The 54,854-nt window shown below is 69.8% G+C and carries 59 protein-coding genes, 1 tRNA gene and 1 pseudogene (2 of these 61 cut by a window edge); 12 read left to right on the top strand and 49 right to left on the bottom strand.

Features of this window, described 5'->3' with window-relative positions; translation table 11 throughout:
* Positions 1-140, top strand: the end of a protein-coding gene (locus AC5WRL_RS21380) for a hypothetical protein (protein WP_496090229.1). 376 nt of this gene lie to the left of the window's left edge; the window shows 140 of its 516 coding nt (coding positions 377-516); its start codon lies beyond the left edge, outside the window; it ends in the stop codon at positions 138-140.
* A gap of 27 nt (positions 141-167) precedes the next feature.
* Here the strand turns inward: AC5WRL_RS21380 and dgoD are convergent, their stop codons facing one another.
* Genes dgoD through AC5WRL_RS21365 form a run of 3 tightly spaced genes read right to left on the bottom strand, consistent with a single transcriptional unit; the run spans position 168 to position 3,323 of the window.
* Positions 168-1,313: a galactonate dehydratase gene (gene dgoD / locus AC5WRL_RS21375; protein ID WP_496090228.1), complete on the bottom strand. Its 1,146-nt coding sequence runs from the start codon at positions 1,311-1,313 to the stop codon at positions 168-170.
* 37 nt (positions 1,314-1,350) lie between these two features.
* On the bottom strand, positions 1,351-2,082 hold the full coding sequence (locus AC5WRL_RS21370) for an SDR family NAD(P)-dependent oxidoreductase (protein WP_496090227.1): 732 nt from the start codon (positions 2,080-2,082) through the stop codon (positions 1,351-1,353).
* Positions 2,079-3,323, bottom strand: coding sequence for an ROK family transcriptional regulator (locus tag AC5WRL_RS21365; RefSeq protein WP_496090226.1), 1,245 nt, complete (start codon positions 3,321-3,323; stop codon positions 2,079-2,081). The genes AC5WRL_RS21370 and AC5WRL_RS21365 overlap by 4 nt, the downstream gene beginning before the upstream one ends.
* A 128-nt stretch (positions 3,324-3,451) precedes the next feature.
* Between AC5WRL_RS21365 and AC5WRL_RS21360 the strand changes: the two genes are divergently transcribed.
* From AC5WRL_RS21360 to AC5WRL_RS21340, 5 genes are all read left to right on the top strand, one after another.
* A complete protein-coding gene (locus AC5WRL_RS21360) occupies positions 3,452-4,792 on the top strand; it encodes an extracellular solute-binding protein (protein WP_496090225.1) in 1,341 nt (446 codons plus the stop codon).
* A complete protein-coding gene (locus tag AC5WRL_RS21355) occupies positions 4,789-5,697 on the top strand; it encodes a carbohydrate ABC transporter permease (RefSeq protein ID WP_496090224.1) in 909 nt (302 codons plus the stop codon). The genes AC5WRL_RS21360 and AC5WRL_RS21355 overlap by 4 nt, the downstream gene beginning before the upstream one ends.
* Complete coding sequence (locus tag AC5WRL_RS21350) at positions 5,694-6,521, top strand: carbohydrate ABC transporter permease (RefSeq protein WP_496090223.1); 828 nt, start codon at positions 5,694-5,696, stop codon at positions 6,519-6,521. The genes AC5WRL_RS21355 and AC5WRL_RS21350 overlap by 4 nt, the downstream gene beginning before the upstream one ends.
* Before the next feature lie 13 nt (positions 6,522-6,534).
* Positions 6,535-8,070 carry a glycosyl hydrolase family 28 protein gene (locus tag AC5WRL_RS21345; RefSeq protein ID WP_496090222.1) on the top strand — a complete coding sequence of 512 codons (1,536 nt, stop codon included), beginning with the start codon at positions 6,535-6,537 and terminating at the stop codon, positions 8,068-8,070.
* 142 nt (positions 8,071-8,212) lie between these two features.
* A complete protein-coding gene (locus AC5WRL_RS21340; RefSeq protein ID WP_496090221.1) occupies positions 8,213-8,935 on the top strand; it encodes a FadR/GntR family transcriptional regulator in 723 nt (240 codons plus the stop codon).
* Here the strand turns inward: AC5WRL_RS21340 and AC5WRL_RS21335 are convergent.
* Positions 8,917-10,233, bottom strand: a complete 1,317-nt coding sequence (locus AC5WRL_RS21335) for an L-fuconate dehydratase (protein ID WP_496090296.1) — start codon at positions 10,231-10,233, stop codon at positions 8,917-8,919. The genes AC5WRL_RS21340 and AC5WRL_RS21335 overlap by 19 nt on opposite strands.
* Before the next feature lie 273 nt (positions 10,234-10,506).
* Here AC5WRL_RS21335 and AC5WRL_RS21330 point away from each other — a divergent pair.
* Positions 10,507-10,582, top strand: a tRNA-Arg gene (locus AC5WRL_RS21330).
* 100 nt (positions 10,583-10,682) lie between these two features.
* Here AC5WRL_RS21330 and AC5WRL_RS21325 read toward each other — a convergent pair.
* The 8 genes and pseudogenes from AC5WRL_RS21325 to tsaB all read right to left on the bottom strand — a co-directional run bounded on the left by AC5WRL_RS21325 (position 10,683) and on the right by tsaB (position 17,421).
* Complete coding sequence (locus tag AC5WRL_RS21325; RefSeq protein ID WP_496090220.1) at positions 10,683-12,293, bottom strand: MFS transporter; 1,611 nt, start codon at positions 12,291-12,293, stop codon at positions 10,683-10,685.
* A 144-nt stretch (positions 12,294-12,437) separates the two neighbouring features.
* The gene (locus AC5WRL_RS21320; RefSeq protein WP_496090295.1) at positions 12,438-13,079 is read right to left on the bottom strand and encodes a TetR family transcriptional regulator; all 642 of its coding nucleotides are present in this window, start codon (positions 13,077-13,079) and stop codon (positions 12,438-12,440) included.
* Positions 13,080-13,265: 186 nt separating this feature from the next.
* Positions 13,266-13,598: pseudogene (locus AC5WRL_RS21315) on the bottom strand (methylated-DNA--[protein]-cysteine S-methyltransferase); the annotation flags it as partial.
* A 105-nt stretch (positions 13,599-13,703) separates the two neighbouring features.
* On the bottom strand, positions 13,704-14,894 hold the full coding sequence (locus AC5WRL_RS21310; RefSeq protein ID WP_496090219.1) for a mandelate racemase/muconate lactonizing enzyme family protein: 1,191 nt from the start codon (positions 14,892-14,894) through the stop codon (positions 13,704-13,706).
* Complete coding sequence (locus AC5WRL_RS21305) at positions 14,891-15,136, bottom strand: hypothetical protein (RefSeq protein WP_496090218.1); 246 nt, start codon at positions 15,134-15,136, stop codon at positions 14,891-14,893. Before AC5WRL_RS21305 ends, AC5WRL_RS21310 begins: the two co-directional genes overlap by 4 nt.
* Entirely contained in the window at positions 15,133-16,257 is a 1,125-nt protein-coding gene (gene tsaD, locus AC5WRL_RS21300) for a tRNA (adenosine(37)-N6)-threonylcarbamoyltransferase complex transferase subunit TsaD (protein WP_496090217.1), read from the bottom strand. The genes AC5WRL_RS21305 and tsaD overlap by 4 nt, the downstream gene beginning before the upstream one ends.
* A 13-nt stretch (positions 16,258-16,270) precedes the next feature.
* Complete coding sequence (gene rimI / locus AC5WRL_RS21295; RefSeq protein ID WP_496090216.1) at positions 16,271-16,774, bottom strand: ribosomal protein S18-alanine N-acetyltransferase; 504 nt, start codon at positions 16,772-16,774, stop codon at positions 16,271-16,273.
* A complete protein-coding gene (tsaB, locus tag AC5WRL_RS21290) occupies positions 16,771-17,421 on the bottom strand; it encodes a tRNA (adenosine(37)-N6)-threonylcarbamoyltransferase complex dimerization subunit type 1 TsaB (RefSeq protein WP_496090294.1) in 651 nt (216 codons plus the stop codon). The genes rimI and tsaB overlap by 4 nt, the downstream gene beginning before the upstream one ends.
* A 109-nt stretch (positions 17,422-17,530) precedes the next feature.
* On the opposite strand from tsaB, the gene AC5WRL_RS21285 reads away from it, so the two are divergent.
* On the top strand, positions 17,531-18,130 hold the full coding sequence (locus AC5WRL_RS21285) for a L,D-transpeptidase (protein ID WP_496090215.1): 600 nt from the start codon (positions 17,531-17,533) through the stop codon (positions 18,128-18,130).
* On the opposite strand, the gene tsaE is transcribed toward AC5WRL_RS21285, so the two are convergent.
* Complete coding sequence (gene tsaE / locus AC5WRL_RS21280; protein WP_496090214.1) at positions 18,127-18,627, bottom strand: tRNA (adenosine(37)-N6)-threonylcarbamoyltransferase complex ATPase subunit type 1 TsaE; 501 nt, start codon at positions 18,625-18,627, stop codon at positions 18,127-18,129. The genes AC5WRL_RS21285 and tsaE overlap by 4 nt on opposite strands.
* A gap of 10 nt (positions 18,628-18,637) precedes the next feature.
* A complete protein-coding gene (alr, locus tag AC5WRL_RS21275; protein ID WP_496090213.1) occupies positions 18,638-19,795 on the bottom strand; it encodes an alanine racemase in 1,158 nt (385 codons plus the stop codon).
* Positions 19,796-19,845: 50 nt separating this feature from the next.
* On the opposite strand from alr, the gene AC5WRL_RS21270 reads away from it, so the two are divergent.
* Positions 19,846-21,384: an NAD(P)H-hydrate dehydratase gene (locus AC5WRL_RS21270; protein ID WP_496090212.1), complete on the top strand. Its 1,539-nt coding sequence runs from the start codon at positions 19,846-19,848 to the stop codon at positions 21,382-21,384.
* 163 nt (positions 21,385-21,547) lie between these two features.
* Here the strand turns inward: AC5WRL_RS21270 and AC5WRL_RS21265 are convergent, their stop codons facing one another.
* On the bottom strand, positions 21,548-21,916 hold the full coding sequence (locus AC5WRL_RS21265; RefSeq protein ID WP_496090211.1) for a holo-ACP synthase: 369 nt from the start codon (positions 21,914-21,916) through the stop codon (positions 21,548-21,550).
* Positions 21,913-22,650 (bottom strand): glucosamine--fructose-6-phosphate aminotransferase, encoded by a 738-nt coding sequence (locus AC5WRL_RS21260; RefSeq protein WP_496090210.1) that lies wholly within the window; start codon positions 22,648-22,650, stop codon positions 21,913-21,915. Before AC5WRL_RS21260 ends, AC5WRL_RS21265 begins: the two co-directional genes overlap by 4 nt.
* A 69-nt stretch (positions 22,651-22,719) precedes the next feature.
* Between AC5WRL_RS21260 and coaA the strand changes: the two genes are divergently transcribed.
* Positions 22,720-23,664: a type I pantothenate kinase gene (gene coaA / locus AC5WRL_RS21255; protein ID WP_496090209.1), complete on the top strand. Its 945-nt coding sequence runs from the start codon at positions 22,720-22,722 to the stop codon at positions 23,662-23,664.
* Positions 23,665-23,683: 19 nt separating this feature from the next.
* On the opposite strand, the gene glmM is transcribed toward coaA, so the two are convergent.
* The 5 genes from glmM to AC5WRL_RS21230 all read right to left on the bottom strand — a co-directional run bounded on the left by glmM (position 23,684) and on the right by AC5WRL_RS21230 (position 35,062).
* The gene (gene glmM / locus AC5WRL_RS21250) at positions 23,684-25,048 is read right to left on the bottom strand and encodes a phosphoglucosamine mutase (RefSeq protein ID WP_496090293.1); all 1,365 of its coding nucleotides are present in this window, start codon (positions 25,046-25,048) and stop codon (positions 23,684-23,686) included.
* 102 nt (positions 25,049-25,150) lie between these two features.
* Entirely contained in the window at positions 25,151-25,666 is a 516-nt protein-coding gene (gene rpsI / locus AC5WRL_RS21245; RefSeq protein WP_496090208.1) for a 30S ribosomal protein S9, read from the bottom strand.
* 41 nt (positions 25,667-25,707) lie between these two features.
* Entirely contained in the window at positions 25,708-26,151 is a 444-nt protein-coding gene (gene rplM, locus AC5WRL_RS21240) for a 50S ribosomal protein L13 (RefSeq protein WP_030736222.1), read from the bottom strand.
* 218 nt (positions 26,152-26,369) lie between these two features.
* On the bottom strand, positions 26,370-27,989 hold the full coding sequence (locus AC5WRL_RS21235; protein WP_496090207.1) for an ABC-F family ATP-binding cassette domain-containing protein: 1,620 nt from the start codon (positions 27,987-27,989) through the stop codon (positions 26,370-26,372).
* A gap of 794 nt (positions 27,990-28,783) precedes the next feature.
* Positions 28,784-35,062: an RHS repeat-associated core domain-containing protein gene (locus AC5WRL_RS21230; RefSeq protein WP_496090206.1), complete on the bottom strand. Its 6,279-nt coding sequence runs from the start codon at positions 35,060-35,062 to the stop codon at positions 28,784-28,786.
* A 423-nt stretch (positions 35,063-35,485) separates the two neighbouring features.
* Here AC5WRL_RS21230 and AC5WRL_RS21225 point away from each other — a divergent pair, with 423 nt between their 5' ends.
* Both AC5WRL_RS21225 and AC5WRL_RS21220 read left to right on the top strand, forming a co-directional pair.
* Positions 35,486-38,605, top strand: a complete 3,120-nt coding sequence (locus AC5WRL_RS21225; protein WP_496090205.1) for a VCBS repeat-containing protein — start codon at positions 35,486-35,488, stop codon at positions 38,603-38,605.
* Positions 38,606-38,681: 76 nt separating this feature from the next.
* Positions 38,682-39,554, top strand: coding sequence for a hypothetical protein (locus AC5WRL_RS21220; RefSeq protein WP_496090204.1), 873 nt, complete (start codon positions 38,682-38,684; stop codon positions 39,552-39,554).
* Here the strand turns inward: AC5WRL_RS21220 and truA are convergent.
* From truA to rplB, 28 genes are all read right to left on the bottom strand, one after another.
* Positions 39,551-40,423, bottom strand: a complete 873-nt coding sequence (gene truA, locus AC5WRL_RS21215; protein ID WP_496090203.1) for a tRNA pseudouridine(38-40) synthase TruA — start codon at positions 40,421-40,423, stop codon at positions 39,551-39,553. The genes AC5WRL_RS21220 and truA overlap by 4 nt on opposite strands.
* A gap of 64 nt (positions 40,424-40,487) precedes the next feature.
* On the bottom strand, positions 40,488-41,006 hold the full coding sequence (gene rplQ, locus AC5WRL_RS21210; protein WP_496090202.1) for a 50S ribosomal protein L17: 519 nt from the start codon (positions 41,004-41,006) through the stop codon (positions 40,488-40,490).
* 95 nt (positions 41,007-41,101) lie between these two features.
* Positions 41,102-42,124, bottom strand: coding sequence for a DNA-directed RNA polymerase subunit alpha (locus tag AC5WRL_RS21205; protein WP_496090201.1), 1,023 nt, complete (start codon positions 42,122-42,124; stop codon positions 41,102-41,104).
* 118 nt (positions 42,125-42,242) lie between these two features.
* On the bottom strand, positions 42,243-42,869 hold the full coding sequence (gene rpsD, locus AC5WRL_RS21200) for a 30S ribosomal protein S4 (protein ID WP_496090200.1): 627 nt from the start codon (positions 42,867-42,869) through the stop codon (positions 42,243-42,245).
* 28 nt (positions 42,870-42,897) lie between these two features.
* A complete protein-coding gene (rpsK, locus tag AC5WRL_RS21195; RefSeq protein WP_019433438.1) occupies positions 42,898-43,302 on the bottom strand; it encodes a 30S ribosomal protein S11 in 405 nt (134 codons plus the stop codon).
* A 67-nt stretch (positions 43,303-43,369) separates the two neighbouring features.
* On the bottom strand, positions 43,370-43,750 hold the full coding sequence (rpsM, locus tag AC5WRL_RS21190) for a 30S ribosomal protein S13 (RefSeq protein ID WP_496090199.1): 381 nt from the start codon (positions 43,748-43,750) through the stop codon (positions 43,370-43,372).
* A gap of 224 nt (positions 43,751-43,974) precedes the next feature.
* Positions 43,975-44,088, bottom strand: a complete 114-nt coding sequence (gene rpmJ, locus AC5WRL_RS21185) for a 50S ribosomal protein L36 (RefSeq protein WP_009740505.1) — start codon at positions 44,086-44,088, stop codon at positions 43,975-43,977.
* Between the two features lie 61 nt (positions 44,089-44,149).
* The gene (gene infA / locus AC5WRL_RS21180) at positions 44,150-44,371 is read right to left on the bottom strand and encodes a translation initiation factor IF-1 (protein WP_003948620.1); all 222 of its coding nucleotides are present in this window, start codon (positions 44,369-44,371) and stop codon (positions 44,150-44,152) included.
* Positions 44,372-44,506: 135 nt separating this feature from the next.
* Entirely contained in the window at positions 44,507-45,343 is an 837-nt protein-coding gene (gene map / locus AC5WRL_RS21175) for a type I methionyl aminopeptidase (protein ID WP_496090198.1), read from the bottom strand.
* Between the two features lie 141 nt (positions 45,344-45,484).
* Positions 45,485-46,144: an adenylate kinase gene (locus AC5WRL_RS21170; RefSeq protein WP_496090197.1), complete on the bottom strand. Its 660-nt coding sequence runs from the start codon at positions 46,142-46,144 to the stop codon at positions 45,485-45,487.
* On the bottom strand, positions 46,144-47,469 hold the full coding sequence (gene secY, locus AC5WRL_RS21165) for a preprotein translocase subunit SecY (RefSeq protein WP_496090196.1): 1,326 nt from the start codon (positions 47,467-47,469) through the stop codon (positions 46,144-46,146). The genes AC5WRL_RS21170 and secY overlap by 1 nt, the downstream gene beginning before the upstream one ends.
* Positions 47,470-47,682: 213 nt before the next feature.
* Positions 47,683-48,150 (bottom strand): 50S ribosomal protein L15, encoded by a 468-nt coding sequence (gene rplO / locus AC5WRL_RS21160; RefSeq protein WP_496090195.1) that lies wholly within the window; start codon positions 48,148-48,150, stop codon positions 47,683-47,685.
* Position 48,151: 1 nt separating this feature from the next.
* Positions 48,152-48,334: a 50S ribosomal protein L30 gene (gene rpmD / locus AC5WRL_RS21155; RefSeq protein WP_496090194.1), complete on the bottom strand. Its 183-nt coding sequence runs from the start codon at positions 48,332-48,334 to the stop codon at positions 48,152-48,154.
* Positions 48,334-48,936 carry a 30S ribosomal protein S5 gene (gene rpsE, locus AC5WRL_RS21150; RefSeq protein WP_496090193.1) on the bottom strand — a complete coding sequence of 201 codons (603 nt, stop codon included), beginning with the start codon at positions 48,934-48,936 and terminating at the stop codon, positions 48,334-48,336. The genes rpmD and rpsE overlap by 1 nt, the downstream gene beginning before the upstream one ends.
* A gap of 37 nt (positions 48,937-48,973) precedes the next feature.
* The gene (rplR, locus tag AC5WRL_RS21145; RefSeq protein ID WP_496090192.1) at positions 48,974-49,357 is read right to left on the bottom strand and encodes a 50S ribosomal protein L18; all 384 of its coding nucleotides are present in this window, start codon (positions 49,355-49,357) and stop codon (positions 48,974-48,976) included.
* Positions 49,358-49,360: 3 nt separating this feature from the next.
* Positions 49,361-49,900 carry a 50S ribosomal protein L6 gene (rplF, locus tag AC5WRL_RS21140; RefSeq protein ID WP_496090191.1) on the bottom strand — a complete coding sequence of 180 codons (540 nt, stop codon included), beginning with the start codon at positions 49,898-49,900 and terminating at the stop codon, positions 49,361-49,363.
* Between the two features lie 19 nt (positions 49,901-49,919).
* Positions 49,920-50,318 (bottom strand): 30S ribosomal protein S8, encoded by a 399-nt coding sequence (rpsH, locus tag AC5WRL_RS21135; protein ID WP_026047368.1) that lies wholly within the window; start codon positions 50,316-50,318, stop codon positions 49,920-49,922.
* A gap of 96 nt (positions 50,319-50,414) precedes the next feature.
* The gene (locus AC5WRL_RS21130; RefSeq protein ID WP_496090190.1) at positions 50,415-50,600 is read right to left on the bottom strand and encodes a type Z 30S ribosomal protein S14; all 186 of its coding nucleotides are present in this window, start codon (positions 50,598-50,600) and stop codon (positions 50,415-50,417) included.
* A gap of 3 nt (positions 50,601-50,603) precedes the next feature.
* The gene (rplE, locus tag AC5WRL_RS21125; RefSeq protein WP_496090189.1) at positions 50,604-51,170 is read right to left on the bottom strand and encodes a 50S ribosomal protein L5; all 567 of its coding nucleotides are present in this window, start codon (positions 51,168-51,170) and stop codon (positions 50,604-50,606) included.
* Positions 51,170-51,493 (bottom strand): 50S ribosomal protein L24, encoded by a 324-nt coding sequence (gene rplX / locus AC5WRL_RS21120; RefSeq protein ID WP_496090188.1) that lies wholly within the window; start codon positions 51,491-51,493, stop codon positions 51,170-51,172. Before rplX ends, rplE begins: the two co-directional genes overlap by 1 nt.
* Before the next feature lie 3 nt (positions 51,494-51,496).
* On the bottom strand, positions 51,497-51,865 hold the full coding sequence (rplN, locus tag AC5WRL_RS21115) for a 50S ribosomal protein L14 (RefSeq protein ID WP_019433424.1): 369 nt from the start codon (positions 51,863-51,865) through the stop codon (positions 51,497-51,499).
* A 2-nt stretch (positions 51,866-51,867) separates the two neighbouring features.
* Positions 51,868-52,164 carry a 30S ribosomal protein S17 gene (gene rpsQ / locus AC5WRL_RS21110; RefSeq protein WP_019433423.1) on the bottom strand — a complete coding sequence of 99 codons (297 nt, stop codon included), beginning with the start codon at positions 52,162-52,164 and terminating at the stop codon, positions 51,868-51,870.
* Positions 52,164-52,400 (bottom strand): 50S ribosomal protein L29, encoded by a 237-nt coding sequence (gene rpmC, locus AC5WRL_RS21105; protein WP_496090187.1) that lies wholly within the window; start codon positions 52,398-52,400, stop codon positions 52,164-52,166. Before rpmC ends, rpsQ begins: the two co-directional genes overlap by 1 nt.
* Positions 52,400-52,819, bottom strand: a complete 420-nt coding sequence (rplP, locus tag AC5WRL_RS21100; RefSeq protein WP_496090186.1) for a 50S ribosomal protein L16 — start codon at positions 52,817-52,819, stop codon at positions 52,400-52,402. The genes rpmC and rplP overlap by 1 nt, the downstream gene beginning before the upstream one ends.
* Positions 52,820-52,824: 5 nt before the next feature.
* The gene (rpsC, locus tag AC5WRL_RS21095) at positions 52,825-53,664 is read right to left on the bottom strand and encodes a 30S ribosomal protein S3 (protein ID WP_496090185.1); all 840 of its coding nucleotides are present in this window, start codon (positions 53,662-53,664) and stop codon (positions 52,825-52,827) included.
* Complete coding sequence (rplV, locus tag AC5WRL_RS21090) at positions 53,664-54,011, bottom strand: 50S ribosomal protein L22 (RefSeq protein WP_030736292.1); 348 nt, start codon at positions 54,009-54,011, stop codon at positions 53,664-53,666. Before rplV ends, rpsC begins: the two co-directional genes overlap by 1 nt.
* 41 nt (positions 54,012-54,052) lie before the next feature.
* A complete protein-coding gene (gene rpsS, locus AC5WRL_RS21085; RefSeq protein ID WP_030736295.1) occupies positions 54,053-54,334 on the bottom strand; it encodes a 30S ribosomal protein S19 in 282 nt (93 codons plus the stop codon).
* A 14-nt stretch (positions 54,335-54,348) separates the two neighbouring features.
* A protein-coding gene (gene rplB, locus AC5WRL_RS21080; RefSeq protein WP_019433417.1) for a 50S ribosomal protein L2 crosses the window boundary here: on the bottom strand, positions 54,349-54,854 show its 3' portion. 331 nt of this gene lie beyond the right edge of the window; only the last 506 of its 837 coding nucleotides appear in the window; its start codon lies off the right edge, out of view — the gene reads right to left on this strand; it ends in the stop codon at positions 54,349-54,351.

The following is a 54,854-nucleotide window of genomic DNA, read 5'->3' as shown; positions in this document are numbered from 1 at the left end:
TGTGGGCCGTCTCGGGGCTGGCCGAAGAGGCAGCACATCCGCTGCCGCCCGGCGGAGTTCCCGGGTTCCTGGCCCCGGACGCTTCCTATGGACGGGGGGCGTCCGGAGTGCCCCGCGCCGCCCCGCCGGGCACCGGCTGAGCCCGGGGCAGTGCCTCCTGCGCGGGCTCACCATTCGGCGAACGCGCCGTCGTCGTGGCGCCAGATCTGGTTGCGCCAGCTGTGGCCGCTGCGGGCGGCCTCGCGTACCGCCTTCTCGTCGATGTCGATGCCCAGGCCGGGCGCGGTGGGCACCGCGAGGTGCCCGTCGCGCAGGGTGAAGGGGGCGGTGTCCACCAGGTAGGACAGCAGCGGGTTGTCCCGGTCCTGGTGGATGTTCAGGCTCTGCTCCTGGATGAGGAAGTTGGGGGTCGCCGCGTCGATCTGGAGGCTGGCGGCCAGGGCGATCGGCCCGAGCGGGCAGTGCGGGGCGAGCGCCACCCCGTACGCCTCGGCCGCCGCCGCGATCCGCCGCACCTCGGAGATGCCGCCGGCGTGCGAGAGGTCGGGCTGGGCGACGGCGATGCCGGTGGGCAGGACGTCGCGGAAGTCCCAGCGGGAGTAGAGGCGTTCGCCGGTGGCGATGGGTACGGAGGTGGCGGCGGTGACGGCGGCCAGGTCGCGGGAGAGTTCGGGGACCAACGGCTCCTCGGCGAACAGCGGCTGGAGCGGTTCGAGCAGCGGCAGCACCCGGCGGGCCATGGCGGCGGAGAACCGGCCGTGCAGGTCCACCGCGATGTCCACGCCGGTACCGACCGCCTCGCGCAGTTCCGTCAGCCGGTCCACCACGGCGGCTGCGGCGGCTGGGGTGTCGATGGCGCGCAGTTGGTCGCCCGCCGTGCATTTCACGGCGGTGTAGCCCTCGGCCGCGGTGGCGCGGCCGGCTTCCGCCAGTGTCATGCCGGGTTCACCGTGGATCCAGCTGTAGACGCGGATCCGGTCGCGGACCGGGCCGCCCAGCAGTTGGTGCACGGGGACGCCCAGCGCCTTGCCCTTGATGTCCCACAGCGCCTGGTCGATGCCGGCCAGGGCGCTGGAGAGCACCGGGCCGCCCCGGTAGAAGCCGCCCTTGGCGAGGACCTGCCAGTGGTCCTCGATCCGGTACGGGTCGGCGCCGATGAGCCGCTCGGACATTTCGGCGACGGCGGTGGCGACCGTTCCTGCCCGGCCTTCCACGATGGGCTCGCCCCAGCCGGCGATGCCGCTGTCGGTCTCGATCCGGACGAACAGCCAGCGCGGGGGCAGGAGGAAGGTCTCCACCCGGGCGATTCTCATGGTGGCGGGGCCTTTCTGAGTCGTGGTCAGGGGGTGGTCAGCGGTGCCGGATGCTCCAGCCGCCGTCCACCGGGAGCACGGCCCCGGTGATGAACGCGGCCTCGGCGGAGGCGAGGAAGGCCACGGCGGCGGCCACCTCGTCCGCGGTGCCGAAGCGGCCGAGTGCGGTGCGTTCGGCCTCCTCCCGCATCGCGTCCTGCGGGGTGTGGTCCCACTGCGGGGTGGTGACGGGGCCGGGGGCGACGGCGTTGACCCGCAGCGCCGGGCCGTATTCGACGGCGAGCTGCCGTACCAGGGCCTCAAGTCCGCCCTTGGCGGCGGCGTAGGCGGGGAAGCCCGGCACCCCGGCCCGGGCGTGCACGGAGGAGACCGCGACGACCGTGCCGCGCGCCGCCAGCAGGGGCTCGGCGAAGGCGCGCACTCCCAGATAGGTGGCTTTGAGGCAGACGTCGGTGATCCGGTCGAAGTCCGCTTCGGGCAGTTCGTGGGCGGGGGCGACGCGCAGCGCGTAGGCGTTGGAGACCAGGATGTCCAGCCGCCGGTGGGTGGCCAGCAGGGAGTCGGCCAGGCGCTGCCAGTCGGTGGCGGAGGCGACGTCGCAGTCGTGGTGCTCGCCGCCGATCGCTGCGGCGGTGGCGCGGCCGGCCGCCTGGTCGGTGTCGGCGACGACGACCTGGGCGCCCTCGGCGGCGAGGCGGGCGGCGCAGGCGGCGCCGATGCCTTTGGCACCGCCGGTGACCAGGGCGACCTTGCCGGTGAAGCGGCTCATGGGGTGGTCTCCTCGGGCTGCGGGCGGGGGCGTTCGCCGATCCGGTTGAGGGCGGCGGCCAGTTCGGGGGTCTCGCCGAGCATCAGGGCGGCGCCGCCCAGCGCGCCGGAGCGGGCGCCGGGTTCCAGTTCGGCGGGCCGGATCGTCACCTCTCGTACCAGTGACAGCGCGTACCGGCGGATCGCGGTACGCATCGGGTCCAGCAACACGTCGCCGGCGAGGGAGAGTTCGCCGCCGACCACGATCCGTTCCGGGTTGAGGAGGTTGCACAGGTTGGCCAGTACCCGCCCGGTGGTGGCCCCGGCGTCGGCGAACACCCCCTGTACGGCGCGGTCCCCGGCGGCGCAGCGGCGCAGCACTTCGGGCAGCGTCGCCTTCTCGCCCAGCACCGGACGCAGCGCGCCGAGTACGGCGGGCAGTCCGGCGTACAGCGCGAGGCAGCCCCGGTTGCCGCAGCGGCAGGGCGGGCCTTCGATGCTGACGGAGACGTGGCCGAGTTCGCCGGCGGCGCCGACGGAGCCCCGGTAGAGCCGGCCGTCCAGGATGAGCCCGGAGCCGATGCCGCTGGAGAGCCCGAAGTACAGCAGGTCGGGTACGCCGCGCCCGGCGCCCCAGCGGGCCTCGGCGACCGCTTCCAGCCGGGTGTTGTTCTCGATGGCGACGTGCAGGCCGAGCCGGCGGGCGAATTCCTCGGCGGCGTGGACGTGGGCCCAGGGCTGGCCCGGCAGGGAGACGCCGACGACCCCGGTGGCGCTGTGGATCGGCCCGGGCACGCCGATGCCGGCGCCCAGCACGCTCTCCCGGCCGCGCCCGGCGTCCGCGAGCAGCCGGTCGAGCAGCGCGGCGCCGACCGCGATGCGTTCGCGCGGGGTCAGGCCCGGGTCGAGCGGGGCGCCGGCGCCGCCGATCTCGCGGGCGGAGAGGTCGGCGAGGTGGACCCACACGCTGTCGTGGGTGTAGTTGAGCCCGGCGACGGCGGCGGCGCCGGGGTTGACGGCGAGCAGGTCGCCGGCCCGGCCGTCGCCGCTGTGCTCCGTTCCGGCGGGCGGGGGTTCGGCGATGGTGAGCAGTCCACGGGCGAGCAGCCGGCCGACCAGGGTGGACACGGTGGTGCGGGACAGTTCGGCCCGGCGGGCGAGTGCGGCCCGGTGCAGCGGGCCCTCGCGCAGCAGCAGGGAGAGCAGCCGTTCTTCGTTCGCCCGGCGCAACGTCTTCAGTGATCCGCCGGTCTTCGTACTCATGTCGGTGACGATACCCGCCCGTTTCGAAAGTATGTCAAGACTCTTGACACACATCCCCTGTCGGGCAGATGCTCCCCCTCAATTCCGCGCGGTCTTGCGCTGAAATGTTGAAAGGTGGTGCGGTCATCATGCGTTCCGGCAAGGGCGCCGCCATGAACCGACGCCGATTCCTGTCCCTCGCCGCCGCCACCACGGCCGCCGCCACGGCCTCCGGATGCGCGCTGCGGGTGGCCACTTCGGGGCGCGGCCGGTACGAGGTCACCGTGATGAGCACGGTCGCCGACTTCCCGGCCCACCTCGTCGAAGCGGCGGCGGACGAACTCGACATCAAGGTCACCCTGGTCCCCTACGACGTGACCCGGCTGACCGCGATGATGGCCGGCGGCAAACCCCCCGACCTGGTACGCGGCCTGGGCGCCCTGGACACCCCCTACCTCGTCTCCCGCCAGGTGGCCGAGAACCTGGACCCGTACTTCGCCGGCAGCTCCGTCCTGCGCGTGGACGATCTCGACCCGGTCAACGACCTGTGGCGCTACGACGGCCGGCTGCAAGGCGCCGGCCCCCGGTACGGCATGGTCAAGGACTACTCCCAGGACGGGATGTTCTGGTACAACACCGAACTCTTCGACGCGGCCGGCGTCCCGTACCCCTCCGACACCGAACCTCTCAGCCACGCCGACTGGCTGGAACTCGGCCGCCGGCTGACCGACCGCCAGGGCGCCCGTACCCAGGTGTACGGGATGAGCGCCAACGGCCTCGGCCACCTCAGCAACCTCATGAGCATCACCGCCACCGCCGGCGGCCGGATCTTCACCGACGACTTCGGCGCCGTCGACTTCTCCGGCCCCGAGGCCCGCGCCGCCCTCACCTGGTACATCGACTACGCCCGCGCCCAGGTCGGCCCCACCCTCATCAACCCCATCCAGGACAACTGGGACTGGCCCACCTACCAGGCCGGCCGGATGGCCATGGCGAACGACGGCTACTGGTTCGGCGGCGCCATGGCCGGCACCCCCACCGGCGCCGCCTCCCGGCTCGCCCCCGCCCCGCAGTTCGGCGGCGGCCCCCGGATCAGCGCCTGCCAGGGCGGCACCGGGCTGTGGATGCCGAAGGCCGGCCGCAACAAGGAACAGGCGTGGCGGCTCTTCGAGTGGTACCTCGGCGGGCCCCCGGCCGCCGAGCGGGCCGGCGCCGGCTGGGGCATCCCGCCGCTCGCCTCGCTGCGCGCGCTGATGCCCGACGCCGAGCCGCACCAGCGCCAGGCCCTCGCCGTACAGAACGCCGAACTCCCCTACTACGCGGTGCTGCCCTTCACCCCCTACGTCCGCTCCGCCACCCTCGACGCCACCATGACCCAGGTGCTGCCCGCCGCCATGCGCGGCGAACTGCCCACCGGCGCGCTCGCCGATGAGCTGACCGAGCGGATGAACCACCAACTGGACCTCGGAAAAAGGCTGGTGGCGCCATGATGCCGCGACAGACCAGAGCCTTCTATCTGTTCATCACCCCCTGGCTGGCCGGCTTGATCCTGCTCACCGCCTTCCCGCTCGGATACGCGCTGTGGCTGAGCTTCACCAACTTCGACGGGATATCCCCGCACTGGAGCTACGTCGGGCTCGACAACTACCGCGAGGTGCTCACCGACCCGGTGACCCGCGGCTCCCTGGTACGCACCGGGCTGTTCGCCGCGCTCTCCGTGCCGCTGTCGATCGCCGCCGGGCTGGCGCTGGCGGTGCTGGTCAACCGGCCGCTGCGCGGGCGCGCCCTCTTCCGCACCCTGCTCTATCTCCCGGCGGTGGTCCCGCCGGTCGGCGCGGCGCTCACCTTCAAGATGTTCTTCGACCAGAACTCCGGGGCCGCCAACGGCATCCTGGACGGGCTCGGGCTGTCCCCCATCAGCTGGCTGACCGACCCGTACGCCCGCTATGTGCTGATCGTCGCCGTGCTGTGGGGCGTCGGCAACATCATGATCATCTCGCTGGCGGGGCTCCAGGACGTGCCCCGCGAACTGGGCGAGGCCGCCCGGGTCGACGGGGCGAGCCGCTGGCAGTCCTTCTCCCGGATCACCCTCCCGCTGCTGACCCCGGTGCTGCTCTTCCAGACCGTCACCGGGGTCATCGGGGCGCTGCAAACCTTCCTCCCGCTGCTGCTGGCCGCCGACGCCACCCCGGCCGGGGTCACCACCGTCCCCGAAGGCAACTACCTCTACATGATCAACGTGTTCGCCCAGTACTTCGCCTTCGGCCGCTTCGGGTACGCCTCGGCGCTGCTGTGGGTGCTGTTCGCGGTGATCCTGGCCGTCACCGGCCTCATCTTCAAGGCCACCGCGGGCGCGGTGTTCTACACCGTCGAACCGGAGGCGAAGAAGCGATGACCACGTTCTCCCTCAAGCGGCTCGCCCTGTACGTGGTGCTGGTGAGCATCACCGGGCTGCTGCTCGGCCCGTTCGGCTGGCTGATCCTCACCGCGCTCAAGTCCCCCGCCGAACTGGCCGCGCTGCCCATCCACTGGCTCCCGGAGAAGTTCTCGCTCGGCACCTTCCGCGAGGCGCTCACCAGCGTCGACTACCTCGGGTACGCCCGCAACTCCCTGATCATCGCCACCCTCTACACGGTGCTGGCCACCCTCAGCTCGGCGCTGGCCGGCTACGCCTTCGCCCGCCTGGCGGCCCCGGGGAAGAAGGCGGCGTTCGGGCTGCTGCTGTCCACCATGATGCTGCCGTCCGTCATCACCCTCATCCCCACCTATCTGCTGTTCGCCAAGCTGCACATGGTGGACACCTACTGGCCGTGGGTGCTGTGGGGGCTGTCCGGCACGCCGTATCTCATCTTCCTCTTCCGGCAGTTCTTCGCCGCCCTCCCCAAGGAGCTGGAGGAGGCGGCCATCCTGGACGGCTGCGGGTACGGCCGGATCTTCTGGCGGATCTTCCTCCCGCAGTCCTGGCCGGTGATCGCGGCCGGCTCGATCATCGCCTTCACCTGGACCTGGGGCGACTTCATCGCCCCGGCGCTGCTGCTGTCCACCGACCGCACCACCCTCGCGGTCGCGCTCAACACGGTCTATGTCAACGAGACCGGCCTGCCCATCACCAACCTCGTCGCGGCGGGAGCCGTGATGTACGTCCTGCCGGTGCTCGCCCTCTTCCTCTTCGCCCAGCGCGGTTTCCTCGCCGGTGCCGCCACCAGCGGCCTCAAGTAAAGGACGTACCCCCATGACTCCTCCCCTCAGCCGCCGCGCCCTCCTCCAGGCGGCGGGCGCGACGGCGGCGGCCGGCGCGGTGACGGCCAACGCCCCGGCAGCGGCCACGGCGGGCGCGGCGGGCGCGGCCGGCCGCCCGGCACGTCTGGTCACCTACCCCCGCCCGGCCGGCGCCCCGGTGAACGACTCCTTCACCATCCGGGTACGCACCCCGGGCGGCCCATGGCAGCGGGTGGACCCGTACCTCGCGCTGCTCAACCTGGTGGACACCACCACCGGCGCCGGCCTGCAACAGCGCTCCACCATGGCGTACTTCGACTTCACCGGCACGGTGGAGGTGGCGATCACCCGTACCACCGGCACCATCGCCGAGGCCAGAATCCGTCCCGACTCGCTCGGCCTCAGCGGCGACGTACGGCGCGACGGCACCCTGCGGCTCACCCTGGACCGGCCCCGTAACCTGGTGATCCAGACCGGCGCGGACGAGATCTTCGACTGCGTGCACCTGTTCGCGGGGGCCGTCGAGGCCGGCGCCCCCGACCCGGGCGCCGCCGATGTGATCCACTTCGGCCCCGGCCGGCACACCACCCCCGACGGCACCCTGACCGTGCCGTCCGGCGGCACCGTCCATCTGGCGGGCGGCGCCGTGCTCGCCGCCCGGGTGATCTTCAAGGACGTGGAGCACGCCCGGCTCACCGGCCGCGGCGTCATCCACGCCGCGCCCGGCGGCGGCGTCACGATCGAGGGCTCCCGGCACATCACGGTGGAGGGCGTCACCTTCCTCAACCCGGACGGCTACGCGGTCACCGTCGGGGAGTCGGAGGATGTGACCATCACCGGGGTGCGCGCCTTCAGCGCCAAGGGCTGGGGGGACGGCATCGACATCTTCTCCAGCTCCCGGGTCACCATCACCGGCGCCTTCCTGCGCACCTCCGACGACTGCGTGGCGATCTACACCCACCGCTGGGACTACTACGGCGACACCCGCGACATCACGGTGGCCGACTCCACCCTGTGGGCGGACGTGGCGCACCCCATCAATGTGGGCACCCACGGGAACACCGCCGCCCCCGAGATCATCGAACGGCTCACCTTCCGCAACCTCGACATCTGCGACCACCGCGAACCGCAGATGCTCTACCAGGGCTGCGTCGCGCTCAACCCGGCGGACAGCAACCTGCCGCGCGACGTCACGCTGGAGGACATCCGGGTGGAGGACTTCCGGCAGGGGCAACTGCTCAACATGCGGGTGATGTTCAACGAGAAGTACAACACCTCGGCCGGGCGCGGCATCGAGAACGTCTACATCAAGAACCTCAGCTACACCGGCCGCAACGCCAACCCCATGATCCTCACCGGCTACGACGAGACCCGCGTCATCACGGACATCACCTTCGAGAATCTGACCGTCAACGGCACGGTCATCGCCGACAGCATGCGCAAGCCGGGCTGGTTCCTGACCTCCGATCTGGTCCCGATGCACGCCAACGAACACGTGAAGAACCTGCGTTTCCTCACCACGGCGGAGGCCGCCGCCGAGCGGGGCTGAACGGCGTCGTCGGGACCCCTGGTCCGGGACGGTGACCACACGGCGCGATCATCGGATGTTCAAGCCCGCGAAGGCAGGGTCCACCCCCCGCGATGCCTCCTCGGAGCCGATTCATCCGATGAATGCGCTGTAGGGTTGGCGCGTGACCGACAGTGATGAGGGGCCCCGCTCCCGGACCGACGTGGTGGTCGACGGCGTCAAGCACATGATCATGAACGGGGAGCTGGCCGCCGGCGCCCGGCTCCCCGTGGAGAAGGACCTCGCCGCCCGGCTCGGCGTCTCCCGCGGTTCCCTGCGCGAAGGCGTCCGCGCCCTCACCCTCACCGGCGTGCTGGAGACCCGCCAGGGCGACGGGACGTACGTCACCGCCCTGGACCCGCGCAGTCTGCTCAGCCCGATGGGCTTCCTCGCCGACCTGCACCGCCCCGAGAACGTCGCCGAACTCCAGTCGGTCCGCCGGGTGCTGGAGGTCGAGGCCGCCGGCCGCGCCGCCCTGCGGATCACCGACGCCGAGCTGGAGCGGGCCGAGCAGATCCTGGCGGCGATCGACGAACGCATCCACGACCCGGGCGCCGGGTCCCACGAGGCCGCGATGGAGGCGGACATCGCCTTCCACCGGGTGATCGCCAGGGCCGGCGCCAACGCGACCCTCGAAGCGCTGATCGAGGCGCTGGCCGGGCGCACCGTACGGGCCAGGCTGTGGCGCTCCATCAACGAGAAGGGCGCCGAGCAGGCCGCCCACCACGAGCACCGGGCGATCCTGCGGGCGCTGCGCTCGCGCGACCCGGAGGCCGCCCGGCTGCGGATGGGCGTCCATCTGCTGGCGGTCGAGCAGTACCTGGCCGATCAGGACCCGGCGCTCTGAGCCGCCGCCCAGTACGCCCCGTCCGGATAGGTGTACGTGGCCAGGCTCTCCTCGTGCATCCGGGCGCTGTAGCCGGGCCGGGCCGGCAGCACGTACGCCCCGTTCCGTACCACGCACGGGTCGGTGAAGTGCTCGTGCAGATGGTCGACATACTCGGTGACCCGGCCCTCCAGTGAGCCGGAGACGGCGACGTAGTCGAAGACCGACAGATGCTGGACGAGCTCGCACAGCCCGACGCCGCCCGCGTGCGGGCAGACCGGCACCCCGAACTTCTTCGCCATCAGATAGACGGCGATGACCTCGTTCACACTGGCCAGCCGGGCCGCGTCCAGCTGGCAGAAGTCGATCGCTCCGGCCTGGAACATCTGCTTGAACAGCACCCGGTTCATGCCGTGTTCGCCGGTGGCCACCCCGATCGGGGCGACCGCCTCGCGGATGGCGGCGTGGCCGAGGATGTCGTCGGGGCTGGTGGGCTCCTCGATCCACAGCGGCTTGAACTCGGCGAGCGCGCCCACCCATGCGATGGCCTGCGGTACGTCCCACACCTGGTTGGCGTCGATCATCAGCTGGGCGTCCTCGTACCCGATGACCTCGCGGGCGATCCGCAGCCGCCGGACGTCATCCGCCAGGTTCGCCCCGACCTTGAGCTTGATGTGCCGGTAGCCGGAGTCCACCGCCTCCTGGCAGAGCCGGCGCAGCTTGTCGTCGGAGTAGCCGAGCCAGCCGGCGCTGGTGGTGTAGCAGGGGTAGCCGGTGCCGGCCAGCTCGGCAATGCGCTGGTGGCGGGTGGGGGCGAGTTCGGCGAGCAGGCCGATGGCTTCGTCCCGGGTGAGCACATCGGAGAGATAGGTCAGATCGGCGACATCGACGAGCTGGGCCGGGGTCATGTCGGTGAGCAGCCGCCACAGCGGCTTGCCGGCGGCGCGGGCGGCGAGGTCCCACACGGCGTTCATGACGGCGGCGAGCGCGAGGTGTTCGACACCCTTGTCCGGGCCGAGCCAGCGTAGTTGCGCGTCCGACTTCAGATGCCGGTACGTACCCCCGAGGTCGCCGGCCACCTCCGCCAGGGTCATCCCGACCAGCGGTCGTCCGCGCAACCGGGCGGCGAGCACACAGATGTCATTGCCGCGCCCGATGGTGAAGGTGAACCCGTGGCCGGACAGCTCGGGGTCATCGGTCCTGATGACGACGTAGGCGGCCGAGTAGTCGCCGTCCTTGTTCATGGCATCGGAGCCGTCCATGCTCAGGGAGGTCGGGAACCGGACGTCGATCGCGTCGACGCTGACGATGGTGATCATCATTTCTCCACGCTCGGGGGACGGATCAAGCCGGAGCATAGATCCGATGATCAACCCCTACAAGGGAGATCGTCCCGCCACAAATGGGGAAACCTCTCAAGCGATCAAGACATTCATCTGATGTATCATTGGGACGCCGGAGTGCGCACCCCCGCCGTCACCGGCGCCCGGTGGCCCGGCACGGCCTCCCCCCTCCACCGCACGGACCCCGTCACCCGCTGATCACGAGACCACCACCCGCTACACTGACGGCGGTGGTTCACCCACCAGATCGCCCCCGTAGCTCAGGGGATAGAGCACGGCTCTCCTAAAGCCGGTGTCGCAGGTTCGAATCCTGCCGGGGGCACCAGCACATGAACATGAAGCCGCTCCGGCCGGGATCCCGGCCGGAGCGGCTGCTTTCCCGGACGCGGCCCCGCGAAGATCCGAAAGAGCCGGCCCAGCCGGGCCTAGACGGCCGAGTCGGCGCGTTCCGCTTCCCGGGGCTGCTCGTCCGGCGCCGGCCGCCGCTTCGAGGCGTGCCGGCCGGGGAGTACGGCCAGGACGATCATCGTGCCGGCCGCCATGATGATGCCGCCGATGAGGCTGGTGGTCGCGACGCCCTGGGCGAAGGCGGTGTGCACGGCGTCCAGCAGAGCCTGGCCCTGCTGGACGCCGCCGGCCGGGTCCTGGGCGACGCGCTCGGCGACCGCCAGGCCGCCGCCCACCGAATCCTTGGCCGTCTCCAGGGCCTCCGGCGGCAGCTGACCGCCCGCCAGTTCGGTGAGTTCGTCGCGGTAGGCGGTGCCCAGCAGCGAGCCGAGCACCGCGATGCCCAGTGCGCCGCCCAACTCCAGCGCCGTGTCGTTGGCGCCGCCGCCCACGCCCAGTTCGGACTCGGGGAAGGTGCCCATGATGGTGTCGGTGGCCGGCGAGACGCTCAGCCCGATCGCGAGGCCGAGCAGCACCATCGGCACCAGGAAGTCGGGGTACGCCGAGCCCTTGTCGACGAGCACCAGCAGGAAGACGCCCACCGTACCGATGGCCATGCCGGCCGACACCATCACCTTGACGCCGAGCCGCGGGGTCAGCCACCCGGTGGCCGCCGCCCCCACGAAGACCGCGCCGGCCAGCGGCAGCAGCAGCACGCCGGTCTCCAGCGGGCCGTAACCGAGCACGAACTGCAAGAACTGCGTGGCGTAGTAGATCGCGCCGAAGGTGCCGAAGAAGAAGAACAGCACCGCGATCATCGAGCCGCTGAAGGAGCGCAGCCCGAACTTGCGTACATCCAGCATCGGCTGGGGGTGCCGCAGTTCCCACCCCACGAAGGCGGCGAGCCCCACGACCGCCGCCACGGCGGCGGTCACCGGTCCGGCGCCCCAGCCGAAGTGCGGGCCCTCGATGGCCGCGTACACCAGGCTGCCGACCGAGACGATGGACAGCAGCCCGCCCACGTAGTCGATCCGGCCCATGCCCCGGGCCTTCGACGGCGGTACCAGGAGCAGTGCGCCGATGACGGCGGCGCCCGCGATCGGCACGTTGATCAGGAAGGTGGCGCCCCAGGTGTGGCTCTCCAGCAGCCGGCCGGCGAGCAGCGGGCCGGCGGCGATGGCGAGTCCCGAGGTGGCGGTCCAGGCGGTGATGGCGCGGGACCGTTCGCCGCGCGGGAAGGTCGCGACCAGGAGCGACAGCGTGGCGGGCATGACGACGGCGGCGCCGACCCCCATGATCGCGCGGGCCGCGATGACCGTCCCCGTCGCGTCGGCGACGGTGCCCAGCACCGAGCCGCCGGCGAAGATCAGCAGCCCGGTGATCAGCGCCCCGCGCCGGCTGTACTTGTCGCCCAGCGCGCCCAGCACCAGCATCAGCGCGGCGTACGGGACGGTGTAGCCGTCGATGACCCACTGGAGATCGCTGCTGGTGAGGCCGAGTTCCCGGGTCATGTCCGGGGCGGCGACGATCAGCGAGGTGTTCGCCATGACCACGACCAGCAGGCTCAGGCAGAGCACCAGCAGGGCCCACCAGCGCCGGGTGTAGGGCCCGGTCATCCTCTCCACGGGGGTGGTTGCGAGCAGGGGCATCGAAGGCTCCTCGGGAACGGATTTAATTGCCCATCGATGAGCAGATTAAATTATTGCCCGTGGACGTGCAAATATCCTGCGAGCGGGCAGCCCGAAGCCACCCGTGCACCAGCTCGGATCGCCCCCGCGGGGGCAGCTGCGCCGTCAGCCCCCGGCAGCGGGCGTACCCGGCGCGATCGCGGCGACCACCACGCGCGCCCGCTGCTCCGGCACCCCGGCCGAGATCAGCGTGGCCACCGCCACCCGGCGCCCGTCATCCGCCAGCTCCCCGGTGTTCACCGCCTCCAGCAGCGCTGGCGTCATCGCCTCCAGCGCCGCGCTGAGCGCGGTGGCCGGCAGATGGGAGTGGAAGACGCCGTCCCGCTGCCCGCGCTCCAGAATGGACCGCACCGCATCCCGGGCCGGCGCCAGAATCGTGGCCACCCGATCGGCACCCAGATCCCGCCGGGCCAGCGCCAGCAGCAGCCGGTACCGGTCCCCGATCGGCCACATCGCGAACACGCTGTGCGCCAGCGCCCGCTCCGGCGGCTCCGCCGCCAGCTCCGCGCCGGCCGCCACCGCCCCGCGGATCGCCTCGGCCGCCTCCTCCGCCAGCGCCTCCAGCAGCGCCGCCCGCCCGGGGAAGTGCCCGAACAAGGTGCGCCGCACTACCCCGGCGGCCTGCGCCAGCTCCTCCAGCGTCACATCGGGGTTGCGCCCCAACTCCCGCCGGGCCGTGGCCAGAATGCGCGCCCGGTTGGAACGCGCGTTGCGGCGCTGCGGCTCACGGGCCACGGGCTTGGACACGGCATCAACCTCGGCGGAATCACGGAGCAGGACGGATGTCCCACCCATGGTGACACGCCCGCCGAACCACCCATCGGCCCCCGGCGGACCGGCCCAGAACAGCCGGCCGTCCGTGGCCTCGGCCGGCTCCTCCAGATCCAGCCGGAAGCGTTTGCGCTCCAGACCGCCCGCGTAGCCGGTGAGACTGCCGTCCGCGCCCACCACCCGGTGGCAGGGCACGACGACCGAGATCGGGTTGCGGGCGTTGGCCGCGCCCACCGTCCCCCAGACTTCGTCCGGGAGGGGCCCCCGGGACAGCGACACCTCGCCCAGCTCGCGCGCCAGCTGCCCGTACGAGCGCCGCCCGCCGTACGGAATCTCCCTCAGCAGCCGCCACACCCGGAGCTGGAACGCGTTGCCGCGCGGGGCCAGCGGCAGGCCGAAGCGGGTGCGGTCGCCCGCGAAGTACTCGCCCAACTGCTCGCGCACCGCCTCGAAGCCGCCGGCCACCCGCGCGCCCAGCGCCTCGGCGGGCGGCATCCGCAGATGCCGCGCGAAGTACAGCCCGGTCAGCGCCCCGCCCTCCCCGGCCACCGCGGTCAGCGGCCCCAGCGGCGGAGTCGATGACCGTGTGCGCCACGGAACTCACGCCCGTACCTCCACGGCGCACTCCGCCAGCCGGTGCGCCCGCACCCACTCCTCGTCCACGGTCACCCCCAGACCCGGCCCGCCAGGAATGACGACCCGGCCCTCACGAGTGGGCCGCAGCGGCTCGGTGAGGACGCCCTCGCACAGCGGGTTGTGGCCCCGGTCGAACTCGAAGATCAGGGGTTCGCCGGTGCCCGCGCCGTACGGGGCGTCCGACACCGCCGACAGCAGCTGGAGCGTGGCGGCCTGCGCCACGCCCGTACCCCAGCAGTGCGGGGACAGCCGCAGATTCCAGGCGGCGGCCATGGCGCGGATCGCCTGCGCCTCGGTGAACCCGCCGCACTTGGCGACATCCGGCTGCACGATGTCCAGGTGTCGGCCCGCGATCGGATCGCGGAACCCGTAGCGGGTGTACAGCGCCTCGCCGCCGGCCAGCGGCGGCAACCCGCGGGCAGCGGCGGCGGCGCGCAGTTCGCGGTAGCCGGCGTGGTCGTGCGGCGGCACCGGCTCCTCCACCCAGTACGGGTCCAGGTCGCGCAGCCGCTCGATGGAGCGGCGGGCGTCGGCCGCGGTGGCGTTGGCGTTGTAGTCCACGATCACCAGCCCGGTGTCGCCGAAGACCTCCCGGGCCACCTGGGTACGGGCCCGGTCCGCGTCCGGGGCGAGACCGATCTTGATCTTGACGGCGCGGAACCCCTCGGCGGCGTTGCCGGCCAGCACGGCGCGCAGTTCACCGAGGTCCCGGCCGGGGGTGACATAGCCGCTGGAGGCGTACGCGGCGACGCTGTCCCGCAGCCGCCCGCCGAGCAGTTCGCCGACCGGCACCGAGAACGTACGGGCCTGGGCGTCCCACAGCGCGATGTCGAGGCCGCTGAGCGCGGCCACCTGAGGACCGCCGGTGGTGTGGTGGTAGCCGGTGGAGAGCGCGTCGAGGATGCGGTGTTCGCGTACGGCCGCCGGCGCACCCAGCAGCGCGGCGCCGAACTCGGCGAGGAACGGCGCCACTTGGCGGGGCGGCCCGAAGGACTCGCCCCAGCCGGCGACCCCGTCGGAGGTGGTGACCTTGACCAACGTGGCGACCCGCCGGTCGCCCAGCGTCTTGGCGGTGCCGTAACCGCCGTTCGGCAGCGGCACCTCCAGCGGGAAGGTCTCGACGCCGATGACCCGGGGCCGGTCGGGGCGACTCACTCGGGGACCTGCTCGAACCGCCAGCGGTGCACCGGCCGGTGCAGCAACCCGGCCGGGGGGTCGGGCAGTTCGGCCAGGTCCTGGCCCTCCCACCAGGTGATGACGAGCACCCGGTCGGCGGCGGCCGTGAACGTCTCCCGCCGGGCCGGTGCCGGGTCGAGCGCCTGCCCACGCGCCCAGGCGAGCAGTTCGGCGCCCCGCCCCTCGGCCGCGCGGGCCTCCCACATGAGGGTGGTGGTCATCCCTGCCCCCCGTACAGATTGGCGGCACTCAGCTCATGCACATGGGAATGCGCGGGGGAATGCGGGTGGGAGTGCTCCTGGCCCGGGATGTGGGTCTCGGTCACCGGCAGCGAGGAATCCGCCGGCAGCTCCAGCCCGGAGGCGGGCCGGTTGCGCGCCACCATCTCCGCCCCGAGCGCAGCCACCATCGCCCCGTTGTCGGTGCACAGCTTCGGCCGGGGCACCCGCAGCGTGATCCCGGCGGCGTCGCAGCGCTCCTGCGCCATCGCCCGCAGCCGCGAATTCGCCGCCACCCCGCCACCGATCATCAGATGATCCACGCCCTGCTCCTTGCAGGCCCGGACCGCCTTACGAGTCAGCACATCGGTGACCGCCTCCTGGAACGAGGCCGCCACATCCGCCACCGGCACCGGCTCCCCGGCCCGGCGCTTCGCCTCGACCCAGCGGGCCACCGAGGTCTTCAGCCCGGAGAAGGAGAAGTCGAACGGCGCGTCCCGCGGCCCGGTCAGCCCGCGCGGGAAGCGGATCGCCTCCGGATCGCCGTCCCGCGCGTACCGGTCGATCACCGGACCACCCGGGAAACCGAGCCCCAGCACCCGCGCCACCTTGTCGAACGCCTCCCCCGCCGCGTCGTCGATCGTCGCGCCCAGCGGCCGGACATCACAGGTGATGTCCGGCGCCAGCAGCAGCGAGGAGTGCCCGCCGGACACCAGCAGCGCCATCGTCGGCTCGGGCAGCGGACCGTGCTCCAGCTGATCCACGCAGATGTGCGAGGCGAGGTGGTTCACGCCGTACAGCGGCTTGCCCAGCGCGTACGCGTACGCCTTCGCCGCCGAGACCCCCACCAGCAGCGCGCCGGCCAGCCCGGGCCCGGCGGTCACCGCGATGCCGTCCAGGTCGCTCGCCGCGATCCCGGCCTCCTTCAGCGCCCGGTCGATCGTCGGGACCATCGCCTCCAGGTGCGCCCGGCTGGCGATCTCCGGCACCACCCCGCCGTACCTGGCGTGGTCGTCGACGCTCGACGCCACGGCGTCGGCGAGCAGCGTGGTGCCGCGTACGATCCCCACGCCGGTCTCGTCGCAGGAGGTCTCGATGCCCAGCACGAGCGGTTCGTCTGCCATCTCTGTCTTGCTCTCAGCTCTCGTCGTGGTGGTCGTGCGCTGCCGTCCGCCGCATCACCAGCGCGTCATGGTTGCCCGGCTGGTAGTAGCCGGGTCTGATGCCCAGCGGTTCGAAGCCGAACCGGGTGTACAGCCGCTGGGCCCGCGCGTTGTCCACCCGCACTTCAAGGAACACCTCACCGCAGCCGGCCGCCTCGGCGGCGGACAGCAGTTCGGTGAGCAGCCGGGCGCCGAGCCCGGTGCCCTGCCGGTCGGGGGCCACCGCGATGGTCTGCACATCGGCCTGGTCCCCGGCCACCGCCAGCCCCGCGTACCCGGCGGGTCTCCCGCCGGGTACGGCCGGATCCTCGGCGACCACATAGTGCCTGCTGCACCGGGGGCCCCCGGTGAGCGCCAGCTCGGACCAGAACATCCCCGGCGTCCAGGCGTCCTCGGGAAACACCTGGTGTTCCAGAGCCAGCACCGGTTCGATGTCCCACCAGCGCATCGCGCGCAGCGCGAGGCCGCCGCCGGTCATGGGGTGACGACCTTGTACCCGGCCGGCACCTGGGCGTCCGGCCGGCGCAGATAGAGCGGACGCGGCGGCTCAAGCTCCTCGCCGGCCGCCAGCCGCTCGGCGGCCAGCGCCGCGAGCGCACCGGCGCAGGCATGCTGCGGCAGCTCGCGCCGAACGTCGCCGAAGACCTCCGCGTACAGCACGGCCCCGGCCCCGACGGCGGGCAGCGCGGTCACCTCGGCCGGCAGTTCCCCGGCCCGGCCCACGGCGGGACCCTCGGCGCGGGTACGGGCGTCGGCGTAGCGCGCCCAGTACACCTCTTTGCGCCGGGCGTCGGTGGCCACCACGAACTCCCCGGTGAGCCCGGCCGCACCGGCCGCGTACGCGATGCCGTCCAGCGTGCACAGCCCGTACACCGGCACCGACCTGGCCGCCCCGAGCGCGGCAGCCGTCACCAGCCCGACCCGCAGACCGGTGTACGGGCCGGGCCCGTTGCCCACCACCAGGCCGGTGACCTCGCTGATCTTCCGCCCGGCGGTGGTCAGCACCCGGTCCACGGCGGGCATCAGCAGTTCGCCGTGCCGGCGCGCGTCGACCTGTTCCCAGGAGGCGAGCACCCGGCCCTCCCCGTACAGCGCGACAGTGACGGCGGGGGTGGCGGTATCCATGGAAAGCAGCAGCACGTCAGCAAGCGTACGGTCTCATCGGCCCGGCCATGCGGCTGATAGCGTCACCACAGGCTTCCCCGGCATCCCCGCGAAAGGCGGCAGCACAACCGTGGCGCGCAGTCACTCACGCTCCCGGCCCGGCCCGACCGTGGCCGCGCTCACCGCCCTGGCCCTCGCCGTGGTCGCGTTCTTCGCCTACCAGGCGAACGCGGCCCCCGACCACCCCGGCGCCGTGGGGAAACCCGACCCCACCCCGGCCGAGGAAATAGTGCCGGACAAGCCCACCGAGACCGACCCGGCCGAGCAGAACCCCGCGCTGCCCGCCGACTCCGGCGAGGGCGTACGGGTGGTCTACTCGCTGTCCGCGCAGCGCCTGTGGCTGGTGGCGGAGGCCCTGGACGGCCTGGGCGAGGAGGTGCTGCACACCTACCCGGCTCACCGCTCCACGGTCGACCCCGAGCCGGGCGCGTACCAGGTCACCTCCCGCTCGGAGGCCATCCCCGGCTCGGACGGGGTACCGATCCAGCATGTGGTGGTCTTCCACACCAACGCCGACGGCATCGTCTTCGGCTTCTCGGCCGCCGTGGACGGCTCCCTGCCCGACCCCTCCGCCCAGGCCCGCACCGGCGGCATCCGCCAGTCCCCCGAGGACAGCCCCCGCCTGTGGGACTTCGCCGAGGTGGGCACCCCCGTGGTGGTCGTTCCTTAAGCGTCCGGGCCGGGCGACAACTCGGCCGGCTCCACCCCGGCCCACCGCTCCCCGACCCCGGTGAACGTGACCGTCCGGGCGTCCTCGCCGTCCTGGGCGATGGCGATGTGCAGCCGGTCCCCGGACAGTTCCTCGACCTTGCCCTCACCCCACTCGACGACGATCACGGACTCGGGGAGCGAGACATCGAGGTCGAGGTCCTCCATCTCCTCCAGCCCGCCGCCCAGCCGGTAGGCGTCCACATGCACCAGCGGCGGCCCGTCCGCCAGGGACGGGTGCACCCGGGCGATGACAAAGGTCGGCGAGGTCACCGCCCCCCGCACCCCCAGGGCCTCCCCGATACCCCGGGTCAGCGTGGTCTTCCCGGCACCGAGATCACCGCTGAGCACCAGCAGATCCCCGGCCCGCAGCAGCGCCCCGAGCCGGCGCCCCAGCGCCGTCATCCGCTCGGGTCCGTGAACGGTGATCCGGGTGCCCTCTCCGGCAGACGTCGTCATGTTCTGGATGCTACGCGCCACCGGCGGCGTAGACCCGCGGCACCCGGACACCGATCCGGGTGACGATCTCATAACCGATCGTGCCGGTGGCCCGCGCCCAGTCCTCGGCGGTGGGCTCCCCGCCGTCCCCCGGCCCGAACAGCACCGCCTCGTCGCCTGCCTCGGCCAGATCGCCGCCGAGATCGACCACGAACTGGTCCATCGCCACCCGCCCGGCCACCGTCCGCCACTTCCCGGCCACCAGCACCGGGCCGCTGCCGGACGCGTGCCGGGGAACACCGTCCGCGTACCCGGCCGGCACCAGCGCCAAAGTGGTCGCCCCGGGGGTGACGTACTGGTGGCCGTAGCTGACGCCATGGCCCCCCGGCACCCGCTTCACCAGTGCCAGCCGCGCCCGCAGCGTCATCACCGGCCGCAGCCCGAAGTCCTGCGGCGCGCCGACCTCCGGCGAGGGCGACAGACCGTAGACCGCGATCCCGGGCCGCACCAGGTCGTAATGGCTGCCGGGCAGGGTGAGGGTGGCGGGCGAATTCGCGAAGTGCCGCACCTCGGGCCGGATCCCGGCCCGCTCGGCGACCGCCAGCGCCGCCCGGAACGCGTCCTGCTGGGCGGCGATGGAGGGATGCCCCGGCTCGTCGGCGCACGCGAAGTGCGACCACAGCCCGGTGACCACCACCGTGCCCTCGGCCTCCGCCTCCCGGGCGGCGGCGACCAGGTCCGGCCAGTCGGCCGGCTGGCAGCCGTTGCGCCCCAGACCCGTGTCCACCTTGAGGTGCACCCGGGCGGTCCGGCCACTGGCCCGGGCCGCCGCGATGATCTCGCTGAGCGCCCAGCGCGCGCTCGCCGAGACATCGACGTCCGCCTCGATGGCCTCCCGCCACGGCCCGCCGGGCGTCCACAGCCAGCACAGCAGCCGCCCGGCGTCCCCGGCCGCCCGCAGCGCCAGCGCCTCCTGCGGGGTGGCGGTGCCCAGCCAGGCCGCCCCGGCATCCCGCGCCGCCCGGGCGCAGGGCACCAGACCGTGCCCATAGGCGTCGGCCTTGACCACGGCCATCACCTGCGCCCCGCCGACCGCCCGCTCACGCAGCACCCGGACGTTGGACCGCAGCGCGGCCAGATCGATCTCGGCACGCAGCCGGGCACATTCCGGCGGCAATTGGTCGCTCATGGGCTCAAGTGTCGCAGGAGAGAACTCCCGCTCTGCCGCAGACTGGGCCCATGAGGACCGCTTACCGCGTGGAGACCGTACGGGCCGCCGAAGGCGCCCTCATGACCCGGCTGCCCGAGGGCACCCTGATGGCCCGCGCGGCGGCCGGCCTGGCCACCGCCTGCGCCACCCTGCTGACGGCGGCCCCCGGCCCGCCCGCCCACCGGCCCACCCGCACCGCCCGGCTGTACGGCGCCCGGGTGGCCCTGCTGGTGGGCAGCGGTGACAACGGCGGCGACGCGCTGTACGCCGGCGCCCGGCTGGCGCACCGGGGTGCGGCGGTCACCGCCGTGCTGCTGTCCCCCGACCGGGCGCACCCGGCCGGCCTGGCCGCTCTGCGCCGGGCCGGCGGCCGGGCCCTCACCGTGGCGGATTCGTCATCCGTGTCCTCCCTTCTGCGGTTCGCCGATCTGGTGGTGGACGGCATCGTGGGCATCGGCGGCCGGGGTGGGCTGCGCCCCGACGCCGCCCACCTGGCCCAGCGGGTGGCCGAGGCCGGCGCCCCGGTGGTGGCGGTCGATCTGCCCAGCGGCATCGACCCGGACAGCGGCGAGGTGAAAGGACCGGCCGTGCGCGCCCGGCTGACCATCACCTTCGGCACCCTCAAGCCGGGTCTGCTGGTGGACCCGGCCCTCACCCATGCCGGCGAGGTGCACCTCGTCGACATCGGCCTGGCCCCGTACCTGCCGGCCGTCCCGGAGCTGGCCGCCCTGGAGCCCGCCGATGTGGCCGCCCTGCTGCCCCGGCCCACCGCCGAGAGCGACAAGTACCGGCGCGGCGTGGTGGGTGTCGCCGCCGGCTCCGCCCGCTACCCCGGGGCCGCCGTGCTGTGCGTGGCCGGTGCCCTGCACGGCGGGGCGGGCGCCGTCCGCTACGCCGGTCCGGCGGGCGATCACGTGCTCGCCCGTTACCCGGAGACGCTGGTCTCCTCCGGGTCCCCCCACCGGGCCGGCCGGGTGCAGTCCTGGGTGGTGGGCCCAGGGCTGGGCGAGGAGCCCGCTGCCCGGGAGATCGTGGCGGACGTGCTGGCCACCGAGGTGCCGGTGCTGGTGGACGCGGACGGTCTGCGCGCGCTCGACCCCGACCGGCTGCGTACCCGCGAGGCACCTACCCTGCTCACCCCGCACGCGGGCGAGGCAGCGGCCCTGCTGGGCACCACCCGGGAGCGGGTGGAGTCCGCACGACTGGCCGCCGTGCGCGAACTGTCCCAGCGCTATGGGGCAACGGTGCTGCTGAAGGGATCCACCACCCTGATCGCCGACCCCGACCCCCGGGGCCCGGTCCGCGCGAACCCCACCGGAACCCCCTGGCTCGCCACCGCCGGCAGTGGCGATGTGCTCTCCGGGCTGGCCGGCTCGCTCCTCGCCTCGGGCCTTTCCGCCCTCGACGCGGCCTCCGCAGCGGCCTATCTCCATGGCCTGGCCGGCTCCCTGGCGCCCACCCCGCCCAGCGCCACCACCGTCGCCGACGCCCTCCCCCGGGCCTGGGCCCGCGTCATCGGCACCGACCGGGCGGCATCATCACCCGCATCCGCATCCCCCCTTTCCTGACGTCCCCGACCCCCGCACCGATCACCGGCCCCAGCTCGCCGATCCCCGATGTGTGGCCCCCGACTCCCCTCCGTGATCGCCCCCTTGGCGGCCACAACCCAAGACTGCCCCACCCCAGCCGCCCTGCACACCCCTCACCAGCCCACTTCACTCGAACTAGTGATCATCCCTCCGCGATGACAACCGCCGAGGCAACTCCCGCATCGTGACTCAGCGACACATGCCAGGACCGCACCCCCAGCACCGCCGCCCGCTCCGCCACCGTCCCCCGCACCCGCAACCACGGCCGCCCCGAGTCCTCCTGGCAGATCTCCGCGTCCGTCCACCGCAGCCCGCCCGGTGCCCCCAGTGCCTTGGCCAGCGCCTCCTTCGCCGCGAACCGCGCCGCCAGCGAGGCCACCCCCCGCCGTTCCCCGCCCGGCAGCCACAACTCACCCGGCACAAAAAGCCGGTCGGCCAGCTGCGGCGTACGCTCCAGCGACTCCCCGAACCGCGCGATCTCCGCCACATCGATCCCCACGCCCACGATCACGGCGCCACCACCACCCCGCGACCGTCGGTGATCTCCCACCGCACCTCGTCCAACTCCCGCCGCACCAGCACCACCTGATCGCCCTCCAGCACCACCCGCTCCAACCCGCCGACCGCCATCTCCCCCAACGCCCCCAACGCCCCCAACGCCCCCAACGCCCCCAACACCCCCGCGTCCGAGGACACATACACCTCACTGACCCCCGCACCCACCACCAACGGCAGCGCCGCCCCGCCCCCCGCACCCACCACCGTGTCCGGCTCGTCGGCGTGCACCGCCAGCAGCGCGTACTCCCCCCGCAGCCAGCCCCGTACCTGCCGTACCGCCTCCACCAGTTCCCCGCACGAGGAGAACGCCTCCGCCACCCGCCGCGCCACCCGCCCCGCGTCCACGTCCACGTCCGCGTCCGGGTCAGCCGCCGCCAGCACCACCGCCACCCGACCCGCCCCGTCGAGCCCGGGCACGCCCCCGGCCTGCCCGATCCCGCACGCCCCCGCCGGCAACGGCCGCCGCCCCAGCTCGGCCCGCAGCCCGTTCACCCCGCTCAGCCCGCCGGCAACAACCCCGGCCACCCCCAGCCCGCCATCGGCCGACACCGCCACCCCCGCCGCGCCCTCTTCAGCACCGGCACCGGTACCGGAACCGGCACCGGAACCCGTCCAGGCCATGCCCGCCAACAGCACATCCTCGGCCGACCGGCCCGCTACCCCCGCATACCCGACGACGCCACACATGCGGGCAGACTAGCCCGCCCCCACGCCCCCACCACGCCCGGCATGGCCCGCCCCCGCACAATGTTCCCCGTGACCACTTCGCCCCCAGACGTCCCACCCGCCACCCCGTACGTCGATCTCTCGCGCACCGAGTGGAGCGCGCTGCGCGACCGTACGCCCCTCCCCCTCACCGCCGCCGAACTCGACTCCCTGCGCGGCCTGGGCGACGTCATCGACCTCGACGAGGTCCGGGAGATCTACCTCCCCCTCTCCCGTCTCCTCAACCTGCACGTCGCCGCCACCCACCAGCTCCGCAACGCCGTCAGCTCCTTCCTCGGCGGCCCGCAGCCCACCACCCCCTTCGTCATCGGCGTGGCCGGCAGCGTCGCCGTCGGCAAGTCCACCGTCTCCCGCCTCCTCCAGGCGCTCCTCGCCCGCTGGCCCGAGCACCCCGACGTCGCCCGCGTCACCACCGACGGCTTCCTGCTCCCCAAGGCCGAACTCGAACGCCGCGGCCTGATGTCCCGCAAGGGCTTCCCCGAGTCGTACGACCGCCGCGCCCTCACCCGCTTCGTCGCCGACGTCAAGGCCGGCCGCGCCGAGGTCAGCGCCCCGGTGTACTCGCACCTCACCTATGACATCGTCCCCGGCGAGCGGCTCACCGTACGCCGCCCCGACATACTGATCGTCGAGGGCCTCAACGTGCTCCAGCCCGCCGCCCCCGGCCAGGTCGGGCTCGCCGACTACTTCGACTTCTCCGTCTACGTGGACGCCCGCCCCGCCGACATCGAGTCCTGGTACCTGGAGCGGTTCCGCCAACTGCGCGCCACCGCCTTCCAGAACCCCGCCTCCCACTTCCACCGGCACGCGGCCCTGCCCGAGGCCGAGGCCATGGCGTACGCGCTCACCACCTGGCGCACCATCAACGAGCCGAACCTCCGCCAGAACATCGCCCCCACCCGGGGCCGCGCCACCCTCGTGCTGCAAAAGGCGGCGGACCACTCGGTCCGCCGCCTCCGATTGCGCAAAATCTGACCCCACGCGTACGGGGGGGTTACCCCAGCGCCGACTTCACCGCGTCCGCGAGCCCCGACGCCACCGCCCGCGCCTGCGCCGCGTCCGCCGCCTCCACCATCACCCGTACCAGCGGCTCGGTCCCGGAGGGCCGCAGCAGTACCCGCCCGGTCGCCCCCAGCTGCCGCTCCGCGTCCGTCACCGCGTCCGCCAGCTCCGGCGACCGCCCCACCCGCGCCTTGTCCACGTCCGGCACATTGATCAGCACCTGCGGCAGCCGCTCCATCACCGCGCCCAGCTCCGCCAGCGTCCGCCCGGTGGCCGCCACCCGCGCCGCCAGCAGCAGCCCGGTCAGCGTGCCGTCGCCGGTCGTCGCGTGGTCCGTGACGATCACATGTCCGGACTGCTCACCGCCCAGCGCGTACCCGCCGCGCCGCATCTCCTCCAGTACGTACCGGTCCCCCACCGCCGTCTGGAGCAGCCGCAGCCCCTCCCGCTCCATGGCCAGCGACAGCCCGAGGTTCGACATCACCGTGGCCACCACCGTGTCCGCGCGCAGCGTGCCGGCCTCCCGCATCGCCACGCCCAGCACGGCCAGGATCTGGTCGCCGTCGATCTCCCGGCCGGCGCCGTCCACCGCCAGGCAGCGGTCGGCGTCCCCGTCCACCGCGATCCCGAGGTCCGCGCCGTGCTCCACCACGGCCGCCCGCAGCGGCTCCAGGTGGGTGGAGCCGCACCCCTCGTTGATGTTGAGCCCGTCCGGGTCGGCACCGATCGCCACCACCTCGGCCCCGGCCCGTACGAACGCGTCCGGCGCGACCCGCGCCGCCGCCCCGTGCGCCGTGTCCACCACGATTTTCAGACCGTCGAGCCGGTTCGGCAGCGCGCCCACCAGGTGCGCCACATAGTCATCGGCGCCGGCCCCGTACTCGGTGACCCGTCCGACCCCGGCGCCCACCGGCCGGTCCCACGGCTCGCCCGCCGCGTGCGCGCGGTACGCCGTCTCGATCCGGTCCTCCAGGTCGTCGGCCAGCTTGTGCCCGCCGCGCGCGAAGAACTTGATCCCGTTGTCCGGCATCGGGTTGTGGCTGGCGGACAGCATCACCCCGAAGGCGGCGTCCAGCGCGCCCGTCAGATACGCGACGGCCGGCGTCGGCAGCACGCCCACCCGCACCACGTCCACCCCGGCGCTGGCCAGCCCGGCCACCACCGCAGCCTCCAGGAACTCCCCGGACGCCCGCGGATCGCGCCCGACCACCGCCCTCGGCCGCGTGGGCCGACCGTCACCGGCACTGTCCCCGCTGAGCACGCCCGCCGCCGCCACGGACAGCCCGAGGGCCATCTCGGCCGTCAGATCCGCGTTGGCGATTCCACGCACTCCATCGGTACCGAAGAGTCGTCCCACTGTCATTCCTCCACGTTCACAAGGCTGACCCGCGTCGTTAACCTTATAAAAAGAACGCCCCGACAGCGCGTAAGCACTGTCGGGGCGTCAGCAGCAATCGGATTAGCGCTTGCTGTACTGGGTACCCTTACGGGCCTTCTTCAGACCGGCCTTCTTGCGCTCGACGGCGCGAGCGTCACGGGTCAGGAAGCCGGCCTTCTTCAGCGCGGCGCGGTTGTTGTCCACGTCGGCCTCGTTCAGCGCCCGGGCGACACCCAGCCGCAGCGCACCGGCCTGGCCGGAGACGCCGCCACCGGAGATGCGCGCGACAACGTCGTAGCGCTCGTCCAGCTCAAGCACCTTGAACGGCTCGTTGACTTCCTGCTGGTGCACCTTGTTGGGGAAGTACCCCTCCAGGGTGCGGCCATTGATCTTCCACTTGCCGGTGCCCGGCAGGATGCGCACGCGGGCGATGGCGTTCTTGCGCCGCCCGGTGCCGGCACCCGGGAGCGGCTCGCCGAAGCGCTCGGCGAACTCCTCGTCGGAGGCCACGAACTCCTCCGGCGCGCTCTCGGTGGTGTACTCCTCGACCTCGGGCACCTCGGTGTCGATGGTCTCGTCAGTGGTGGGCTCGGCCACGATTCTCCTCAGATTCTTTTCGTCTTAGGGGGTGGCCGGGACTACTGCGCGACCTGGGTGATCTCGAACGGGACCGGCTGCTGAGCAGCGTGCGGGTGCTGGTCACCCGCGTAGACCTTCAGCTTCGAGAAAACCTGACGGCCGAGCGAGTTCTTCGGGAGCATGCCCTTGATGGCCTTCTCGACGGCCTTCTCGGGGCTCTTCTCCAGCAGCTCGTCGTAGCGGATGGACCGCAGACCACCCGGGTAGCCGGAGTGGCGGTAGGCGAGCTTCTGGGTCCGCTTGTTGCCGGACAGGTGCACCTTCTCGGCGTTGATGATGATGACGAAGTCACCAGTGTCAACGTGCGGCGCGTATACCGGCTTGTGCTTGCCCCGCAGAAGGGTGGCGGCCTGTGAGGCCAGGCGGCCCAGGACGACGTCGGTGGCGTCGATGACGTGCCACTGACGCTGCACGTCTCCGGGCTTGGGGCTGTACGTACGCACGGTCGTAGCCTTCGCTTCTTCAGTGAATGGGTCCTGACAAGGCCACCCGGTGACCGCCGCCGCACCCGGAGCCGGTGACGCATACCGGAGCCGGGACCGCTGGAGAACACCAGATAGACCGGCGCAAGGCCCCTCACGTGAGAACGAGCAAGCCAAACGCATTCGACCAGGCAGATTACCGCCACCGGGCCGCGCCGGTCAAAACGCGGCCCCCACGGCTACCGCTCCCGCACCACCCGGCGCTCGTCCCACACCGGCTCGGCCGTCTCCCGTACCACACCGTCCGACCCGAACACCAGAAAACGATCAAAGGACCGCGCGAACCACCGGTCGTGCGTGACGGCCAGCACCGTCCCCTCGTACGCCTCCAGGCCGGCCTGAAGGGCCTCCGCGCTCTCCAGGTCGAGGTTGTCGGTCGGCTCGTCCAGCAGCAGCGCGGTGCTGCCCACCAGCTCCAGCAGCAGAATCTGGAACCGCGCCTGCTGCCCGCCCGACAGCCGCTCGAAGCGCTGCTCGGCCTGCCGGTCCAGCTCGTAGCGGCGCAGCGCCGACATGGCGGGGCCGCGCGCCTTGGCATGCTCCGTCCACAGGATGTCGAGCAGGGTCCGCCCGAGCAGCTCCGGATGGGCGTGGGTCTGGGCGAAATGCCCGGGCACCACCCGTGCCCCCAGCTTCCACGCCCCGGCATGCTGGACCACGTCCCCGCCCAGCAACCGCAGGAAGTGCGACTTCCCCGACCCGTTGGACCCGAGGACGGCCACCCGCTCCCCGTAGAACACCTCAAGATCGAACGGCCGCATCAGCCCGGTCAGCTCCAGCCCCGCGCAGGTGATCGCCCGCAGCCCGGTCCGCCCGCCGCGCAGCCGCATCCGGATGTCCTGCCGGCGCGGCGGCTCCTGCGGCGGCCCGGCCTCCTCGAACTTCCGCAGCCGGGTCTGCGCCGCCTTGTACCGGCTCGCCATCTCATCGCTGCGCGACGCGTACTGCCGCATGTCCACGACCAGCTTCTTCAGCTGCGCGTGCTTCTCCTCCCAGCGCCGCCGCAGCTCCTCGAACCGCTCGAAGCGCTTCTCCCGGGCCGCGTGGTACGTGTCGAAGCCACCGCCGTGCACCCACACGTCCGACCCGGCGGGCCCCGGCTCCACACTGATGATCTTCTCGGCGGCCCGGGCGAGCAGCTCCCGGTCGTGCGAAACAAACAGAACGGTCTTACGGGTCTCCCGCAGCCGCTCCTCCAGCCAGCGCTTGCCGGGGACGTCCAGATAGTTGTCCGGCTCGTCCAGCAGCAGCACCTGCTCGGGGCCGCGCAGCAGCGCCTCCAGCACCAGCCGCTTCTGCTCCCCACCGGACAGGGTGCGCACCTGCCGCCACTGGGCCCGCTCGTACGGGACGCCCAGCGCCGCCATGGTGCAGATGTCCCACAGCGTCTCCGCCTCGTACCCGCCGGCCTCGCCCCAGTCGGCCAGCGCCTGGGCGTACGCCATCTGCGCGTCCTCGTCGTCCCGGGTCATCACGGCCAGCTCGGCCTCATCGACGGCACCGGCCGCATCCCGCAGCCGCGCCGGGGAGACGCCCACCAGCAGATCCCGCACGGTCCGCTCGTCCCGCACGCTCCCCACGAACTGCGGCATCACCCCAAGACCGCCACTGACGGTGACGGACCCCTCCTCCGGCGTCAGCTCCCCACCGATGAGCCGCAGCAGGGTCGTCTTCCCGGCCCCGTTCCCCCCGACGAGCGCGACGGCGGCCCCTTCCCCCACCCGGAACGACACATCATCGAGCAGCACCCGCCCATCGCCAAGCACGTACTCCAGATGCGCCACCTCAACATGCCCCATGCCCCCATCGTCCCAGCCCGGACGGGCTCACCCAACCGCATTTCCTGCGGTCACGTGCGGGCAACGCAAGGCCGCTGTCCACATGCCCCGTCGTTAGGCCCTGCCAATGGCCTCTCCCCACCGCCAGGCAGCCATTCCGAAGAATCCATGCGACAGAACCGGCCATGAATGCCCGAACCGACCGGTGCGACGGAGCACTCTCCTACACCACGCGCGAGCAGGCTCAGCCTTTCCCTGAGCTGCCCCGAGGCGGGGCCGTCCGCCATCCCCTGAAGACACGTGAGGTCACACGCTCGGTTCGCCCTTCCCAGCCGTTTGACCAAGCCCCAGCTGCAGGATATCCCTCCGCCGGGACCGTTCGGCCATCGGCACGCCTGGGTGATAATTCTGGATCAGAAGATGAGCGGACAAAGCCTCAGGATCGCATCAACTGAACCTGTGGAGAGCTCGATCCCCCCGCGATCCACAACACATCAGCTCTCCCATGTCACGCAGAACTAATTTCTGAGACATATGCGCGCCCGTCGACTTCCCCTCCGGGGAGCACCACAACAAGGAGCCATCCCGCCATAATGAGAGTCATAATCACCACAAAGAAGGAGGCCATAAAACGAACCGAAATCGGAGAATCCTCCATTCTGATTCGCGCATACTCCTCAAGCCAAAATGAGATCCGATCCGCAATTGATGGAATCAGTATCGCCAATCCAGCAAGCCACAACAGGAACGCAAATATCACTGATCTTTTCGACTCCTCGCCAGAATACAACCTTATCCCGAGATGCGCGCACTCATCACCAATTCAGCACAAATAGACTGCGTGCATAGGTTTCCCCCGTATTCTTTGCCGCCTCTACACCGAAACCAAACCCGACCGCCCCGTCAACAGTAGTAACGACCTCACCCCTGCTGTTGCGATACTTCTCCGGTCCATCTTCACCCATTACATACCCTTCATCATAGCCAATCGTTGCAGCATAGAAATAGGCTGCGGTTGCCTCGTATCCCATAGACGGGCCCGTAAGGTCAGAAAGCGTCTCGGCATTACTGCTCATGAAACCTGCTGATGCATCAAACCCGTAGGAGGGAAACGTTGTACCGTTAGTAAAGGTGAGTCCATACTCATGACGGCCATTTCCGTCGGAGGCGCGAACCAGACAGGCGGACCCACTCCATCCAATACCAAGAGCAGCAGAACCGTTTACGCAGAATCCGGAAGTTCCACCGAATATCGCGTTCTTTGCGTTCCTGACCTTCGAGACAACTATCTGGTCGAACTTATTGACCGCTTGATCGAATTTATTACCCAACCACGCCTGGAATCCACTTTCATTATTGGAGTTTTCCATTGCTCGAGTTGCCACGTCGCGAGCTTTGCTCTCCGCAGACTTCTGAAGTCGTTCGGCCGCGGCCTTTCGAGTGACGTGGGACCCGTGCCAGCTGATACATCCAGGATCTTTCGAGCAAGCCGTCTGCATCGTGCTTCGGTAGCGGACATAGCGCGGAGCCAGGGTGCCTCCAAGATTTTTGGTGACCGTTTCATAGTTCTTTCCGTACTCCACCTTTTTCACGCTGTGTCGTGAACCGTAGGTGCACTTGTACTGGCCGGAGAAGCATTCCTCGTAAGCCAGGCCCGTCGGGTCGGCGAAGGCCAGGGGGTTGTTGTTCGCGTACTGGTAGGCGTTGTGCTGGCTGGGGTCGTCTTCCAAAAGCAGCGGGTCGGGGGATATGAAGCGGCCCAGCAAGGGGTCGTACTCGCGGGCGCCCAGGTGGGTGGTGCCGGTGGGGTCTTTCGTGCCGCCCAGGAAGCCGCGGTCGCCGGGCCAGTTTGTGCTGCCGGTCGAGCCGCGTTCGCCGCCGAAGGGGAGTTGCTTGCGGCGCTGGACCGCCTGGCCGATGCCCCAGAACACCGCGATCAACGCCGTGCCCTGCTGGTCGGAGAACAGGAACGTCAGGCCATTCGTCGTGCTGTCGCGCATGGCGACCACCTGGCCGCTGTGCTCGTAGTAGCGCTGGCCGGTCACGGTGGTACCGGTGGCAGTGAGTTCATTGCCGTGCGGCAGGTAGGCCGTGGTCTTGCCATTGGCCTGGCGGGCGATCAACCGATCGCCGGAGGCGTCGTACACGTACGACGTGGTCCGGCCGTCCTCCGTCACCGAGTCCAGACGGCCCTCACCGTTCCAGGCGAATTCCTGGTCCCGCGCCGTACCGGTACGGGCTGTCATATTGCCGGCCTCGTCGTACGTGAACGACTCGGTCTGCCCGTTGCCGGGGCCGCCCGTGGTGGTCACGGTACGCAGGGCGTGGGCACCCTCGCCGCCCGCCTCCGTCATGCCGTACGCACGCGTCACCGTGCCGAAGCCGCTCACCACCGCGTTCTGCGTCTCGGAGATCCGGTTTCCGGCCAAGTCGTACTCGTACGCGTGCCAGTAGCCGTCCGGGCCGCCGACCGTCCGTGACGAGGCGCCCGCCGAGCAGTCGTCGATCGCCGTCGATGTCGTCCACGCCTCGGTCAGCCGGCGCAGCGCGTCCGTCTTGAAGCACTGGGTGTCTGACACGGCAGCGGCGTCCTGTCCGGAGACCGAGGCGACCCGCCGCACATTGCCCGCGTCGTCGTACGTGTACCGCGTGTCCTCGATGCGGAGCGCCACATCACCGTCCACGGTCCGGCTCGTCAGCCGCCCCGTGTGCTCATCCCAGACCCGGGTGTCGTACACCTTGCGGCCCAGCACCCCGTACTCGGTCCGCACCGCGCGACCGAACGCGTCATGGCTGACGTTGTTCACCAGCACCTGCTGCCCGGCCGTGGTCTTGAACGCCAGCCCGTCCCGTGTGAAGTTGGAGGTGACCCGCTCCTGCGGCAGCCCGCCCATCGCCGGATGCATCAGCCATTCACTGACGCCCGTGCGCTTGTTGTAGCCGTAGGTCCACGTGTACGTGCCCGCCAGGGCGCCTTCCTTCGACGGCAGCGTAAGGGAGGAAGACGTCACCTGGTAGCGGTCGTTGTACCCGCCCACCGCCGTGGTGTACGCCGCGCCGTCCACATAGCGGATGTCCTTCGCCGGCCGGCCCTTCTTCACCGTGTCGTACGTCCACTCGGCGGTCTTCTCACCGTCCACCTCAAGTGCCGTCTTCCGGCCCAGCAGGTCGAAGGACGTCTCCATGGTCACGCCACGGGCGTCGGTTGCGGAAGCGGGACGGTCGAGGACGTCGTAGCTCACCGTCGTCACCCCTGTATCCGGGTCGTCGATCCGCACGCGGTTGCCGCGCTTGTCGTAGGACCACGACCAGGAGTTCCCCGCGGGGTCCTTCATCGTCACCAGGTTCCCGGCCAGATCGTAGCCGTACGTTGTCGCCTGGTAGGCAGTCCGTCCCGCATTGGTATAGGAGCGTTGCTCGACCTTGCGGCCGAACGCGTCCGTGATGGTGGTCGTCGCGGTGCCGCCCTCCGGTGGGATCACCGTGGTCCGATCGGCACCCTCGTAGACAGTGCGGGTGCGGGCCTTCTCGTCCCCGTAGCGCAGGGCCACCGACTGGACAGTCCGTCCGGCGGCGTCGAAGTCGTTCCGTACGGCCGCCGGCACCTTGTTGTCCGCCGCCTTCACCAGCTCCGCCGACGGCGCACCGTCCGTGAAGTACGTGGTGTACGACTTCCATACGCGACCCGCCGTGTCGTACAGCGTCTCGCTGATCAACTTCCCATCCGGACGGCCCACCGCACGGCCCTGGGTCTCCCTGGCACGCAGCAGCCCGTCGTAGAAGGCGTAAGTGGTCAGATAGTCACCCTGATAGTCCAGTCGCTGCTCGGTGACCACATTCGGCTTCGTCCGCGACAGGCTGTACGCGTACGTCGCCGTCGGCTTGGTGGGGTTGTCGGCCTTCGGCCAGCCCGGCTCCCATACCGCCGTCGTCCGCCCCAGTGCGTCATAGGTGGCGTCGGTCCGCACTCCGTTGGCGTCCACCGCCGCCGTGACCACACCACGGCGGGGGTCGCTGTGTATCTCAGCGGTGTGCCCCAGGGCATTGGTGGTCACCGTCTTGGTCGGTGACTGGCCGGTGGCTGGCGTATACGCGATACGGGTCTCCGCGCCCGCCGCGTCCGTGTGGGTCAGGGGGCGGCCGTACTGGTCGTACGTCACCTTGCTGACCGTCCGATAGCCCGTCCCCACACCGTTCACCCCGTCGACCCGGGTCGCCAGACCCCGGCTGGGCGCAGCCCCCAGCGTGCCGGAGCCGTCGTAGTACGTACGCGTCGTCGACAGCAGACCGTCCGGCAGCGAGGGCGTCTTGTCGCAGGTCCCCGCGACGGTCCGGCTCTCCGCCTCAAGGCCCAGGATGTTCTTGCTCTCGTTCCTGGCATAGCTGACAGTCGTGCACTTCTCGTCGCCGGAGACCGCCGTGTCCCCCTGATCGCTGATCGAGGCGACCATGCCAAAGGAGTCAAAGGTACGGTCGGCGCGGGTGCGCCGCCAGCTGCCGTCCATCAGCCGCTCCCGCGACGCTTCGGTCTTGAGGCCAACCTGGTACGCCCGCAGGTCGGACACGCCGTCCCGGCTGTGCGTCGCGGTGGCCGCCGAGCGCCACGGCACGTGTGTGGTGGCGGACAGCACCGTGCCGCCGTCACCGTTGTAGGTCACCGTCTCCCGTACCAGCCCGGCGAACGCCTCGTGGTCCGCCACCTGGTTGCCCTCGCTGTCGGCGACCTGCGCCCCGGATATGCCGCGGAAGTAGCGGGTCTCCGTCAAGGTCTGTTTGCCCTCGGCCGGATCACCGCTCAGCGTCTGGACCCGTCCGTACCCCTTGCGCTCACTGAACGTACGGTGCGCCGACTTGGTGAAATCGTCCTCCGGCTTCGCCCAGCCCAGACCACCCAGATAGCGGTAGTCGGTGCGTACGACAGGCGCACCCGCCGTGTTGTCCGACTCCAGCACCTGATCCACCACATAGGTGTGGAACCAGTCCAGGTACGGCTCGTAGTCCGGCCCCGGAGCATCCGGCGGGGACCACATCACCGGGTAGCACCGTTTGGTGTTGGTGGACGGCGACGGCAGATTGCGCGGATCGCAGTCCGCCTTCGAGTACGTGACCCCGATGGTGCCGCCGGTCTCGGTGTCGACGGCATAGACGCGATACCGGTTCAGCGGCGGGATCGGGTCGAGTACGCCCTCCACCCGGTTGGGCAGTTGCTGGCCCCGGAAGGTGACGGCGGGCAGGGTGATGTCGGAGTCGCCGGTGTGTCCGGTGCGGGTGATGGACTTCAGCCACAGCGCCGGGGAACTGCCGTCGCCCGTGGAGGGGAAGCTGTGGTCCAGCTTCCAGGAGTCGACCTTCTTCAGCTCGCCGCCGGCCAGGGCGTACGAGGTGACGGAGGTCAGCCGCTTGGTGGTCCAGAAGGACGGCGAGTAGTTGCCCTCGCAGTTGGCCCCGGAGGCGCAGTGCTGGTCGAAGGGCACATCGGGCCAGTCCTTGGCGTTGTCCTTGTTCACCTTGGACCAGTCGCATGCCGCGCCTTCCCGCACACAGCGCTCGGAGACGCCGAAGGTGACGCGGCCGGCCGGGTTGGCGCCGTGGAGGGCGTCACCGCGCAGCCCGTAGTCCACCTGCTTGAGGTACCCGCCTCGGGTGTACGTGGTCGGTGTGCCCGTCCAGGAGCTGTTGATGGCGCGGGCGTAGCGGTTGGTCTCCTTGGACCAGTAGTACGCCATGGCGTTGCCGAGCGGGTCGACGACATAGTCGAGGTTCCATCGCCATGCCTGCTGGCACCACGAGTTGGCGAAGGCGGAGGCGTGGCAGGGCTCGCCGCTGTGGTTGCCGAACACCGGAACGGTCCAGGTGGAGTCGGTCACTGCGTTGTCGCCGGACCAGCCGGGGAGCTTGTGCAGCCCGAAGTAGTACTGGACTCCGTCCGGCGCGGTGACCCGCCAGTGCTCGCCGTTGCGCGCGCCGTTGTCGGCGCCGGTCAGCAGTTCGACACGCGTGCCGTCGTCATCCTGCTTGCGCCAGACACCGGTGGCGTCGTCCTTGACCAGTTCACCGCCGGAGCCGCCGAGGGAGAGGGTGGCGTTCTCCTTCTTCCAGCACAGATCGCCGACCTTGTTGCTGGGGTTGTTCCCGCCGCTCTTGTCGTCCTCGCAGGCGACATAGCGGCGTTCGATGAACCCGGGCGACAACGACCAGCCGTCCCCCACCCAGTTGGCCTGGTTGTTGGTCGCGGCGGTGCGCCCGTCCACCGACTGGGAGGAGTACGACAGCCCCAGCCCGGGCTGGAGGCCACCGGGCACGGAGGGAATGCCGAGGTCGTACGACCAGGCGAATCCGCCGGCGGAACCGCCGTGCGTCCACGAGCCGGAGGGGGAGAGATCGGTGGCGGTGAAGTCGCCGGACGCCCCGGACGCCGCGGCTTCGACGGCCAGCAGCCGGGTGCCGCTGCTCGCCGTCATCAGCCCGGTGGCCGAGGAGACCTCCGGGCCGGCCGGCACGACCAAGTCGTCCCCGGTGCCGGCATCGCCGTCCACCGCGGGCAGTTCGATCTCCGCCGCGAGGGTGTGGGCCTCGGCATCGTTGTACGAGGGAACGTTCTGGCGGGAGGCGCAGTCCTCCGCGCCGGGTGTGGTCAGGGCGCATTCGGGGAGCTGACGAACGACCAGACGCGTGGCCCAGTCCGCGCCGTAGATCCCGGCGAACCGGCCGTAGTCCAGTTCCAGGTCCACGGTGGGTGATGGGCCGTCCGCGTCGACCTCAGCGGCGTCGTCGCCCTCCAGGCCCCGGATGGCTATCAGGACCCCGTCGACGCCGACGGCTTCGGCCGTCTGCCGGCTGAGGACCTGCGTCTGGACACGGTCCAGCCCGGGCGGGGCCTCCAGTTCGGTCACCTCGGACTGAGGCCACTCCGGCACGGCGCCGTCAGAGGGTGCGGCGGTGCCCTCGGTCTCATCGGGCCAGTCGAGTCCCTGCCCGGTGACCGGCGTGGTCGGCACGGGATCGAGTTCGTCGATGCCGGGCAGATCAAGCCCCTGCGCAGCGGCTACGGGGCCGGCCAGCATTCCGCCGAACAGCAGCGTCGCCAATCCCACAGATGCCGCACGTTGCCATCCCCGGCCAGGCCAGTGAGCCGCCATGCCCACGCCCCCTCCACCCGATCTTCACGATGCAAAACAGGGCTGAACTTAACAGGAAAACCACAGCCTGATCCGGACCAGATTCATGCGTTATCTTTTCGTTATTAAATTTCGCGAGCTGAGAAGTCGGCGCCATCCGGACGCTCCTCAGCCTTATGCGCGCGACTACCTCTCCGCATCACCGCACGTCAAGAGGGTCGAATCACCCCAAGTGGAGCATGCATGGACACTACGGCCAACAATGGATCGATTAGGAAACATTTGACATCGACAAACGGGTACCGTTACACATTCTCCACGCACCAGGTCCTTCGACCGGCGCCCCGGAACCACAATCCAGGGAATCCAAGATTCTCAAGAAACAGAAAGATGAAGAATATGAAGAAGAAATTCCATTCATCGAGAAGGAGAAAGGATCACTGGCGCCGGATAATTGCTCCGGCTCTCGCTCTCGCCCTTGTGTCACCGCTCTTCACCACCTCCCCGGCAACAGCCGACAACGGCGAGGAGGACGCACCCGCCGGAGGGGAGGACTGGCGCTCCGAGGAGGAAAACGCGGCGCTGAGCGAAGCCGCCGAAACCGGCGAACCGGTGGAGATACTGTCCCAACGCTCAGAAATCACACAGGTGTTCGCCAATCCCGATGGCGGCTTCACCGAAGACAGCTATGTGATGCCGCAATGGGTGCGCCAGAACGGACAGCTGGTCGACATAGACACCACTCTCCGTCACAACGAGGATGGTGGCTTCTCCCCTGCAGCCACCGAAGTCCAGGTCATCTTCTCGGCCGGTGGAGATGATCCGCTGGCCACCGTGGTGCGTGACGGCCGCTCCATGTCCATCTCCTGGCCGGAGCCGCTGCCCCAGCCCACGGTGAACGGCGATGTGATCACCTACCCCGGGGTTCTCGACGGTGTAGATCTCAAACTCCAGGCCCGGAACGGCGGTTTCGGTCAGGTCCTGGTGGTCCATGACGCCGTTGCCGCCGCGAACCCGCGGCTCGCCGAACTGGCCTTCGGAATGGAGACGGTCGGCCTCGACGTCGCCGCCGACGAGCACGGCAACCTGCGCGCGATCAACCCCGCCGGCCAAGAGGTCTTCACCGCTCCCACCCCGCTCATGTGGGACAGCGGAACACTGGACGACCCGGAGGTGATGCGTCTGCTGAGCGCCGCCGGGGAGGAGGCACCGAGCAGCAGTGACTTCCAGCCCGGTCTTGGCGCCGAGAGTGCCCTCGCAGAGCTCCGGGTCACCGACGGCCGACTGATCCTCGTCCCCGATCAGGACCTTCTGACCGGCGAAGACACCCAGTACCCCGTGTACATCGACCCTTCGGTCGAGGGCAGCCGCCTCTCCTGGACCATCGCCTACAAGAAGTACCCCAACAGCAGCTTCTTCAACGGAGCCAACTTCAACGGCGGTACGAGCGACGCCCGCGTCGGCTACGAGAACACCACGAACGGCACGGCCCGCTCCTTCTTCCGGATGAACTCCAAGAACCTCCTGGACACCAACCGGGTGATCACATCCTCAACGTTCCGCATCAGGAACAACTGGTCATGGTCCTGCGAAGCCCGCGAGGTGGAACTCTGGTACACGGGAGGCATCACCTCCGCCACCACCTGGAACAACCAGCCGGAATGGCGCTCACGGCTCAGCAAGGTCGACGAGTCCAAGGGCTGGGGCACCAAGTGCCCAGCGGGGAACCTGGTCTTCGACGCCACCTCGGGGGCCAAAACCGCTCAGACCAGAGGGTTCAACTCACTCACCCTGGGGTTGCGGGTCCCCTTGTCCAGCGAGACGGACGTCTACGCCTGGAAGAAGTTCACCGCGAGCTCGGCCGTGCTGAGCACCACCTACAACACCCGACCCAACCCGCCCTCCAACCTCGACACCTCCCCCGTGTCCACCAACAACCAGTACGGCTGCGGCGACCGCGCCCCGTACCAGTACATCGGCAACACCGACTTCTACCTACGGGCCAAGGTCTCCGACAAGGACGGCGGCACCGTCAGGGCGATGTTCCACCTGTGGCCCACCGGCCACCGGGACACCGCGCAGGGCGGCCTCATCATCGACAAGACAGTGTCCGTCACCTCCGGCGGTTATGCCCAGGTGAAGGTGACGAAGTCGGCGCTGGCGCCCTACATGAACGTTGCCAACGGGAACTTCTCCTGGAAAGTCCAGGCCAACGACGGCTCACTGAAGTCGGAGTGGACACCACCGCTCGGAGCACCGGGCTGCCGCTTCGTCTACGACCCCAACCGCCCCTCCAGCCCTCCCGGAGTCACGAGCACGGACTTCCCGGACGGAATCGAGGGCTGGCCGGCTCGGACGGGCAGCATCCGCCAGGAGGGAACCTTCACTCTGACCTCCGGCGGTGTCAACGACGTGGTCACGTACCGTTACTGGACCAGCTGGAGCGGTACGCGCAAGACCGTCAACGTCAGCGCGGGCAAGAACGCCACCATCAAGCTCACTCCGATCCAGTCGGGCCCCAATGTTCTCTATGTGCAGAGCATTGATCGCGCCGCCAACGAATCGGACACGTATGCGTACCTTTTCTATGCCACGGGGCTGAAGACCCCTGATGCCCCAGGCGATATCAATGGCGACGGTGTACCTGACATCTGGGGAATCGACCGTAACGGAAAGCTCATCAGCCACTACGGTTCGGGAAACGGCGCGGTCCATGAAGCGGCGGCTCCGGCCGACAACGGCGACTGGAGCAACGCGCTCATCACCCATCAGGGAGACTGGACCGGCGACGGAATCGAAGATCTCATCAGCCTCCGCCCCACACCGGGCACCGATGAATACCGCCTCTGGGTCCATCCCAACACCGGATCCGGCGAACTCTGTGCCGACTGCGTCGACCACCGGTCCGTCGAGCTCACCGTCTTCGACGAGGCCAACAACCACTGGAGCCGGGGAGCCAAGCAGATCCTCGCCGTCGGTGACATCGACGGCGGACTGGACACCGACGGCGACGGCGTGGAAGACCTCCCCGGCTTCCCGGACCTCCTGGTCAACGACGGCGAGTTCATCTGGCTCTACTACGGCAGCGACGACTACCGGCTCGACTACCACCGCGACCCGGTGCTGATCGCGGGACCGGACGATCCGATCTCGACGAATGGCTCGACCATTGCCGATGTCACAGTGGCTGCCCCGGGCGACGTAAACGGGGATGGAGTGGCAGACCTCGTTGTCGTACAGGACGACGACGGGCTGCTCTTCCTCTTCGATGGGCACATGCACGCCGGGGACTATTCGATCGGCCTGGAGCAACGCCAACAGATCGGCTGGAGTTGGAGCAGGGACCGAGTCACCACCATGGTGGCGAGACCTGCCATGTCGCGAAACGGGTACCTGGAGTTCTGGATTCTCATGCGACCCGGCGGCGAACTCTTGCTGGGAGCAGTGGATCTCGTCGCCATGAAAGGCACACTCACCACGTTGACCAGCACTTTCGCCGGCTACCGCACCATCAGCTGACAAAGAGATGTCCCGCCCCGGTCCCCGCCGTCGCCCGGCGGGGACCGGGGCCACCGGCCGCCGTTAGGATTCGGGCATGAGTTTTGGGCAAGGGGGACCCGGGTGGGGTGGGCAGCAGTACGGGGCGCCGGACTGGGGGGCGCTCGCCGCTGAGGCCGAGCGGAAGCGGGGGCGGAAGCGGCTGCTCGTCGTCGGCGGGAGCGTGCTGGCCGCGCTCGCCGTCGGGACGGTGGTCGCGCTCGCCATCGTGCACCAGGACGGCGGCACCGGCGAGCAGGCCGGCGGTGCCGGCGCTCAGGGGCAGGCGGCCGGGCCCGAGGGTGGGGACACCACCTCGCCCGCGCCCGATCCCACCTTCGAGGAGACCAGCCTTCCCCCGCTGCCCAAGCCCCGCGAGTTCATCTCGGACGCCGACAAGGACCTCGCGCCCTTCACCGCCGAGGAGTTCTACGCCGGCGACACCATGACCGTCGAGGGCCGCGAGTACACCAGGACCGGTACCGACGCCTCCGAGAGCTGCGCCGAGGGGGTCACCGCCGAGCTGGGCGCCGTGCTCGCCGAGCACGGCTGCGCCACGCTGCTGCGCGCCACCTACACCGGGTCCGGCTCCGCCGTCACCATCGGCGTGGCGCAGTTCGCCACCGAGGAGGACGCGGCGGCGGCCAACGCCGCCTACACCCGCAATCTGCTGCCCCTCACCGCCGGCGACAGCCCCGAGTTCTGCCAGCGCGGCGGCTGCCGTACCACCACCAACCAGGTGGGCCGCTACGCCTACTTCACCATCGCCGGCAACAGCGACGGCTCCCCGGACAGCGGCGACGGCACCGCCGCCCAGCAGGCCGCCCGGGACGGCAACGACCACGCCTTCGCCCGCATCATCCAGCGCGGCGAGGCCCAGGCGTCCGCCTCGGCCTCCGCGCTCGTCGAGGAACGCCGCGGCACCAGCTAGCAGCAGGCGGCCGAGGCCGGGAGGGTCCGTACGTTACGGGCCTCCCGGCTGCGCGCCGCCAGCAGTTCGTCCGCCGGGTAGCCGACCTCCTCCAGCGTCAGCCCGTGCGGGCGCACCACATGCACCGCCGAGTCCCGGACCCCGCGCGCCAGCACCTCGCCCGGCCACTGCGCTCCCCGGTGCCCGTCGCCCACGAACAGCAGCGCCCCCACCAGCGAGCGCACCATGTTGTGGCAGAACGCGTCCGCCTCCACCGTGCCCTCCAGCACCCCGTCCGCGCCCCGCTCCCAGCTCAGCCGACGCAGCGTGCGGATCGTCGTCGCGCCCTCCCGGCGCTTGCAGTAGGCCGCGAAGTCGTGTTCGCCCAGCAGCAGCCGCGAGGCCGCGTTCATGGCCGCCACGTCCAGCGGCCAGTTGTGCCACAGCACATGCCCGCGCCGCAGCGGGTCCACCCCGCCGGGGTGGTCGCTGACCCGGTAGACGTACCGCCGCCAGATCGCCGAGAACCGCGCGTCGAAGTCCGCCGGGGCGCGTCCCAGTCGCCACACGCGTACGTCCTGCGGCAGCCGTCCCGTCAGCCGGCGGTGCAGGGCATCCTCCTGCTCCGCCCACACCCCGGCAGGCAGGTCCACATGCGCCACCTGCCCGCGCGCGTGCACCCCGGCGTCCGTCCGCCCCGCCACCGTCAGGTCGTACCCCGACTCCGACCGGGTGACGACCCGCAGCGCCTCCTCCAGCTCTTCCTGTACGGTGCGCCGCCCCCGCTGGCGGGCCCAGCCGGAGAACGCCGCGCCGTCGTACGCCACGTCCAGGCGTACCCGTACCGTCCCGGACACCGACACCGACACCCGTTTCTTCCTCTCCTCCACACATGGCACTGGGCCTGCCTCCCCCGCGAGGGTGAGACAGGCCCAGCCGTACCACAGACCCCGATCAGGCCTCGGTGTCGTCCTTCTTCTCCTCGGCCTTGGCCTCGGTGCCCTCGGCGGGAGCCTCGGTCGCCTCAGCGGCCTTCGGCGCCTCGGTGGTCTCCGCCTCCTTCACCGAACGCTTGGTGGCGGCCTCGGCCTCGCCGACCGCCTCCTGCTGCACGGTGAGGGCCTCCACCAGCTCGATCACGGCCATCGGGGCGTTGTCCCCGCGGCGCGGACCGATCTTGGTGATACGGGTGTAGCCACCGGGCCGGTTCGCGAACTGCGGACCGATCTCGGTGAAGAGGGTGTGCACGACGCTCTTGTCGGTGACGGTACGCATCACCTGACGGCGGTTGTGCAGGTCGCCCTTCTTCGCCTTGGTGATCAGCCGCTCGGCGACCGGACGCAGCCGGCGGGCCTTGGCGACCGTGGTGGTGATCCGGCCGTGCTCGAACAGCGCGGTGGCGAGGTTCGCCAGCATGAGCCGCTCGTGGGCGGGGCCGCCACCGAGCCGGGCACCCTTGGTGGGCTTCGGCATGGTCTGTCTCCTTCATCTGTCTGCACCGGCCGTGTCAGGTACCGGTGTCAGGGCGCCACTGGTCAGCAGTGGCCACTGTCACTCCGGGCGGAGACTCAGTACTGCTCGGTCTCCGCGAAGCCCGTGTCCCCGTCGTCCTCGGCCCCGAAGGCGTCGGCGGCGGTGGTCGGGTCGAATCCGGGCGGGCTGTCCTTCAGGGCCAGGCCCATGCCGGCCAGCTTCGCCTTGACCTCGTCGATCGACTTGGCACCGAAGTTCCGGATGTCCAGCAGATCGGCCTCGGAGCGGGCCACCAGCTCGCCCACCGAGTGGATGCCCTCGCGCTTGAGGCAGTTGTAGGAGCGGACGGTGAGTTCCAGCTCCTCGATCGGCAGCGCCAGATCGGCGGCGAGCGCCGCGTCGGTCGGCGAGGGGCCCATGTCGATGCCCTCGGCGTCGACGTTCAGCTCCCGCGCCAGGCCGAACAGCTCGACCAGGGTCTTGCCGGCGGACGCCATGGCGTCACGCGGACGCATGGCCTCCTTGGTCTCCACGTCGACGATCAGCTTGTCGAAGTCGGTGCGCTGCTCCACACGGGTGGCCTCGACCTTGTAGGTGACCTTCAGCACCGGGCTGTAGATCGAGTCGACCGGGATCCGGCCGATCTCCTGGCCCGCCGCCTTGTTCTGCACCGCGGAGACGTAGCCGCGACCGCGCTCGACGGTCAGCTCCATCTCCAGCTTGCCCTTGCTGTTCAGGGTCGCCAGCACCAGGTCGGGGTTGTGGACGTCCACCCCGGCCGGCGGGGCGATGTCGGCCGCGGTCACCAGGCCGGGGCCCTGCTTGCGCAGGTACATCACCACGGGCTCGTCGTGCTCCGAGGAGACGACGAGCTGCTTGATGTTGAGGATGAGGTCGGTCACATCCTCCTTGACGCCGGGCACGGTGGTGAACTCGTGCAGCACCCCGTCGATCCGGATGCTGGTGACGGCCGCGCCCGGGATGGAGGACAGCAGCGTACGCCGCAGAGAGTTACCGAGCGTGTACCCGAAGCCCGGCTCCAGCGGCTCGATCACAAACCGGGAGCGGAACTCGTCGACGACCTCTTCGGTCAAAGAGGGACGCTGAGCGATCAGCATGAAAAGAACTCCAGTCTTCGGCACCCACTATTTGATGCCAAGCCAGACAACCCGACACTTCTGTGTTCAAGAGTACGGGCGGAGCCACCCGGTCCCCCGGGTGACTCCGCCCACACCACTACTTGGAGTACAGCTCCACGATCAGCTGCTCCTGCACCTGGGTGTCGATCACCTGGCGCTCCGGCAGCGCGTGCACCAGCACCCGCAGCCGGGTCGGGATCGACTCCAGCCACGCCGGCACGGTCTTGTCGCCGGCCTCGGCCTTGGCCACCTCGAACGGCGTCAGGTTACGGGAGGACTCCCGCACCTCGACGATGTCGTTCGGGGACACCCGCGCCGAGGGAATGTCGTTCTTCCGGCCGTTCAGCAGGATGTGGCCGTGCCGCACCAGCTGACGGGCGTGGTCCCGGGACTTGGCGAAGCCGGCCCGGTAGACGACATTGTCCAGTCGCGACTCAAGGATCCGCAGCAGGTTCTCACCCGTCTTGCCCTGCTGCCGGTTGGCCTCGGTGTAGTAGCCGCGGAACTGCTTCTCCAGAACACCGTAGATCCGCGCGCACTTCTGCTTCTCACGCATCTGAAGCAGGTACTCGCTGTCCTTGGTGCGCCCGCGTCCGTGCTCACCCGGGGGGTAAGGACGGATCTCGATCGGGCACTTCGCGCTCTCGCACTTGCTCCCCTTGAGGAAGAGCTTCTGCTTCTCCCGACGGCATCGCTTGCAGTCGGCCCCGGTGTAACGCGCCATTGTCTATCTGTCTCCTACTTCGAGCTGGTCAGACGCGGCGGCGCTTGGGCGGGCGGCATCCGTTGTGCGGGGTGGGGGTCACGTCCTGGATCGAGCCGACCTCAAGCCCGGTCGCCTGGAGCGAGCGGATCGCGGTCTCCCGGCCGGAGCCGGGGCCCTTCACGAAGACGTCGACCTTGCGCATGCCGTGCTCCTGCGCCCGCCGGGCCGCGTTCTCGGCGGCCATCTGCGCGGCGAAGGGGGTGGACTTGCGCGAGCCCTTGAAGCCGACATGGCCGGCGGAGGCCCACGAGATCACGTTCCCGGACGGGTCGGTGATCGAGACGATCGTGTTGTTGAACGTGCTCTTGATGTGAGCGTGCCCGTGGGCAACGTTCTTCTTTTCCTTGCGGCGCACCTTCTTGGCGCCCGCCGTACGGCCCTTCGGAGGCATATGCACGTACTCCCGTGGAGGTGGTCGGTCCTACAACTCGGACCGCTGGAACAGCGTCCGGTGCGGACTACTTCTTGCCCGGCTTCTTCTTGCCGGCGATCGCGCGACGCGGGCCCTTGCGGGTACGCGCGTTGGTCTTGGTGCGCTGACCGTGGACCGGCAGACCCCGGCGGTGACGGAGACCCTCGTAGCAGCCGATCTCCACCTTGCGGCGGATGTCGGCCTGGATCTCGCGACGGAGGTCACCCTCGGTCTTGATGTTGGCGTCCACGTACTCGCGGAGCTTGACGAGGTCTTCCTCGGCAAGGTCGCGGACGCGGGTGTCCGGGTTCACCCCGGTGCTGGCGAGGGTCTCCTTGGCACGGGTGCGCCCGATGCCGAAGACGTAGGTGAGGGCGACCTCGACGCGCTTCTCACGCGGGAGGTCAACGCCGGAAAGGCGTGCCATGGATGTGGCTCCTGATGGGCTCTTCGGAGGTCTTCCGCAGCACCGTTCCCGTAAGACTCATGAAACCCATGAAGCTTTACGAGCCGGGTCCCCGGCCTCCGACCGGGGGTGTCGTCCCCGCGCTGATCGGCGAGGGGTCGGGTGTCTGCGTATCTACTTGTATGCGTATCGCGGCGTCGCGCGAAGAACTGCTACGTGTACGAGGTGGTGGCTGGTCTGCTGCGTCAGCCCTGGCGCTGCTTGTGGCGCAGGTTCTCGCAAATGACCATGACCCGCCCGTGACGGCGGATCACCTTGCACTTGTCGCAGATCTTCTTGACGCTCGGCTTGACCTTCATGAGAGTGAGGTTCTCCGAGTCGGTACGAACGATCGGACGATCGAGCGATCTGGATCTGGATTTACTTGTAGCGGTAGACGATCCGCCCGCGGGTCAGGTCGTAGGGAGACAGCTCCACCACGACCCGGTCGTCGGGAAGAATACGGATGTAGTGCATCCGCATCTTGCCGCTGATGTGCGCGAGGACCTGATGCCCGTTCTGGAGCTCTACCTTGAACATCGCGTTCGGCAGGGACTCGACAACAGTGCCCTCGATCTCGATGGCCCCTTGTTTTTTGGCCATACTTGAGCGCTTCACCTTCCGGGATCGGCTACCTGGACAGCCCTGTACGCATGGGTGCACCAGGACCGACGTATCACTCTACGCCAGGCCACCCGAAAAGACGAATCCATGATCTTTTCCCCGGAACGGAGATCATTACGCCAGCGGATCCGGCGCCGCCTGCACGCCCAGCTCGGCCAGCCGCGCCTTGCCGCCGTCCAGCGCCGTCAGCACCAGCGGCCCCTGCTCGGTCAGCGCCACCGAGTGCTCCCAGTGCGCCGCCCAGCTGCCGTCATTCGTCTTCACGGTCCACTCGTCGTCCAGCACATGGGTCTTCGCCGTCCCCAGCGACACCATCGGCTCGATCGCCAGGCACATCCCCGGCACCAGCTTCGGCCCCTTGTCGCGCCGTCGCTCCACGTAATTGAGCACATGCGGCTCCATGTGCATCTCGGAGCCGATGCCGTGCCCGCCGTACTCCTCGATGATCCCGTACCGCCCGGACGCCGGACGCGGCTGCCGCCGGATGTACCCCTCGATCGCCTTGGAGATCTCGACCAGCCGGCCGCCCTTGCGCACCGCCGCGATCCCGGCCCACAGCGACGCCTCGGTCACCCGGTCCAGCTCACGCACCTCGGGCCGGTGTCCCTCGCCCACGAACACGGTCAGCGCCGCGTCCCCGTGCCAGCCGTCCACCACGGCGCCCGCGTCGATGGAGATGATGTCGCCGGACGCCAGCACCGTGCCGGGCCCCGGCACCCCGTGCACCACCACATCGTTCACCGAGGTGCAGATGTTGCCGGTGAACCCCCCGTACCCGAGAAAGTTCGGCTTGGCCCCGTGCTCACGCAGCGTGGCCGCCGCGATCTCGTCCAGTTCGGCCGTGGAGACCCCGGGCACCGCCGCCGCCGCGCACCGGCGGTGGATCTCGGCCACCACCAGCCCGGCCGCGCGCATCTTCGCGATCTGCTCCGGGGTCTTGATCTCCACCATCGGGGTTGTCCCTCGTCTTCGAATCGGGGTGGCGGCCAGGGGCGGGCCGCGGCGGGCCCTTCCACAGTAACGGCCGCAGCGCCCGCTCCACGCGGGCCCTGCGGCCGTCACACGGCGGGGACACGCCCCGCTCATGCCGTATTACGCGGCGTCCACTTCCGGCAGTGCCGCCAGCGCGCGCTGAGTGACCTCGGGGACCGGGCCCAGGGCCGGGATGGTCACCACGAGCCCCTGCTCCCGGTAGTAGCCGATGATCGGCTCGGTCTCCTGGTGGTACAGCTCAAGACGGTGCCGCACCGTGTCCTCCTGGTCGTCGTCGCGCTGGTACAGCTCCCCGCCGCACACATCGCAGACGCCCGGGGTGGCCGGCGGCGCGTACTCCACATGGAAGACGTGCTTGTCGTTCTTCCGGCACATCCGGCGGCCGGCGATCCGCCGGACCACCTCGTCCTCGGGGACCTCCAGGTCGAGCACCGCCGTCAGCTTGTGCCCGCTCTCCCCCAGCAGCTCGTCCAGCGCCTGCGCCTGGGCGATGTTGCGGGGGAAGCCGTCCAGCAGAAAACCGTCCCCGGCGTCCGGCTGCGCCAGCCGGTCCGCCGCCATCGCGATGGTGACCTCGTCCGGGACCAGACCGCCCTCGCGCAGGATCTGCTTGACCGCCAGGCCCAGCTCCGTACCGCGCGTGATGTTGTCCCTGAACAGGTTGCCGGTCGAGATGTGCGGAATGCCAAGACGTTCGGCGAGGAGCGCGGCCTGCGTGCCCTTGCCCGCGCCCGGCGGTCCGACGAGGACGATTCGCATCAGCGGAGGAACCCTTCGTAATTGCGCTGGTGGAGCTGGCTCTCGATCTGCCGCACCGTTTCCAGGCCGACACCCACGATGATCAGGATGGATGTGCCACCGAAGGGGAAGTCCTGCTGGGCGTTGAACATCACCAGCGCCACCGTCGGCACCAGCGCGATCAGACCCAGGTACATCGCCCCGGGCCAGGTGATGCGGTTCAGCACATAGCTCAGGTATTCGACCGTGGGCCGGCCAGCCCGGATACCCGGGATGAAACCACCATACTTCTTCATGTTTTCGGCCACGTCTTCGGGGTTGAAGGTGATGGCCACGTAGAAGAACGCGAAGAAGACGATCAGCAGGAAGTAGGTCGTGATGTAGTACGGGTGATCGCCCCCGGTGAAGTAGCGCTGCACCCAGGTCGACCAGCCCCCCGCGTCCGTCCCGGCGAACTGCACCAGCAGTTGCGGGATGTAGAGCAGCGAGGACGCGAAGATCACCGGGATCACACCGGCCTGGTTGACCTTGAGCGGGATGTACGTGGACGTCCCGCCGTACGAGCGGCGGCCGATCATCCGCTTCGCGTACTGGACCGGAATCCGGCGCTGGGCCAGCTCCACGAACACGACGAGGCCGACCATCGCCAGGCCGCAGGCCACCACGACACCGAACTCGATCCAGCCGTCCGCCAGGTTGCCGGAGAGCTTGATCTGCCACAGCGCCGCCGGGAAGCCGGCCGCGATCGAGGTGAACATCAGCATCGACATGCCGTTGCCGATGCCGCGGTCGGTGATCAGCTCACCCAGCCACATGATCAGCGCGGTGGCCGAGGTCAGCGCGATCACCATGATCACCGTGGTGAAGATGGAGTTCGAGGGGATGATGTCGCCGGCGACCGTGCAGTTGGGGAAGAGGGTGCCGGAGCGGGCGGTGGCGACCAGACCGGTCGCCTGGAGCACCGCCAGGGCCATCGTCAGATAACGCGTGTACTGGGTGATCTTCGCCTGCCCTGCCTGGCCCTCCTTCTTCAGGGCCTCAAGGCGGGGGATCACAACGACAAGCAGCTGCAAGATGATGCTCGCGGTGATGTACGGCATGATGCCGAGCGCGAAGATGGTCAGCTGGAGCAGAGCCCCGCCGCTGAACATGTTCACCAGACCGAACAGCCCGGAGCCGGCCCCACCGGCCTTGGCCTGGTCCACACACTCCTGGACGTTCTGGAAACTGACACCAGGGACCGGGATGTGCTGCCCGAAACGGAACAGCACCACGATGCCGAGCGTGAAGAGCAGCTTCTTGCGCAGGTCAGGCGTCCGGAACGCCCGGGCGAACGCGGTGAGCACGGTTCCTCCTGCGCCCCCCGCGGCGCGCGCGAGAGGGGGTGGTCTTGAAGGTCAACGGATAGTAACGAGGTACAAACTCCGCTGCCCGCCGGGCAGCGGTCGGCCCCGGTTGACGGCAACGCACGCCACCTTACCGGCGGATGCGCCAGGCCGGAACGACTGACCGGGGATGCCTGCTCTCAGGCATCCCCGGTCACTCGCACTTCATGCGGCTCAGAGAAGCTCGGTCACGGTGCCGCCGGCCGCGGTGATCTTCTCCTTGGCGGAGCCGGAGACGGCGTCAACCGTCACCGTCAGCGCCACCGAGATGTCACCGGAACCGAGCACCTTCACCAGCTCGTTCTTCCGCACCGCGCCCTTGGCCACGAGGTCGGCGACGGTCACATCGCCACCCTCGGGGTACAACTGCGCCAGCTTCTCCAGGTTGACGACCTGGAACTGCTTGTGGTTCGGGTTGTTGAAACCCTTGAGCTTGGGCAGCCGCATGTACAGCGGCAGCTGCCCGCCCTCGAACCCGGGCCGCACCTGGTACCGGGCCTTGGTGCCCTTGGTACCGCGACCGGCGGTCTTGCCCTTGGACGCCTCACCACGACCCACCCGGATCTTGGCGGTCTTGGCGCCCGGCGCGGGCCGCAGGTGGTGCAGCTTCAGCGGCGTACCGCTGTTCTCTTCCTGCGCCATGTCAGTCGACCTCCTCGACCGTCACCAGGTGACGCACCGCGTTGGCCATGCCACGGATCTCCGGGCGGTCGTCCTTGACGACCACGTCGTTGATCCGCTTGAGACCGAGCGAGCGCAGCGAGTCCCGGTGATGCTGCTTGCTGCCGATGTAGGACTTGACCTGAGTGATCTTGAGCCGCGCCATCACGCACTCACCCCGGCACGGGCCCGCAGCAGAGCGGCGGGCGCGACGTCCTCCAGCGGCAGACCACGGCGGGCGGCGATCTCCTCGGGGCGGGAAAGGCCCTTCAGCGCCGTCACCGTGGCGTGCACGATGTTGATGGGGTTCGACGAACCGAGCGACTTGCTCAGCACGTCGTGGATGCCCGCGCACTCCAGCACGGCGCGCACCGGGCCACCGGCGATCACACCGGTACCGGGGGACGCCGGCTTGAGCAGTACGACACCCGCCGCCTTCTCGCCCTGGATGGGGTGCGGGATGGTGCCCTGGATACGGGGGACCTTGAAGAAGTGCTTCTTGGCCTCCTCCACACCCTTGGCGATGGCGGCCGGCACCTCCTTGGCCTTGCCGTAACCGACACCCACGGTGCCGTCACCGTCGCCCACCACGACCAGCGCGGTGAAGCTGAAGCGACGACCACCCTTCACAACCTTGGCGACGCGGTTGATCGCGACGACACGCTCGACGTACGCGGTCTTCTCGGCGGCAGCGCCACCGTCCCGACCCTTACGGTCCCGTCGCTCGCCGCCACCGGCGCCGCCACCGCGGCGCTGGGGTCCAGCCATTGGATTTACCTCTCTCGAATCAGTCGACGGAACCGGCTCAGAACTTGAGCCCCGCCTCACGGGCGGCGTCCGCGAGCGCGGCCACGCGCCCGGCGTACCTGTTGCCGCCACGGTCGAAGACCACGGTCTCGATGCCGGCGGCCTTGGCCCGCTCGGCGACCAGGGCGCCGACCTTCTTGGCCTTGTCGCTCTTGTCGCCCTCGTTCGCGCGGATGGAGACATCCAGCGAGGAGGCCGACGCCAGCGTGTGACCTTCGATGTCGTCGATGACCTGGGCCACCATGTGACGGTTCGAGCGGGTCACGACCAGGCGCGGACGCTGGGGCGTACCCGAGACCTTCTTACGGATCCGCAGGTGACGCCGCTTGTTCGCCGTACGCTTACGGGCATCGCCCTTGGCGATCTTGATGCCGTATGCCATGGCTTACTTACCAGCCTTTCCGACCTTGCGGCGGATGACCTCGCCCGCGTACTTGACGCCCTTGGCCTTGTACGGGTCGGGCTTGCGCAGCTTGCGGATCTTCGCGGCGACCTCGCCGACCTTCTGCTTGTCGATCCCCTGGACACTGAGCTTCGTGGGCGACTCCACCTTGAAGGTGATGCCCTCGGGAGCCTCGACCACGATGGGGTGGCTGTAGCCGAGAGCGAACTCCAGGTTGGAGCCCTTCGCGGCCACGCGGTAACCGACACCGCTGATTTCGAGGTCCTTGCTGTACCCATCGGTCACGCCGATGATCAGGTTCGCCACCAGCGTGCGGGACAGGCCGTGCAGGGACTTGTTCCGGTTCTCGTCGTTCGGGCGGGTGACGACGATGCTGCCGTCCTCGCTCCGTGCGACATCGATAGGCGCGGCGACCGTGTGCGACAGAGAGCCCTTGGGGCCCTTCACCGCGACCGTACGGCCGTCGATGGTGACGTCCACACCGGCGGGAACCTGGATGGGGAGCTTGCCGATACGCGACATGGCTATCCGTTCCCTTCCGTTACCAGACGTAGGCGAGGACTTCCCCACCCACGCCCTTCTTCTGAGCCTGCTGACCGGTCAGGAGACCGTTGGACGTGGAGATGATCGCCACACCCAGGCCACCCAGCACGCGGGGCAGGTTGGTGGACTTCGCGTAGACCCGCAGGCCCGGCTTCGAGATCCGCTTGATGCCGGCGATCGAACGCTCACGGTTCGGGCCGTACTTCAGCTCAAGCACGAGGGACTGGCCCACGGGGGCCTCCTCGGTCTTCCAGCCGGTGATGTAGCCCTCCTGCTGGAGGATCTCCGCGATGTGCGTCTTGATCTTGCTGTGCGGCATCACGACGGTGTCGTGGTACGCCGAGTTGGCGTTCCGCAGACGAGTCAGCATGTCTGCGATGGGGTCGGTCATGGTCATGAGACGGCCTTCGGCCTCTCTCACCGGGGTTTCTCCGGGGCCGCCCCGTACGGATGTGTACGGAGCGGGCCCCGGAGACCTACGGCGTAGTAGTGATTACCAGGAGCTCTTGGTGACGCCCGGCAGCTCGCCCCGGTGCGCCATCTCGCGAAGGCAGACGCGGCACAGGCCGAACTTGCGGTACACGGAGTGCGGCCGTCCGCAGCGCTGGCAGCGGGTGTACCCGCGCACCGCGAACTTCGGCTTGCGCTCGGCCTTCTGGATCAGGGCCTTCTTCGCCATGGCTCACGCCTCCTTGAAGGGGAAACCGAGGTGACGCAGCAGGGCGCGGCCCTCCTCGTCGGTGGTCGCCGTGGTGACCACGGTGATGTCCATGCCCCGGACCCGGTCGATCTTGTCCGGGTCGATCTCGTGGAACATGACCTGCTCGGTCAGCCCGAAGGTGTAGTTCCCGCGGCCGTCGAACTGCTTCGGGGACAGGCCCCGGAAGTCGCGGATGCGCGGCAGCGCCAGCGACAGCAGACGGTCCAGGAACTCCCACATCCGGTCGCCGCGCAGCGTGGTGTGCGCGCCGATCGGCTGCCCCTCGCGCAGCTTGAACTGCGCGATGGACTTGCGGGCCTTGGTCACCTGGGGCTTCTGTCCGGTGATCGTGGCGAGGTCGCGGATGGCGCCCTCGATCAGCTTGGAGTCGCGGGCGGCGTCGCCCACACCCATGTTGACCACGATCTTGGTCAGGCCGGGGATCTGCATGACGTTCTCGTACTTGAACTCGTCGTGCAGCTTGCCGGCGATCTCTTCGCGGTAGCGCGTCTTGAGACGCGGGATCGCGGTGGTGGCAGTGGCAGTCATCAGATGTCCTCACCGGTCCGCCGGGCAACGCGGATCTTGTTGCCCTCGTCGTCGAAGCGGTAACCGACGCGGGTGACGACCTTCTTGCCGTCCTTCTCCACGACGAGCTGAACATTGCTCACGTGAATCGGGGCTTCGGTCGTCACGATGCCACCGGTCTTCGACCCACGAGCCGTCTGACCGGCCTTCGTGTGCTTCTTGACCCGGTTGACACCCTCGACCAGGACGCGGTCCTCGCGGGGGAAGGCCACGATGACCTTGCCCTGCTTGCCCTTGTCCTTTCCGGTGATGACCTGGACCAGGTCGCCCTTCTTGATCTTCATCGGTTACAGCACCTCCGGCGCGAGGGAGATGATCTTCATGAACTTCTTCTCGCGCAGCTCACGGCCGACGGGGCCGAAGATACGGGTGCCGCGAGGGTCGCCGTCGTTCTTCAGAATGACGGCGGCGTTCTCGTCGAAGCGGATGTACGAGCCATCCGGACGCCGGCGCTCCTTGACGGCGCGCACGATGACGGCCTTGACGACGTCACCCTTCTTCACGTTGCCACCGGGGATCGCGTCCTTGACGGTGGCGACAATGACGTCCCCGATGCCCGCGTAGCGGCGACCCGAGCCACCGAGAACGCGGATGCAAAGGATTTCCTTCGCGCCCGTGTTGTCGGCGACACGCAGTCGCGACTCCTGCTGGATCATGGTTACTTCGCCTTCTCTAGGATCTCGACGACGCGCCACCGCTTGGTCGCGGACAGCGGCCGGGTCTCCATCAGGAGCACGCGGTCACCGATGCCTGCGGCATTCTGCTCGTCGTGCGCCTTGAGCTTGTTGGTACGGCGGATGATCTTGCCGTAGAGGGCGTGCTTGACGCGGTCCTCCACAGCGACAACGACGGTCTTGTCCATCTTGTCGCTGACGACCAGACCCTCACGGGTCTTCCGCCGGCCGCGCTCCGCCTCGGAGGTCGGGGTCGTCTCAGTCACATTCTTCTCACTCATCAGGCGCTCTCCACCGTCTCTACAGCGGTCTCGATGCCCAGCTCACGCTCGCGCATCAGGGTGTAGATCCGGGCGATGTCCTTGCGGACGGCCTTGAGCCGGCTGTTGTTCTCCAGCTGTCCGGTCGCCGACTGGAAGCGGAGCCGGAACAGCTCCTCCTTGGCCTCACGCAGCTTCGCAACGAGTTCCTCGCTGTTCAGCTCGCGCAGCTCCGAAACCTTGGTTCCGGTCGCCATCACGCCTCACCTGCCTCGCGCCGCACGATCCGGCACTTCATCGGAAGCTTGTGAGCAGCGCGGATCAGCGCCTCACGAGCAATCTTCTCGTTCGGGTAGGACAGCTCGAACATCACCCGTCCCGGCTTGACGTTCGCGACCCACCACTCCGGCGAACCCTTACCGGAACCCATGCGGGTCTCGGCGGGCTTCTTGGTCAGCGGGCGGTCGGGGTAGATGTTGATCCACACCTTGCCACCACGCTTGATGTGCCGGGTCATCGAGATACGCGCGGCCTCGATCTGCCGGTTGGTGACGTACGCGGCGGTGACGGCCTGGATGCCGTACTCGCCGAATGCCACTTCGGTACCGCCCTTGGCCGCACCCGAGCGCTTCGGGTGGTGCTGCTTGCGGTGCTTGACCCTGCGGGGGATCAGCATGTCGGTCAGCCCTCCGTTCCGGTGCTCTCGGCAGCCGGAGCGGCAGCGGCGGGGGCCTCGGCCTTGGGAGCCTCGGCGGCACCGCCCTGCTGCTGCGGCTTGCGGCCACGGCCACCGCGCTCGCCACGACCGCCCCGGGCGGGACGGTCGCCGGCGCCACCACCGCGCGAGGGGCGGTTGCCCGCACGCGCCGCGGCGTTCTCGGCGCGGACCTCGGCGATGTTCTTGACGTCGCCCTTGTAGATCCAGACCTTCACACCGATGCGGCCGAAGGTGGTGCGGGCCTCGAAGAAGCCGTAGTCCACGTTCGCGCGCAGGGTGTGCAGCGGAACCCGGCCCTCGCGGTAGAACTCGGAGCGGGACATCTCGGCGCCGCCGAGACGGCCACCGCACTGGATCTTGATGCCCTTGGCGCCGGCCTTCATCGTGCTCTGCATCGACTTGCGCATCGCACGGCGGAAGGAGACCCGGGAGGACAGCTGCTCGGCGACCGCCTGGGCCACCAGCTGGGCGTCCAGCTCCGGGTTCTTCACCTCAAGGATGTTGAACTGGATCTGCTTGCCGGTCAGCTTCTCCAGGTTGCCGCGCAGCCGGTCCGCCTCGGCGCCGCGGCGGCCGATGACGATGCCCGGGCGGGCGGTGTGGACGTCGACGCGGACCCGGTCACGGGTGCGCTCGATCTCCACCTTGGAGATGCCGGCCCGCTCCATGCCCTGGGTGAGCATGCGGCGGATGGCGACGTCTTCCTTGACGTAGTCCTTGTAGAGCTTGTCGGCGTACCAGCGCGACTTGAAGTCGGTTGTGATGCCGAGGCGGAACCCGTGCGGGTTTACCTTCTGGCCCATTACCGGGTCCCTTCCTTGCTGCTGACGACCACGGTGATGTGGCTGGTCCGCTTACGGATCCGGTAGGCCCGGCCCTGGGCGCGCGGCTGGAACCGCTTCAGGGTCGGACCCTCGTCGACGTACGCCTCACTGATGTAGAGGCTGTCGATGTCCGTGTGGTCGTAGTTGTGCGCGGCGTTGGCGATGGCGCTGTCGAGCACCTTCCCCACCGGCACGCTCGCGGCCTGCGGCGCGAAGCGCAGGATCGCCTGAGCCTCCGCGGCGTTCAGCCCACGGATGAGGTCCACCACCCGGCGGGCCTTCATGGGCGTGACGCGGATGTGCCGCGCACGGGCCATGGCGTCCATGGTTGTCCCTTCGGTGTCTGTCATGGTCATTCACGCCCGCCTCAGCGGCGGCGCGACTTCCGGTCGTCCTTCACATGGCCCCGGAAGGTGCGCGTCGGCGCGAACTCGCCGAGCTTGTGGCCGACCATCGACTCGGTGACGAACACCGGGACGTGCTTGCGGCCATCGTGCACCGCGATGGTGTGCCCCAGCATGGCCGGGATGATCATCGAGCGGCGAGACCAGGTCTTGATGACGTTCTTGGTGCCTGCTTCGTTCTGCGTGTCCACCTTCTTGATCAGGTGGTCGTCGACGAAGGGCCCCTTCTTGAGACTGCGCGGCATGTTCTCGCCAGCTCCTAGCGCTTCTTGTTCGTCTTGCGGCGGCGGACGATGTACTTGTTGCTGGCCTTCTTCGGCGAGCGAGTACGACCTTCCTTCTTGCCCCAGGGCGAGACCGGGTGACGACCACCCGAGGTCCGGCCCTCGCCACCACCGTGGGGGTGGTCGACGGGGTTCATCACGACACCGCGGACGGTCGGGCGAACGCCCTTCCAGCGCATCCGGCCGGCCTTGCCCCAGTTGATGTTGGACTGCTCGGCGTTGCCGACCTCACCAATGGTGGCGCGGCAGCGGATGTCGACCAGCCGGATCTCACCGGAGGGCATCCGCAGGTGGGCCATGCGGCCCTCCTTCGCCAGCAGCTGCACCGAGGCACCGGCGGAGCGGGCGAACTTGGCGCCGCCGCCGGGCTGGAGCTCGATGGCGTGGATGACCGTACCGACCGGGATGTTGCGCAGCGGCAGGTTGTTGCCCGGCTTGATGTCGGCCCCGGGGCCGTTCTCAATCCGGTCGCCCTGCTTGA

The sequence above is a fragment of the Streptomyces sp. NTD107 genome, from assembly GCF_059510435.1.
Note: the sequence above shows the minus strand (reverse complement) of the source record. Positions and strands in the feature narration are given on the sequence as shown.

Bases quoted from the DNA above. Each gene is read 5' to 3' on its own strand.
- dgoD (WP_496090228.1), bottom strand. From the start codon at position 1,313: ATGAGAATCGCCCGGGTGGAGACCTTCCTCCTGCCCCCGCGCTGGCTG.
- AC5WRL_RS21370 (WP_496090227.1), bottom strand. From the start codon at position 2,082: ATGAGCCGCTTCACCGGCAAGGTCGCCCTGGTCACCGGCGGTGCCAAA.
- AC5WRL_RS21365 (WP_496090226.1), bottom strand. From the start codon at position 3,323: ATGAGTACGAAGACCGGCGGATCACTGAAGACGTTGCGCCGGGCGAAC.
- AC5WRL_RS21360 (WP_496090225.1), top strand. From the start codon at position 3,452: ATGCGTTCCGGCAAGGGCGCCGCCATGAACCGACGCCGATTCCTGTCC.
- AC5WRL_RS21355 (WP_496090224.1), top strand. From the start codon at position 4,789: ATGATGCCGCGACAGACCAGAGCCTTCTATCTGTTCATCACCCCCTGG.
- AC5WRL_RS21350 (WP_496090223.1), top strand. From the start codon at position 5,694: ATGACCACGTTCTCCCTCAAGCGGCTCGCCCTGTACGTGGTGCTGGTG.
- AC5WRL_RS21345 (WP_496090222.1), top strand. From the start codon at position 6,535: ATGACTCCTCCCCTCAGCCGCCGCGCCCTCCTCCAGGCGGCGGGCGCG.
- AC5WRL_RS21335 (WP_496090296.1), bottom strand. From the start codon at position 10,233: ATGATCACCATCGTCAGCGTCGACGCGATCGACGTCCGGTTCCCGACC.
- AC5WRL_RS21325 (WP_496090220.1), bottom strand. From the start codon at position 12,293: ATGCCCCTGCTCGCAACCACCCCCGTGGAGAGGATGACCGGGCCCTAC.
- AC5WRL_RS21305 (WP_496090218.1), bottom strand. From the start codon at position 15,136: ATGACCACCACCCTCATGTGGGAGGCCCGCGCGGCCGAGGGGCGGGGC.
- tsaD (WP_496090217.1), bottom strand. From the start codon at position 16,257: ATGGCAGACGAACCGCTCGTGCTGGGCATCGAGACCTCCTGCGACGAG.
- rimI (WP_496090216.1), bottom strand. From the start codon at position 16,774: ATGACCGGCGGCGGCCTCGCGCTGCGCGCGATGCGCTGGTGGGACATC.
- tsaB (WP_496090294.1), bottom strand. From the start codon at position 17,421: ATGGATACCGCCACCCCCGCCGTCACTGTCGCGCTGTACGGGGAGGGC.
- tsaE (WP_496090214.1), bottom strand. From the start codon at position 18,627: ATGACGACGTCTGCCGGAGAGGGCACCCGGATCACCGTTCACGGACCC.
- alr (WP_496090213.1), bottom strand. From the start codon at position 19,795: ATGAGCGACCAATTGCCGCCGGAATGTGCCCGGCTGCGTGCCGAGATC.
- AC5WRL_RS21270 (WP_496090212.1), top strand. From the start codon at position 19,846: ATGAGGACCGCTTACCGCGTGGAGACCGTACGGGCCGCCGAAGGCGCC.
- AC5WRL_RS21260 (WP_496090210.1), bottom strand. From the start codon at position 22,650: ATGTGTGGCGTCGTCGGGTATGCGGGGGTAGCGGGCCGGTCGGCCGAG.
- AC5WRL_RS21235 (WP_496090207.1), bottom strand. From the start codon at position 27,989: ATGGGGCATGTTGAGGTGGCGCATCTGGAGTACGTGCTTGGCGATGGG.
- AC5WRL_RS21225 (WP_496090205.1), top strand. From the start codon at position 35,486: ATGAAGAAGAAATTCCATTCATCGAGAAGGAGAAAGGATCACTGGCGC.
- AC5WRL_RS21220 (WP_496090204.1), top strand. From the start codon at position 38,682: ATGAGTTTTGGGCAAGGGGGACCCGGGTGGGGTGGGCAGCAGTACGGG.
- rplQ (WP_496090202.1), bottom strand. From the start codon at position 41,006: ATGCCGAAGCCCACCAAGGGTGCCCGGCTCGGTGGCGGCCCCGCCCAC.
- AC5WRL_RS21205 (WP_496090201.1), bottom strand. From the start codon at position 42,124: ATGCTGATCGCTCAGCGTCCCTCTTTGACCGAAGAGGTCGTCGACGAG.
- rpsD (WP_496090200.1), bottom strand. From the start codon at position 42,869: ATGGCGCGTTACACCGGGGCCGACTGCAAGCGATGCCGTCGGGAGAAG.
- rpsK (WP_019433438.1), bottom strand. From the start codon at position 43,302: ATGCCTCCGAAGGGCCGTACGGCGGGCGCCAAGAAGGTGCGCCGCAAG.
- rpsM (WP_496090199.1), bottom strand. From the start codon at position 43,750: ATGGCACGCCTTTCCGGCGTTGACCTCCCGCGTGAGAAGCGCGTCGAG.
- rpmJ (WP_009740505.1), bottom strand. From the start codon at position 44,088: ATGAAGGTCAAGCCGAGCGTCAAGAAGATCTGCGACAAGTGCAAGGTG.
- infA (WP_003948620.1), bottom strand. From the start codon at position 44,371: ATGGCCAAAAAACAAGGGGCCATCGAGATCGAGGGCACTGTTGTCGAG.
- map (WP_496090198.1), bottom strand. From the start codon at position 45,343: ATGGTGGAGATCAAGACCCCGGAGCAGATCGCGAAGATGCGCGCGGCC.
- AC5WRL_RS21170 (WP_496090197.1), bottom strand. From the start codon at position 46,144: ATGCGAATCGTCCTCGTCGGACCGCCGGGCGCGGGCAAGGGCACGCAG.
- rplO (WP_496090195.1), bottom strand. From the start codon at position 48,150: ATGGCGCAGGAAGAGAACAGCGGTACGCCGCTGAAGCTGCACCACCTG.
- rpmD (WP_496090194.1), bottom strand. From the start codon at position 48,334: ATGGCGCGGCTCAAGATCACTCAGGTCAAGTCCTACATCGGCAGCAAG.
- rpsE (WP_496090193.1), bottom strand. From the start codon at position 48,936: ATGGCTGGACCCCAGCGCCGCGGTGGCGGCGCCGGTGGCGGCGAGCGA.
- rplR (WP_496090192.1), bottom strand. From the start codon at position 49,357: ATGGCATACGGCATCAAGATCGCCAAGGGCGATGCCCGTAAGCGTACG.
- rplF (WP_496090191.1), bottom strand. From the start codon at position 49,900: ATGTCGCGTATCGGCAAGCTCCCCATCCAGGTTCCCGCCGGTGTGGAC.
- rpsH (WP_026047368.1), bottom strand. From the start codon at position 50,318: ATGACCATGACCGACCCCATCGCAGACATGCTGACTCGTCTGCGGAAC.
- AC5WRL_RS21130 (WP_496090190.1), bottom strand. From the start codon at position 50,600: ATGGCGAAGAAGGCCCTGATCCAGAAGGCCGAGCGCAAGCCGAAGTTC.
- rplE (WP_496090189.1), bottom strand. From the start codon at position 51,170: ATGACTGCCACTGCCACCACCGCGATCCCGCGTCTCAAGACGCGCTAC.
- rplX (WP_496090188.1), bottom strand. From the start codon at position 51,493: ATGAAGATCAAGAAGGGCGACCTGGTCCAGGTCATCACCGGAAAGGAC.
- rplN (WP_019433424.1), bottom strand. From the start codon at position 51,865: ATGATCCAGCAGGAGTCGCGACTGCGTGTCGCCGACAACACGGGCGCG.
- rpsQ (WP_019433423.1), bottom strand. From the start codon at position 52,164: ATGAGTGAGAAGAATGTGACTGAGACGACCCCGACCTCCGAGGCGGAG.
- rpmC (WP_496090187.1), bottom strand. From the start codon at position 52,400: ATGGCGACCGGAACCAAGGTTTCGGAGCTGCGCGAGCTGAACAGCGAG.
- rplP (WP_496090186.1), bottom strand. From the start codon at position 52,819: ATGCTGATCCCCCGCAGGGTCAAGCACCGCAAGCAGCACCACCCGAAG.
- rpsC (WP_496090185.1), bottom strand. From the start codon at position 53,664: ATGGGCCAGAAGGTAAACCCGCACGGGTTCCGCCTCGGCATCACAACC.
- rplV (WP_030736292.1), bottom strand. From the start codon at position 54,011: ATGGACGCCATGGCCCGTGCGCGGCACATCCGCGTCACGCCCATGAAG.
- rpsS (WP_030736295.1), bottom strand. From the start codon at position 54,334: ATGCCGCGCAGTCTCAAGAAGGGGCCCTTCGTCGACGACCACCTGATC.